The 57,671-nt window shown below is 69.5% G+C and carries 46 protein-coding genes (2 of these 46 cut by a window edge); 24 read left to right on the top strand and 22 right to left on the bottom strand.

What is annotated here, in order from left to right; genetic code table 11:
* The 3 genes from AB0H49_RS18715 to AB0H49_RS18705 form a co-directional block, all read left to right on the top strand.
* Positions 1-503, top strand: the final stretch of a protein-coding gene (locus AB0H49_RS18715) for a hypothetical protein (RefSeq protein ID WP_357252950.1). 673 nt of this gene lie to the left of the window's left edge; the window shows 503 of its 1,176 coding nt (coding positions 674-1,176); its start codon lies beyond the left edge, outside the window; its stop codon occupies positions 501-503.
* Positions 500-862 (top strand): hypothetical protein, encoded by a 363-nt coding sequence (locus AB0H49_RS18710; protein ID WP_357252947.1) that lies wholly within the window; start codon positions 500-502, stop codon positions 860-862. Before AB0H49_RS18715 ends, AB0H49_RS18710 begins: the two co-directional genes overlap by 4 nt.
* 169 nt (positions 863-1,031) lie before the next feature.
* The gene (locus AB0H49_RS18705) at positions 1,032-1,271 is read left to right on the top strand and encodes a DUF6301 family protein (protein WP_357252944.1); all 240 of its coding nucleotides are present in this window, start codon (positions 1,032-1,034) and stop codon (positions 1,269-1,271) included.
* A gap of 158 nt (positions 1,272-1,429) precedes the next feature.
* On the opposite strand, the gene AB0H49_RS18700 is transcribed toward AB0H49_RS18705, so the two are convergent.
* Positions 1,430-4,477, bottom strand: a complete 3,048-nt coding sequence (locus tag AB0H49_RS18700; RefSeq protein ID WP_357252941.1) for a VanW family protein — start codon at positions 4,475-4,477, stop codon at positions 1,430-1,432.
* Between the two features lie 694 nt (positions 4,478-5,171).
* Here AB0H49_RS18700 and gnd point away from each other — a divergent pair.
* A complete protein-coding gene (gnd, locus tag AB0H49_RS18695) occupies positions 5,172-6,200 on the top strand; it encodes a phosphogluconate dehydrogenase (NAD(+)-dependent, decarboxylating) (RefSeq protein ID WP_357252938.1) in 1,029 nt (342 codons plus the stop codon).
* A gap of 130 nt (positions 6,201-6,330) precedes the next feature.
* Here the strand turns inward: gnd and AB0H49_RS18690 are convergent, their stop codons facing one another.
* Entirely contained in the window at positions 6,331-7,653 is a 1,323-nt protein-coding gene (locus AB0H49_RS18690; RefSeq protein ID WP_354998507.1) for an acetyl-CoA C-acetyltransferase, read from the bottom strand.
* Positions 7,654-7,904: 251 nt separating this feature from the next.
* On the opposite strand from AB0H49_RS18690, the gene AB0H49_RS18685 reads away from it, so the two are divergent.
* Together AB0H49_RS18685 and AB0H49_RS18680 are read left to right on the top strand one after the other, a co-directional pair.
* Entirely contained in the window at positions 7,905-9,260 is a 1,356-nt protein-coding gene (locus tag AB0H49_RS18685; protein ID WP_354998506.1) for a 3-oxoacyl-ACP reductase, read from the top strand.
* On the top strand, positions 9,260-10,126 hold the full coding sequence (locus tag AB0H49_RS18680) for a MaoC/PaaZ C-terminal domain-containing protein (protein ID WP_354998505.1): 867 nt from the start codon (positions 9,260-9,262) through the stop codon (positions 10,124-10,126). The genes AB0H49_RS18685 and AB0H49_RS18680 overlap by 1 nt, the downstream gene beginning before the upstream one ends.
* Before the next feature lie 55 nt (positions 10,127-10,181).
* On the opposite strand, the gene AB0H49_RS18675 is transcribed toward AB0H49_RS18680, so the two are convergent.
* From AB0H49_RS18675 to AB0H49_RS18660, 4 genes are all read right to left on the bottom strand, one after another.
* Positions 10,182-11,405 carry a DUF5685 family protein gene (locus tag AB0H49_RS18675; RefSeq protein WP_357252933.1) on the bottom strand — a complete coding sequence of 408 codons (1,224 nt, stop codon included), beginning with the start codon at positions 11,403-11,405 and terminating at the stop codon, positions 10,182-10,184.
* A gap of 102 nt (positions 11,406-11,507) precedes the next feature.
* Positions 11,508-12,107 carry a TetR/AcrR family transcriptional regulator gene (locus AB0H49_RS18670; RefSeq protein ID WP_354998503.1) on the bottom strand — a complete coding sequence of 200 codons (600 nt, stop codon included), beginning with the start codon at positions 12,105-12,107 and terminating at the stop codon, positions 11,508-11,510.
* 302 nt (positions 12,108-12,409) lie between these two features.
* Positions 12,410-13,573, bottom strand: a complete 1,164-nt coding sequence (locus AB0H49_RS18665) for a glycoside hydrolase family 3 N-terminal domain-containing protein (protein ID WP_354998502.1) — start codon at positions 13,571-13,573, stop codon at positions 12,410-12,412.
* Positions 13,574-13,692: 119 nt separating this feature from the next.
* Positions 13,693-15,237, bottom strand: coding sequence for an ADP-ribosylglycohydrolase family protein (locus AB0H49_RS18660; RefSeq protein ID WP_357252928.1), 1,545 nt, complete (start codon positions 15,235-15,237; stop codon positions 13,693-13,695).
* A 130-nt stretch (positions 15,238-15,367) separates the two neighbouring features.
* Here AB0H49_RS18660 and AB0H49_RS18655 point away from each other — a divergent pair, with 130 nt between their 5' ends.
* From AB0H49_RS18655 to AB0H49_RS18635, 5 genes are all read left to right on the top strand, one after another.
* Positions 15,368-15,853 (top strand): universal stress protein, encoded by a 486-nt coding sequence (locus AB0H49_RS18655; protein ID WP_097246494.1) that lies wholly within the window; start codon positions 15,368-15,370, stop codon positions 15,851-15,853.
* A 62-nt stretch (positions 15,854-15,915) separates the two neighbouring features.
* A complete protein-coding gene (locus AB0H49_RS18650) occupies positions 15,916-17,007 on the top strand; it encodes an isochorismate synthase (protein WP_357252924.1) in 1,092 nt (363 codons plus the stop codon).
* Between the two features lie 114 nt (positions 17,008-17,121).
* Positions 17,122-17,292, top strand: a complete 171-nt coding sequence (locus AB0H49_RS18645; RefSeq protein ID WP_084483063.1) for a DUF2613 domain-containing protein — start codon at positions 17,122-17,124, stop codon at positions 17,290-17,292.
* Between the two features lie 46 nt (positions 17,293-17,338).
* On the top strand, positions 17,339-21,490 hold the full coding sequence (locus tag AB0H49_RS18640) for an alpha-(1->3)-arabinofuranosyltransferase (protein WP_357253166.1): 4,152 nt from the start codon (positions 17,339-17,341) through the stop codon (positions 21,488-21,490).
* Between the two features lie 137 nt (positions 21,491-21,627).
* Complete coding sequence (locus tag AB0H49_RS18635; protein ID WP_357253163.1) at positions 21,628-22,134, top strand: DinB family protein; 507 nt, start codon at positions 21,628-21,630, stop codon at positions 22,132-22,134.
* A 54-nt stretch (positions 22,135-22,188) separates the two neighbouring features.
* Here AB0H49_RS18635 and AB0H49_RS18630 read toward each other — a convergent pair whose 3' ends face one another.
* The gene (locus AB0H49_RS18630; protein WP_354998499.1) at positions 22,189-23,415 is read right to left on the bottom strand and encodes an acyltransferase; all 1,227 of its coding nucleotides are present in this window, start codon (positions 23,413-23,415) and stop codon (positions 22,189-22,191) included.
* 204 nt (positions 23,416-23,619) lie between these two features.
* On the opposite strand from AB0H49_RS18630, the gene AB0H49_RS18625 reads away from it, so the two are divergent.
* Positions 23,620-24,774 carry a DUF3068 domain-containing protein gene (locus tag AB0H49_RS18625; RefSeq protein WP_357252921.1) on the top strand — a complete coding sequence of 385 codons (1,155 nt, stop codon included), beginning with the start codon at positions 23,620-23,622 and terminating at the stop codon, positions 24,772-24,774.
* A gap of 173 nt (positions 24,775-24,947) precedes the next feature.
* Here AB0H49_RS18625 and AB0H49_RS18620 read toward each other — a convergent pair whose 3' ends face one another.
* Positions 24,948-26,165, bottom strand: coding sequence for a polysaccharide biosynthesis protein (locus AB0H49_RS18620; protein ID WP_357252918.1), 1,218 nt, complete (start codon positions 26,163-26,165; stop codon positions 24,948-24,950).
* 406 nt (positions 26,166-26,571) lie between these two features.
* Between AB0H49_RS18620 and AB0H49_RS18615 the strand changes: the two genes are divergently transcribed.
* Entirely contained in the window at positions 26,572-28,557 is a 1,986-nt protein-coding gene (locus AB0H49_RS18615; protein ID WP_357253161.1) for a hypothetical protein, read from the top strand.
* Positions 28,558-28,599: 42 nt separating this feature from the next.
* Here the strand turns inward: AB0H49_RS18615 and AB0H49_RS18610 are convergent, their stop codons facing one another.
* On the bottom strand, positions 28,600-29,769 hold the full coding sequence (locus tag AB0H49_RS18610; protein WP_354998496.1) for a glycosyltransferase family 4 protein: 1,170 nt from the start codon (positions 29,767-29,769) through the stop codon (positions 28,600-28,602).
* 313 nt (positions 29,770-30,082) lie between these two features.
* Between AB0H49_RS18610 and AB0H49_RS18605 the strand changes: the two genes are divergently transcribed.
* Complete coding sequence (locus AB0H49_RS18605; RefSeq protein WP_354998495.1) at positions 30,083-30,217, top strand: hypothetical protein; 135 nt, start codon at positions 30,083-30,085, stop codon at positions 30,215-30,217.
* A gap of 251 nt (positions 30,218-30,468) precedes the next feature.
* Entirely contained in the window at positions 30,469-31,251 is a 783-nt protein-coding gene (locus AB0H49_RS18600) for a methyltransferase domain-containing protein (protein WP_354998494.1), read from the top strand.
* Positions 31,252-31,255: 4 nt separating this feature from the next.
* Here the strand turns inward: AB0H49_RS18600 and AB0H49_RS18595 are convergent, their stop codons facing one another.
* Complete coding sequence (locus tag AB0H49_RS18595) at positions 31,256-31,552, bottom strand: hypothetical protein (RefSeq protein ID WP_357252915.1); 297 nt, start codon at positions 31,550-31,552, stop codon at positions 31,256-31,258.
* 243 nt (positions 31,553-31,795) lie between these two features.
* Between AB0H49_RS18595 and AB0H49_RS18590 the strand changes: the two genes are divergently transcribed.
* Positions 31,796-33,241: an aldehyde dehydrogenase gene (locus AB0H49_RS18590; protein WP_357252912.1), complete on the top strand. Its 1,446-nt coding sequence runs from the start codon at positions 31,796-31,798 to the stop codon at positions 33,239-33,241.
* Between the two features lie 70 nt (positions 33,242-33,311).
* On the opposite strand, the gene AB0H49_RS18585 is transcribed toward AB0H49_RS18590, so the two are convergent.
* Entirely contained in the window at positions 33,312-33,515 is a 204-nt protein-coding gene (locus AB0H49_RS18585; protein WP_357252909.1) for a hypothetical protein, read from the bottom strand.
* Between the two features lie 186 nt (positions 33,516-33,701).
* Complete coding sequence (locus AB0H49_RS18580) at positions 33,702-34,655, bottom strand: helix-turn-helix domain-containing protein (protein WP_354998490.1); 954 nt, start codon at positions 34,653-34,655, stop codon at positions 33,702-33,704.
* Positions 34,656-34,797: 142 nt separating this feature from the next.
* Between AB0H49_RS18580 and AB0H49_RS18575 the strand changes: the two genes are divergently transcribed.
* Positions 34,798-35,532: a phosphohydrolase gene (locus tag AB0H49_RS18575; RefSeq protein WP_357253158.1), complete on the top strand. Its 735-nt coding sequence runs from the start codon at positions 34,798-34,800 to the stop codon at positions 35,530-35,532.
* A gap of 88 nt (positions 35,533-35,620) precedes the next feature.
* Here AB0H49_RS18575 and AB0H49_RS18570 read toward each other — a convergent pair whose 3' ends face one another.
* The 4 genes from AB0H49_RS18570 to AB0H49_RS18555 form a co-directional block, all read right to left on the bottom strand.
* Entirely contained in the window at positions 35,621-37,453 is a 1,833-nt protein-coding gene (locus tag AB0H49_RS18570; RefSeq protein WP_357252907.1) for a phosphoenolpyruvate carboxykinase (GTP), read from the bottom strand.
* Positions 37,454-37,696: 243 nt separating this feature from the next.
* Positions 37,697-39,223: a hypothetical protein gene (locus AB0H49_RS18565; RefSeq protein ID WP_357252904.1), complete on the bottom strand. Its 1,527-nt coding sequence runs from the start codon at positions 39,221-39,223 to the stop codon at positions 37,697-37,699.
* Positions 39,210-40,349, bottom strand: a complete 1,140-nt coding sequence (locus tag AB0H49_RS18560) for a hypothetical protein (RefSeq protein ID WP_357252901.1) — start codon at positions 40,347-40,349, stop codon at positions 39,210-39,212. The genes AB0H49_RS18565 and AB0H49_RS18560 overlap by 14 nt, the downstream gene beginning before the upstream one ends.
* A gap of 74 nt (positions 40,350-40,423) precedes the next feature.
* On the bottom strand, positions 40,424-41,206 hold the full coding sequence (locus AB0H49_RS18555; RefSeq protein WP_354998486.1) for an SDR family oxidoreductase: 783 nt from the start codon (positions 41,204-41,206) through the stop codon (positions 40,424-40,426).
* 147 nt (positions 41,207-41,353) lie between these two features.
* Here AB0H49_RS18555 and AB0H49_RS18550 point away from each other — a divergent pair, with 147 nt between their 5' ends.
* The 4 genes from AB0H49_RS18550 (at position 41,354) to AB0H49_RS18535 (ending at position 48,065) form a co-directional block, all read left to right on the top strand.
* Entirely contained in the window at positions 41,354-42,736 is a 1,383-nt protein-coding gene (locus tag AB0H49_RS18550) for a lipase family protein (RefSeq protein ID WP_354998485.1), read from the top strand.
* Between the two features lie 59 nt (positions 42,737-42,795).
* The gene (gene trmB / locus AB0H49_RS18545; RefSeq protein WP_357252897.1) at positions 42,796-43,605 is read left to right on the top strand and encodes a tRNA (guanosine(46)-N7)-methyltransferase TrmB; all 810 of its coding nucleotides are present in this window, start codon (positions 42,796-42,798) and stop codon (positions 43,603-43,605) included.
* A 186-nt stretch (positions 43,606-43,791) separates the two neighbouring features.
* The gene (locus AB0H49_RS18540) at positions 43,792-44,520 is read left to right on the top strand and encodes an NYN domain-containing protein (protein WP_354998483.1); all 729 of its coding nucleotides are present in this window, start codon (positions 43,792-43,794) and stop codon (positions 44,518-44,520) included.
* On the top strand, positions 44,520-48,065 hold the full coding sequence (locus AB0H49_RS18535) for an MMPL family transporter (protein WP_357253155.1): 3,546 nt from the start codon (positions 44,520-44,522) through the stop codon (positions 48,063-48,065). Before AB0H49_RS18540 ends, AB0H49_RS18535 begins: the two co-directional genes overlap by 1 nt.
* Positions 48,066-48,193: 128 nt before the next feature.
* Here the strand turns inward: AB0H49_RS18535 and AB0H49_RS18530 are convergent, their stop codons facing one another.
* On the bottom strand, positions 48,194-49,825 hold the full coding sequence (locus AB0H49_RS18530; protein ID WP_357252894.1) for a DUF2339 domain-containing protein: 1,632 nt from the start codon (positions 49,823-49,825) through the stop codon (positions 48,194-48,196).
* A 742-nt stretch (positions 49,826-50,567) separates the two neighbouring features.
* On the bottom strand, positions 50,568-51,029 hold the full coding sequence (locus AB0H49_RS18525) for a hypothetical protein (RefSeq protein WP_354998480.1): 462 nt from the start codon (positions 51,027-51,029) through the stop codon (positions 50,568-50,570).
* Between the two features lie 325 nt (positions 51,030-51,354).
* Here AB0H49_RS18525 and AB0H49_RS18520 point away from each other — a divergent pair, with 325 nt between their 5' ends.
* Positions 51,355-52,545, top strand: coding sequence for a helix-turn-helix transcriptional regulator (locus AB0H49_RS18520; RefSeq protein WP_357252890.1), 1,191 nt, complete (start codon positions 51,355-51,357; stop codon positions 52,543-52,545).
* Between the two features lie 89 nt (positions 52,546-52,634).
* Positions 52,635-52,757: a hypothetical protein gene (locus tag AB0H49_RS18515; protein WP_357252887.1), complete on the top strand. Its 123-nt coding sequence runs from the start codon at positions 52,635-52,637 to the stop codon at positions 52,755-52,757.
* On the opposite strand, the gene AB0H49_RS18510 is transcribed toward AB0H49_RS18515, so the two are convergent.
* The 4 genes from AB0H49_RS18510 to AB0H49_RS18495 all read right to left on the bottom strand — a co-directional run bounded on the left by AB0H49_RS18510 (position 52,751) and on the right by AB0H49_RS18495 (position 56,799).
* The gene (locus AB0H49_RS18510; RefSeq protein WP_357252884.1) at positions 52,751-53,428 is read right to left on the bottom strand and encodes a DUF1707 domain-containing protein; all 678 of its coding nucleotides are present in this window, start codon (positions 53,426-53,428) and stop codon (positions 52,751-52,753) included. The genes AB0H49_RS18515 and AB0H49_RS18510 overlap by 7 nt on opposite strands.
* Positions 53,429-53,625: 197 nt before the next feature.
* Positions 53,626-54,258, bottom strand: a complete 633-nt coding sequence (locus tag AB0H49_RS18505) for a response regulator transcription factor (protein WP_354999013.1) — start codon at positions 54,256-54,258, stop codon at positions 53,626-53,628.
* A gap of 68 nt (positions 54,259-54,326) precedes the next feature.
* Positions 54,327-55,505: a DUF5931 domain-containing protein gene (locus AB0H49_RS18500; RefSeq protein ID WP_357252881.1), complete on the bottom strand. Its 1,179-nt coding sequence runs from the start codon at positions 55,503-55,505 to the stop codon at positions 54,327-54,329.
* On the bottom strand, positions 55,483-56,799 hold the full coding sequence (locus AB0H49_RS18495; protein WP_357252878.1) for an AI-2E family transporter: 1,317 nt from the start codon (positions 56,797-56,799) through the stop codon (positions 55,483-55,485). The genes AB0H49_RS18500 and AB0H49_RS18495 overlap by 23 nt, the downstream gene beginning before the upstream one ends.
* A 121-nt stretch (positions 56,800-56,920) precedes the next feature.
* Here AB0H49_RS18495 and AB0H49_RS18490 point away from each other — a divergent pair, with 121 nt between their 5' ends.
* Positions 56,921-57,671, top strand: the 5' end (the start) of a protein-coding gene (locus tag AB0H49_RS18490) for an adenylate/guanylate cyclase domain-containing protein (RefSeq protein ID WP_354999012.1). The gene runs 770 nt beyond the window's last position; 751 of the gene's 1,521 nt are visible here — the first part of the coding sequence; its start codon is at positions 56,921-56,923; its stop codon lies beyond the right edge, outside the window.

Here is a 57,671-nt window from a genome sequence, read left to right as displayed (position 1 = left end):
ACCACAAGGCGGTCCTCGCGCACTGGGCGCAGCAGGTACGCGCGGTACAAATCGATCGGGGCACCGGGCTGGTGCTGCAACGCATGGGCGTCGACGGAAAGCCACACGACGCCCCACGCGCTTCCGGAACCGGACTCGCGGCCTACTTCGCCGGCTTCGCGGACCGGGCACTCGCCGAGGAGTTGGCGGCCGTCTTGTTCCGCCAGGAACGAAGTGTCCTCGGCTTCAGCGCGATCCACGAATACGGCGACGGCCATCACGGCGCCGGGGATATGGACAGCGGCCCCCTGATACTCGGAATATCCATCTCCGCAACCGGTTTCGCTCTCGCCCCGGCCCGCGCCTTCGGTCACCACGACATGTTCACGCGCCTGTTCCGCACCACCGACCTCTTCGGTCTGCCACTGCGAAGCGGGCCCCGCTTGCGTTTCGCGACCGGCGGGGTGATCGGCAACGCTCTACTGCTCGCCTTCCTCACGTCCGGGCCGGAGCTCGCGCCATGAGACTGCCCGACACCTCCCGGCTGCGCGCCGGGTGGAAGCTGGTCCGCATCCCGGTGATCCTGTTCGCGCTGTATCTCGGCCTGCATCCGGTCTTGGCGGCGTTGTCGGCACGACACGGGTTCGGTTCGCCCGACGGCCTGGGCCTTGCCTTCCTCACCGTCAGCGCCGTGGTGGTGACACTGCGCATAGTGCTGCTGGTCGTCGTGCCCGCTGTCCTCGCCTACCGGGTTGTGGTGTGGGCAGTTATGCGCATGCTGCGCCGAGGCGTTTCACCGACCCCGCCCGGCGGCGTGACTGAATCGAACGCGCCCGCCCGAGTTTCATGCGAAGACGCCGGTAGAGATAGCTTTTCCGCATAGTCCGACCATCTTGCCTTGCTCACGCGCTATGCCGATGATCGAACAACCTCCGTAGGAAGCTCATTTCGGATATGCAGACCGATCTCGACACGATCGCGAAAACGGTCGGCGTGGCAGCGCCATTCGTCTGGACTTGGACTGACGCGGACTTGGAACCGATGATTGCGACGTGACCGACACGGAATCGGTCCGCACCATTTATGACCAGTTCGCTGACACCAGTGCTGCGATCGAGGCGGTGTCGGGCCAGCCGACACTGCGAAAGGCAGGATCGGATGGAGAGATTCGGTGGGATATACCGAGGGTCGTGATCCGCCTGCGTCCAATGGACAACAGCATCTACCTCCGCCTTGCCAACCCCGAGCACCAGGCATGGCTCGACGCGCCGGATGATGAAACTCTGTGGTGACGACAATTGTTGATCGACGACAAGTTCGATGTCAGCGCGCTCGACTGAGTACGTAAAGGGGCCTATGGTTCACCGGCCCCGAGGGGGTGCCGCCGAACCCGACTCCAGCGATCACGCTCGGATTCGAGAAGCATCGACACGGAGGTGTCGGCAGCACCTCACTCGCACTTGACAACTGGAATGGGGTCGTACTTCACCGTGCGGGTCGCACGCGAGACCTCGCGCCCGGTCTTGCGATCCGTGATCACCCGCGTATCGGTGATGGTGAATCCTGGGGCGCCTTCGGACGCGATGCAGTCCTTGCCCTTCGGCAGGGTGATGGTGGTGGGCTCGGTGGGCTTGGTCTTGTCGCCGGTGATGGATTCGACGTCGACCGTCTTGGTGCCCCACAGGCGGACGGTGATGTCCGTGCCGGTGGCGAAAGTTTCGATGTAGACGCCGCTTTGGGTGTTGTTGCGGAATTTGAGGTCGATGGCGCCGTCGAAGACGGTGGCTTCGCGTGCGGCCGGGTAGCGGGAGATGTAGTAGCTGTGTTCGGTGTGGCCCGCGTCTTCGAGCCCGGCGAAGTAGGCGGCGTTGTAGAGGGTGGTGGCGAACTGGCTGATGCCGCCGCCGACTGCGGTGCTGGGGCGGCCGTGGTCGATGATGCCGGATTCGACGTAGCCCTCCGCGGTGCCGCGCGGGCCGGTGAATTCGTTGAGCGAGAACGTTTCTCCGGGGCGGACGACGGCGCCGTTGACCTTGTTCGCCACGGTGCGGATGTTGACGCCGGACGGTCCGCTGAAACCGCTGGTGGTGAAAGCGCCCATCTGTTCGACGATGCCGAGACCCTGCGCGGCCTCGGTGGTCAGTTTGGGCTCGATCTTCTCGTAAACGGCGGGCGCGCTGCGCTGTTGGGATGCGGCGAGCAGCGTGGGCAGCTGTTCGAGGGTCTTCGGCCAGTTGATCTTGTCGCCGACCACCGCGGGCACGACGCGCGGGGCTCCGCCGGTCACGGCGAAGGTCGCGTCCTTGGCCTCCACTTCGGATTTCGCGAGTTGCGGCGCGAGGATGGCGGTCGCGGCGTTCAGGTCGTAGTTCGCGGCGAGACCGCCGTGTCCGTCGGGAGCGAAACTCAGAACGGTCGCGATCTGTTCGGGGGTGAGGGTGGCGTCGCCGTCCTTCCCGGTGAACACGACGTCGCCGCGCACGGCGGGTTCGGCGATCTCGTGCAGCGCACTCTGGACGGACTCGGGCCGGACGGTGAGCGGTGCTGGGACGACGGGCAATTCGAGGGTGCCGCCCTCGATCCAGTTGTCGATCAACGCGTTTCGGGCGGCGGGCGTGTCGAGCACACGGCCCGGCACGGGTGGGACGGCGACCGGCTTGCCGTTCTGGAACTGAATGGTGCCCTCGACGGTGGGGCGATCGTGCACGCGCAGCGCGGTGAGCTGACTGTCCAGCGCGGCGTCGTCGACGGTGCTCGCGACCGAGACCTCGCGGGTACCGAAGAAGGAGACCAGGCGGGCGAAGGGGTTGATCGGCTGGCCGCCGATGCGGTCCCAGGTGCCCGGCCAGTCGACCGCCAAGCCCGCGGCGGAGGGGGTGAGCTCGGCTTGCACGTCGCCGATCTGCAGGGGCAGTTCCTGACCGGCCCGCCCGTCGAGAGTGGTGCGGAGTTTGGCGTCGGCTTCCTCGACGTCCATCCCCCCGATATCGATCCCGGCGACGACGACCCCGCGCGGCACGTCCCCGGAGGAGAGCACGGCGTCGACGGCGTAGCCGAGGCCACCGACGGCGATCACGGCTCCCGCGGCGATTCCGGCGCGACGGATGGCGGGGGTCCGCCACCACGACTTGGAATCCGCGGGCTCCGGTCTCGGCCTGGGTCTGCGCGCGTTCTCCCAGCGCTGCCGATTCTCGGTGTCGGCCGGGGGGACGATTGCGGTCGCGTGCTCGGTGTCGGTCGTATGCCCGCCGTAAGGCGCGTGCTCGGGCCTACCGATGACAGCAGTCGCGTGCTCGTTCGGTGTCTCGTGCCCGCCGTAGGGCGCGTGCTCGGGCCTACCGATGACAGCAGTCGCGTGCTCGTTGGGTATCCCGTGCACGCCATAGGCCGCGCGCTCCGCGTCGTCCCTGCGGATAAATGCGGTCGCGTGCTCATTGGGCGCCCCGTGCCCGCCATGAGCCGCGAGTTCAGCATCTGACGTGTGCCCGCCATAGGGCGCATGCTCCGCGTCGGCCCTACCGACGACCGCGGTCGCGCGCTCGTTGGCCACCCCTGCCGCGCGCTCCACGTCGTCCCTGCGGATGAAGGCGGTCGCGTGCTCGTTGGGGGTCCCGTGCGCGCCATAAGGCGCATGCTCAGGCCTGCCGATGACAGCGGTCGCGTGCTCGTTGGGGGTCCCGTGCACGCCATAGGCCGCCCGCTCCGCGTCGTCTCTGCGGATGAAGGCGGTCGCGTGCTGGTTGGGTACCCCGTGCCCGCCATGAGCCGCGAGTTCAGCGTCTGTCGTGTGCCCGCCATAGGGCGCATGCTCTGCGTCGGCCCTACCGATGACCGCGGTCGCGTGCTCATTGGGCGCCCCGTGCCCGCCACGAGCCGCGAGTTCAGCGTCTGTCGTGTGCCCGCCATAGGGCGCATGCTCCGCGTCGGCCCTACCGACGACCGCGGTCGCGTGCTCGTTGGCCGCGCCCTGCCCGCCCGCCGCGCGCTGCACGTCGTCCCTGCGGATGAAGGCGGTCGCGTGCTCGGCGTTCGCGGCGTCTTCGCCATGCGGCGCGCGCCCGGCGTGGGCCGCATGCTCGCCATGGGGCGGCTGTGCGGCGTTGGTCTGCCAAGCCGCGTTGCTCGCCGGTCCAGCGTTGGCCGACCACGCCGCACCGCCCACCGGTCCAGCGTTGGCCAACGACGCCGCATTACCCGCCTGCCTAGCGTCAGCCGACCACGCCGGATCGCCCGCCTGCCCAGCGTCAGCCGACCACGCCGCATTACCCGCCTGCCCAGCGTCAGCCGACCACGCCGCATTGCCCGCCTGCCCAGCGTCAGCCGACCACGCCGCACCGCCCGCCGGTCCGGCGTTGTCCGACCACGCGGCATTGCCCACTGGTGTGGCATTGCCCGCGGGCGCGGCGTCGGCGCCCAACGCGCCGCCGCTCGCCTGCGCGGGGTTGTTCTCCTCCCAAGCGCCTGCCCACACGGCATTGCCCGCCTGCTCGGCATTCATCGGCTGAGCCGTACTGCCCGGCCCGGCATCATTCGCCCAGGGGCCCTCTTGGGCCTGACTCGCGCTCGTCGCCGGGGGCGGACCGCTCTCCTCCCAAGCGCCGCCCCACGTACCACTGCTCGCCCGCGGCGGGTTGTTGTTCACCGCTTCACCATCGCGCCCGGCATGCATCGCCTGTGCGGGATAACCATCCCTCTCGGCCTGCTGCGGGGGTACCTGGAGCGGTGCGGTGGGCACGGAATCCGCAATCCACCGCTGCGGCTGCCCGGGCTGGGTGACCGGAAGTTGTGTGGTCTTCGCCTCATCTAGCGGTTCGCGGTTCGATTCGAGGAGATGACGGAGTCCGACCTCGCCGTCTTGGTTTCGGCCGCGGCCGCGGTGTCCGGTGCTCGACTCGCTGGTCACGAACCGTCCTCCCCGATAGAGGTGCTTTTTCTGGGCCGCGCACTGTGCGGGCCGCTCTCCACGATAGTTGTCCGCGCCGAGTGCCCTGGTTCAGCTCGGACGCGCAGCAAACCTCGTGCAATGAACCGCCCCGAACACGGAAGAGCCCCGCGCAGTTGCCGGGTCGGGGGTCTGGCAACTGCGCGGAGCCGATCTGTTTATCGGAGCAGCGCACCCCGCGTTACACACTTCCCGTGGACAATCGAGAACGTCCCGCCAGACAGCTCGCAGACACGAGGGAGACGACGGTATGCAGCTGGGAATGATCGGCCTCGGGCGGATGGGCGCGAACATCGTCCGTCGCGTCGTCGGAGACGGGCACACCGCGGTCGGCTACGAACGCAAACTCCGCAACATCGAGGAGCTGCGCGCCGATCTGGGCGAAAATTTCCGAGGCAGCACCGACCTGCCGGAATTCGTGGCGATGCTGGAGAAACCCCGGGTGGTGTGGGTGATGATCCCGGCGGGCGCGACGGGCGCGGTGATCGACCAGGTCGCCGAGCTGCTCGAACCCGGCGACATCGTCATCGACGGCGGCAACAGCCGCTACCACGAGGACATCAAGAGGGCCGAGAAACTCACTCCCAAGGGCATCCACTACCTGGACATCGGCACCTCCGGCGGCGTCTTCGGCCTGACCCGTGGCTTCTGCCTGATGATCGGCGGCGAGGCCGAGCAGGTGAAGTACCTGGATCCGCTGCTGAAATCCATCGCACCCGGTCTCGACGCCGCACCACGCACCCCCGGCCGCACCGGGGACCCGACCACCGCCGAGCTGGGCTACTTGCACTGCGGTCCGGCCGGGGCGGGCCACTTCGTGAAGATGGTGCACAACGGCATCGAGTACGGCGCGATGGCCGCCTACGCCGAGGGCCTCAACATCCTGCACAAAGCCGATTACGGCGCCGCGCACAAAGGCGAGTTCTCGGCGGAGGAGACGCCGCTGGAACACCCCGAGTACTACCAGTACGACATCGATGTGCCGGAAGTCACAGAGGTGTGGCGTCGGGGGTCGGTGGTCGCTTCGTGGTTGCTGGATCTGACCGCGGGCGCGCTGTACGCGGACCCGAACCTCGACGAGTTCAGCGGTCGAGTCTCGGACTCCGGCGAGGGCCGCTGGACTGTTGACGCCGCGATCGACGTCGGGGTCCCCGCGCCGGTCCTCTCGGCCGCCCTGTTCGCCCGCTTCTCCTCGCGCGGCGAGTCGCTGTACGCCGACAAACTACTTTCGGCCATGCGCCAAGCCTTCGGCGGGCACTACGAGCTGCCGCCGAAGTAGTTCGTTACCGCTGCCACAAACCGCTCGCACGCCTCACACATGCGGTGCCTATGCAAGGCGTGCAACCGCTGTGTGGGAGCGTCTCCGAAGCGGCACCCGGGAGGGCCCGGGTGCCGCTTCGGTGTTTGCGTCAGCGCTCGAGGATGGCGACGACGCCCTGGCCGCCCGCGGCGCAGATGGAGATGAGGGCGCGGCCGGAGCCCTTTTCGGCGAGCATCTTCGCGGTGGAGGCGACGATGCGGCCGCCGGTCGCGGCGAACGGGTGGCCCGCGGCGAGCGAGGAGCCGTTGACGTTGAGCTTGCTGCGGTCGATCGAGCCGAGCGCGCCGTCGAGGCCGAGGCGCTCCTTGCAGTACTGGTCGGACTCCCACGCCTGCAGGGTCGCGAGCACCACGGAGGCGAAGGCCTCGTGGATTTCGTAGTAGTCGAAGTCCTGCAGGGTCAGGCCGTTGCGGGCCAGCATGCGCGGCACCGCGTAGGTGGGCGCCATGAGCAGGCCGTCGGGGCCGTGGATGTAGTCGACCGCGGCGACCTCGGAGTCGACCAGATGGGCGAGCACCGGCAGGTTGCGCTCGGCGGCCCACTCGTCGCTGGAGAGCAGCACCGCGGACGCGCCGTCGGTGAGCGGGGTGGAGTTGCCCGCGGTCATGGTGGCGTCGCCCAGCTTGTTGCCGAAGACCGGCTTCAGGGTGGCGAGCTTCTCGATCGAGGAGTTCGGACGCAGGTTGTCGTCGCGGGTCAGGCCGAGGAACGGGGTGACCAGGTCGTCGAAGAAGCCGCGGTCGTAGGCGGCGGCCATGTTCTTGTGCGACAGGTAGGCCAGTTCGTCCTGCGCCTCGCGCGCGATGCCGAATTCCTTGGCGGTGATGGCGGCGTGCTCGCCCATGGACAGGCCGGTGCGCGGCTCGGCGTTGCGCGGGATCTCGATGCCGAGCATGCCCGGGCGCAGCTGGCCGACCAGCTTGAGGCGGTCCTTGTTGGTCTTGGCGCGGTTGGCGTCGAGCATCCACTCGCGCATGCCTTCGCTGACGCCGATCGGCGCGTCGGAGGTGGTGTCGGTGCCGCCGCCGACGCCCGCGTCGATGCGACCCGCCGCGATCGCGTCACCGACGGTGACGATCGCCTGCAGGCCGGTGCCACACGCGAGCTGCAGGTCGTGCGCCGGGGTGTAGGGCGAAAGCTTGCTGCCCAGAACGCTTTCGCGGATCATGCCGTGCTCGCCGACCCGCTTGAGGACCGCGCCGCCGACGACCATGCCGAGCCGCTCGCCCTGCAGGTTGAACCGGCTCACCAGACCGTCCAGCGCGGCGGTGAACATGTCCTGGTTGGACGCGTGGGCGTAGGCCTTGTCGGAGCGAGCGAACGGAATCCGGTTGCCGCCCACGATCGCGACCGGACGCGTGGTCTTCGCGGTCTTGGCCGTGCTCTTGGTTGAACGGGCTTTGTTTGTCACTCGAGTCTCCAAGGTCTCGTGGGATGGTCCGGCGCCCGGGAGCGGTGTTTCGCGCAGATCGGTGCCCCGTGCGTTGGTTTACTTTAAACTTACTCTGGAGTAAGTTTGTTGTCGACACCGTACCCCGCAAATGTGCGCTGACACGCCCACCGCGCGGTGCCTGCCACGCAGTCCAGGCCCACGCGGAAACGTGCGGAACACCAGGGGCGAACCAGACATCCGCGAAATTCGAGACAGAAAAGGTAGGAACAGTGGCAGCCAAGAGCAAGGGTGCACCCAACCTCTACGGATCGTTCGTCCACTCCGCCCCCGGCCAGTTCCTGGCGAGCAAGCTCGGTCTGCCGCAGCCGGCGAACCTGCGCCGCTACGCCAAGGGCGAGCCGCCGCTGGCGGGTCCCGTGCTCGTCGGCGGTAAGGGTCGCGTCGCCGAGCCCGTGCGCGCACTGCTTTCCGACTACACGTTCGCCGATGGGGCCGATCAGGGCGCCAAGTACGGCGCGCTCGTCTTCGACGCGACCGGCATCGGCTCGATCGAGGACCTGTCCCAGCTGTTCGAGTTCTTCCAGCCCGCGATGCGCAGCATCACCCCGTCGGGCCGCGTCGTGGTCATCGGCACCACGCCGGAACTGGCGGGCACCGTCGACGAGCAGATCGCCCAGCGCGCGCTCGAGGGCTTCACCCGCTCGGTCGCCAAGGAGCTGCTGCGCGGCGCCACCGCCCAGCTGGTGTACCTGCACCCCGAGGCTTCGGCCGCCGCGACCGGCCTGGAGTCCACGCTGCGCTTCCTGCTCTCGGCGAAGTCGGCGTTCGTCGACGGCCAGGTGATCCGGGTCGGCAAGGACGACGCCACCGCCCCGGCCAGCTGGGACCGCCCGCTCGAAGGCAAGGTCGCCGTGGTCACCGGCGCCGCGCGCGGCATCGGCGCGACCATCGCCGAGGTGTTCGCCCGTGACGGCGCGAAGGTGATCGTCGCCGACATCCCCGCGGCGGGCGAGGCGCTCTCGGAGACCGCGAACAAGGTCGGCGGCACCGCGCTCGCGCTGGACGTCACCGCGCCCGACGCCGCGGACAAGCTCGCCGAGTTCGCCACCGAGCGCTTCGGCGGCATCGACATCATCGTGCACAACGCGGGCATCACCCGCGACAAGCTGCTCGCCAACATGGACGAGGGCCGTTGGAACTCGGTCATCAACGTGAATCTGGCTGCCCCGCACCGCATCACCGAGGGCCTGGTGGCCAAGGGCGTGCTGAAGGAGGGCGGCCGCGTGATCGACGTGTCCTCCATCGCGGGCATCGCGGGCAACCGCGGCCAGACCAACTACGGCGCGTCCAAGGCGGGCGTCATCGGCATGGTGAACGCCGAGGCTCCGAAGCTGGCGGAGAAGGGCATCACCATCAACGCGGTGGCGCCCGGCTTCATCGAGACCGCGATGACCGCCGCCATCCCGCTCGGCACCCGCGAAGCCGGTCGCCTGATGAGTTCGCTGCTGCAGGGCGGTCAGACCGTCGACGTGGCCGAGACCATCGCGTTCTTCGCGAGCCCCGCTTCGAACGCGGTGAACGGCAACGTGGTTCGGGTCTGCGGCCAGAGCCTGATCGGAGCATGATGACCGAGACCATCTCGCTCACCGAAACGCCCAAGAACAGCAGCCTTTTCGTGAAGGCGGCGCTGGGGGCCGTTCCGGTTCCGCTGCTTTCGGCGCGCAAGTCCACGCTGCCGGACCGGGTCATCCGGCTCGACGGCGTGAAGGTGGATCCGGATCACCTGGCCGCCTACTGCCGGGCCACCGGCCTGCGCTTCGGCGACGCGCTGCCGCTGACGTACCCGTTCATCCTGAGCTTCCCGCTGGCCATGCAGCTGGTGGTGGCGCGCGACTTCCCGTTCGTCGCGGTGGGCGCGGTGCACGCGCAGAACGTGATCGAGCGGACGCGCGAGATCTCGGTGAGCGAGCCGCTGGACTTCCGCACGCACATCGAGAACCTGCGGGAGCACCCGAAGGGTCTACTGGTGGATGCGATTACCGAGGTCAGCGTGGGTCGCGAGCAGGTGTGGCGGCAGGTCACCACCTTCCTGCACCAGCAGCGCACTTCGCTGTCGGGTCAGCCCAAGGGTGAGCCGAAGCCGGAAGAGGTGCCCCCGCCGCCGCTGCGCGCGCTGCGGGTGGATCAGAAGATGATCACCCGGTACGCCAACGCGTCCGGTGACCACAACCCGATCCACACTTCGGCCTTGGGCGCCAAGGCTTTCGGCTTCCCGAAGGCGATCGCGCACGGGATGTGGTCGGCGGCCAACGTCCTCGGCAACATCGAGGGCCGCATTCCCGAGAAGGCGACCTACACGGTGAAGTTCGGCAAGCCGATCCTGTTGCCCGCGACGGTGAACGTGTACGCGGATCAGGTCGAGGGCGGCTGGGATCTGGCGCTGCTGCACCCGAAGAAGGGTTTCCCGCATCTGACGGCGACGCTGCGCTGAGTTCGCGACGAGGGCGCCCCCGAATCTCGCTGGGTCGGGGGCGTTTTCGCGTTCGTCAGCAGTCGCAGCAGCCTCCGCAACTGCAGCAGTCACCGCAGCCGGAGCAGCAGTCACCGCAGTCGCAACAGGAACCGCAGTCACAGCTCTTCCACCACGCGTCCTTGCGTTCGCCGGTGCACGGACTCGTGTGGTCGGCGCAGCAGGCGTAACCGGTGCAGTAGACGCCGAAGACGATGGCGAGGGCTTGGCCGAGGTCGGGCCGGCGGGTCGGGGGGCGGTGGTCGGTGCGGTGGGCGCGGGGATGACCATCGCGAGTTGTGTTGCAGGCGTGAGCGGTTACCGCACCGACACCCTTGCCTAGCCGACGCACCAGGGCGTGCAGCGGATCGAGCAGCATCCAGCGGACGGTGGGGACGTCGGCCAGGCGGGCGGCGGCGAGCGCCCTGCGTAGCTCGGCGTCGGACTCGCGCACCAGCTCGTACGACTCGGCGAGAGTGGTGCCGGTCGCGGCGAGCGGGTTGAAGCGACCGTGCGCGATGTCGTCGTCGTAATCCGCGATGGCGTCGGAGAGATGGGCGATGCGGCCGAAATGCTCTCCCACGGTGCGGAGGTGGTCAGCGTTGTCCGGACGATTCGCGAGAATCGCTGCGTGGGCGAAGAATTCGGCGGCGCACAGGGCGGTCGGGGCGGTGAGTTCATCGAGCGTGACGCGCGGCTCGTCGGAGGCAGCGTCGGGACCGCGCATGATCGGCGACTGGTCCGAAGCATTCGGCCCCGCACCGACCGCCACCGGGCGGAGGGCGGCAGCGCGGCTTTCCACGCGCTGCTGTGAATCAATCGCTGCCACAAGCGGTTCCACGTCGAAATCGATCAATTCCGCCTGCCTGCGAGCGCTGTCCGCCCAACGCGTCGACATCCTCACCATGGGCCGTCCGGCAAGCCGGGAAGCGTCACCGTCCGCGACGTGATCCCGCAGTTTGGCCGAGCCGAGCAGCAGCGACGCGGTCGACGCGAGCAGGACGCCCGGCGAATCGGCCGCGGCGACCTCGGCACGCCGCATGCCGCGCAGCGGGCAGCGCCCGGCGGTGGTGCGCGCCGACGAAGCGGGCAGCTGCGCTTCGGTCAATACGCTGAGCAAGATCGCGTCGGTGTTGGTCGCGGTGCGCGCGAGCTGGCCGTGCCCGTCGCGCAGGCCGAGACACAGCCCGCACATGTGCGCCCGCCACTCGGCCGCGTCGATTCCGTACTTTTCGGCGCCGTGCGAACACGGCCTGAGCATCCCGAACACTGTTCCCCGTTTGTCCCCGGGCCGCGACGGCCCTCCCTCTGTTACCTCGAGAGAGAGTGGCAGAGCGGTGCGCGGCTGGCAAACGGTATGCGGCTACTCCGGCTTCTTGCGACCAGCCAGACCGCGCCAGGCCAGATCGTCGAGCAGGTCCACTGCCTCGGCGACCTCGATACGCCCGCTGGCGACCCGGTCGGCGATGGCCTCGCCCGCGCCGATCACCGCGACCGCGACGACGTCGAAATTGGTGCCGGGTTCGGCGTGCTTGGCGCTGGACTCGAGCAGCTTGGCGGTGAGCTCGATGACCCGCTCGCGCGCGTTGTCGATCTCGGAGGCGAAGGCTTGCTGTCCGATCGCCTGGCGGTAGAGCACCTGCCAGGACTTGCGGTTGCGGTCGACGAACCCGAGGAAGCCCTCCAGCGCGGTACGGACCTGCTCGTGCGGGGTGAGCAGCGGGTTGCCCGCGGGTGCGACGGCCTCGATGAAGCGCATGCCCTCGCGCTGGATGCACGCGCGGAACAGTTCGTCCTTGGAGCCGTAATAGAGGTACAACATCGGTTTGGAGATCTTCGCCTCGGCGGCGATCGCGTCCATCGACGTATCGTGGAAACCTTTGCGCGCGAACACCTCGACAGCGGCGTCGAGCATCTGCTGCTCACGAACCGCCCGAGGAAGTCGCTTCGTTCCGCCCGCCATCCACTCTCCTACCGCATGGTGAATCTCTTATATTACTCCAAGGTAAGTTCCGCCGGACGAATTTGCTCACCAGTCGCCGCGGTCAGCTGTGCGGTGGAACGGGTCAGCGCCTCCCCCCGCCTGCACGGCGAGCCGCCGGGGCGAATGCCGTCCGGCGGGGCCGTGGGCGGAAACTCAGAGATACTACGGGGCGCGGGGCGGAGCTTGCCTGTACGTCATACGAAGGTGCGCTCCGGGGTGCTGTGTCGCCTGGTGAAGGCTGGCGCCCTGGGTGCCCGTCGGCGGCCGTGTGGGCGTCGGTCTCAGCAGGGTGGTAGCGACCCCTTGTACGCGGCCATCCGCAGCACCGAGCGGTCTACCTGCGCGGCGGGCAGGCGACCGCTCGCCATCGCCTGCTCGAGCTGGTCGAGCACGGTCGGGACGGCGTCGGTGGTGATCCACAGGGCGTTGTCGGCGCCCGCGACCAGCGCGGCTTCGACCGCGTCTTCGATGGTCATCCGGGCGGTGATGGCCGCCATGCCGCCGAGGTCGTCGGTGAAGATCGGTCCGTCGAACGGGGCCGCGCCATAGCCGGTGCCCTCGCGCAGCAGCGACATGACCTGCGGGCTGATGCTGGCGGGCACGTTCGGGTCCGTCAGGCCGGGGACGTCGAGGTGGCCGACCATCACGGCCGCGCCCGAACCGATCAAGTTGCGGAACGGCACCAGGTCGACCGTCTGGAGCTGATCCAGCGGCGGTGTGCGCACCGCGCCGGTGTGCGAGTCGCCCGATCCGGAGCCGTGTCCGGGGAAGTGCTTCATGACGGTGCCGACCCCGACCTCACGCATCGCGCGGATGTAGGCGTCGGCGTAGCGGGTGACCACCTCGGGGTCGTCGGAGAAGGAGCGGTCGCCGATGACGGTGTCGTCGGGCTGGCTGCTCACGTCCACGTCGGGGGCGAAGTTGACCGTGATGCCGAGTTCCTTCAGGTCCCGGCCCCGGGTCACGGTCGCGTCGTAGAACTGCTCGGGTGTCATCGTCTGCGCGGTGACGCGGGCCGACGGCACCGCGCCGATGATGTCGCGGACCCGCGAGACGCGGCCGCCCTCCTCATCGATGGTCACCATCAGCGGCGTGATCGCGGCCGCCTTCACCTCGTCCAGCGCGGGCCCCGAGATCAGCGACCGGTCGGTCCAGCCACCGATGAAGATGCCACCTACCTGCTCGGTGCGCACCACGTTCGCGGCGTCGGCGCCCCCGGTCACGCCGACGGTGAGCAGCTGCGCGAGCTTCTGCCTCGGGGTGAATTTCGCGAGGTACTCGGCGCCGCAGTCGCGCTGGACCGGACTGGGCGGGGCGGCCGGGGCGGCGAGCGTCGTTTCCGGGGTTTCGGCGCGCGACGTGGCGGGAGCCGGGGCTTCACCGTTGGAGCAGGCGGTGGCGACCGCGGCGCAGAGTGCGAGCAGAACGAGAGGCGTCTTCCGCATAGGTCAACGGTAGTGCGAGGAGCAAGTGGGGGTCTTTTGCGGGGTACCGATTGCGCACTTCGGGGCGCCTTCGGCAGCCAACGGTTGCGGTGTCCAGGGGGCTGTAGAAGCCTCCCTCGTCACACCAGGGCACACGTACGCCGGGCGAGGTCCGAAATGCGCACACCGTCGTAACCCATGACCGCACTGTGCAACACGTCGTGCAGCGGCTCGATCCAGTACCCGGGAATTCCCTTCGCACCCACCAGAATTCCGGCCACCGACCCGACAGTAGCGCCATTGGAATCGGTATCGGCCCCGCTCTGCACCGTCAAAGCGATCGTTCGCGTGAAATCGCCCTTCCCCCAAAGCAACCCGGCGGCGACCCGACATGCGTTGGGTATGGCATGAACCCAGTTGTATCCGCCATGCCTGGCGTCGATGTCGTCCACAGCCTGTTCCCAGGAGAGACCGCGCTCGTAGTCGGCGCGGACCTCCCCCAGAGCGATCGCCAAGCGGGAACGAGGTGGCAGAACATTCTGGGCGGCGATGAGAGCCGACATCACGGCGGAGGAAGCGCCCGGCACAAGCACGCTCGCCCGGACTTCCGGCACGTCGCCAGAGCTGTCCGCGAAGTACGGAGCGTCGACTGGTGACTGGACAGCCGCGTCACCACCGCCCGGCCGTTCGCCAGCGAGCCGAGGCACACAACCGCCGACGGCCGCAGCAGCCGCGTTGCCAGAGGGGATTCCGGCCCCCTCCGCAGTGCAGGCCGCGGCGACCAGAGCAGCCGCCCACATAGCCGCGAAAATCCCGTTCCCCGTGTGGGATACGGCTGCCTCGCGCGCAGCGAGAGCGGCGGCACGCTCCGGATCGCCCGGGCTGACGTACCCGAAGATGTCGGCGCGAATCATGGCGCCGATCCACTCGCGGTACGGGTTGCGGACTTCGGCTGTCCGCGGCGGGCGCAGGCCGTCGACGAGGTTGCGGTAGGCGACGCGTTCGGCGGTGTAGGTCTGGAGGAAGGGAAGGCGTTCCAACCACAGTTTCGCGACGTCGTCCGCGGTGAAGTTCAGGCCGCGGGATTCGAGGAGATGGAGTCCGAGCACGGTGTAGTCGATGTCGTCGTCACGCGGAGCGCCATCGATCCGGCCGAGCGCCGACACCGGCCAGGTCGGGTTGAGCGGGAACCGGGGCGAGGGTGGGAGCAAGGCGGGGACGTAGTCGGTCAGCGGATACGCGCCCGCTCGTTCCAGATAGGAACGGATGTGTTCGCGCGTCCACACGAACCCGTTCTCCAGCGGTTTCCCCAGCGCGCAGCCAACGCACCGACCCAGCCAGCCGCCGTAGACGCGGTCGAGGAGCTCGTCGGGTGCGAAGGAACGCCCCGATCCAGCCGCAGCCGAGGCAGAACCATGGGGCACGCGATCATCCGGCGGCGCGATTCCGGGCTCCCCCTCGTCATATCCCCACTCCGGATCCCGCCCCGCCGACTCGATCTCCCCCAACAATCCCCAACACCCGTCGGCATCGACCGTCTCAGCCCCCGCCAACGCCCGAACCGCCGACTCGAACCCCGCGACCGGATACCCGGATTCGAGACGCTCGCGCCACTCGAAATACAGCAGCGCGCGCGGGTCCGCCTCGTGTCTGCCGTAGAACACCGCTTCGATCGTCCGGTCCATCGCGCTCCCGGTTTCCGCTGCTCAACCGTGCTCCCAAGGCCGATTATCCCTGCGCGCCGCAGCCGCCGGGGGCTGTGGCGCGGGGGTAATGTCGGTTCCATAGCCAGGAGACTCCGACCAGGAGGTCACCGTGCCCTGCGATCTGATGCTCATCGCCTACGACGGCTCCGAGAACGCCAAGCGCGCCATCGAATACGCCGGCCGGTTTCTCTCCGCGAACAGAGCCGTGGTGCTCACGGCCTGGGAACCGATGGTGCGCCAGGCCGCTCGGCTGTCGGGATTGTCGGGCGTGATGCAACCCGAGTGGGTGCCCGACGAGGAGATCGAGGACATCGCCTACGTCGACGCGCGCAACATCAACACCGAGGGCGTGCGCCTGGCCAAGCTCGCGGGCCTGAACGCCGAGGCGCGCACCGCGGAATGCACCACGACCATCTGGAACGCCATCGTCGAATGCGCCGACGACTTGGACGTGGACATCATCGTCGCGGGCACCCGCGGCGCCACGGGCATTCGCGCCCTGTTGCACAGCAGCGTCGCCGACGCGGTGCTGAAACACTGCCACCGCCCGGTGCTGATGGTTCCGCCCGGCAAGGAACCGCAGCGCGAATTCTGACCCGTGATCTCGGTCGCTCCTCCGCGCCCGCGGTCCTCGCGCGCCGCTATGGTCGAAGGGTCATGAACGGATTCCTGCTCGCCCAACCCGGTGGCGTGATGCGCGCGACCGGGATCCGGACGGCCTTCGACGACGCGAACCGGGCGCGCAAAGCGTTGCGGGACGGCGCGGCGGAGATCGTCGTCGGGGCACTGCCGTTCGATCCGAACCGACCTGCCGCGCTCGCCGCGCCGGAACGGGCCGAGCACACCGCGGGCCCGTGGCGTCCCGCGGCGCTGCCCCAGCTGCCCGCGGTGCGGGTCGTCACCGAAATACCAAGTCCCGCTGAACATATCGCGCGGGTGACGAAATTCGTCGAGCAGCTGAACGATCCGGACCAGCCGCTGCGCAAGGTGGTCGCGGCCCGTTCGGTGCTCGCCGAGGCGGACCACGCGCTCGATCCGGAACTCGTCGCCGCGCAGCTGCTCACCAGGCACCCGAACGCCAACGTCTACGCGGTCGATCTCTCCCCTGCCGGACGCGCCGGCGCGACGCTGCTAGGCGCGACGCCGGAGGTTCTCGTCGCCCGGCACGGCGCGACCGTGACGCTGCGTCCGCTGGCGGGCACCCTGCCGCGCCGCGCCGATCCGGACGCGGACGCCGCGCAGGCCGCCAACCTGCTGACCAGCACGAAGAACCGCGACGAGCACGCGTTCGTCATCGAATGGATCCGCCAGGTGCTGACGCCCGTCTGCGCCGAACTGACCATCCCGGACGGACCGCAGCTGGTCAGCACGCACGACGTGTGGCATCTGGCCACGCCGATCACCGGCACCTTGCGCGATCCGTCGACCACCGCGCTCGATCTGGCGCTGCTGCTGCATCCCACGCCCGCGGTCTGCGGCACACCCACCGTGTTGGCCCTCGACACCATCAACCGCGTCGAGGAGGATCGCGGCTTCTACGGCGGCGCGGTCGGCTGGTGCGACGCGCACGGAGACGGCGAATGGGTGGTGGCGATCCGCTGCGCGGAACTGTCGGCGGACGGCCGAGCGCTGCGCGCCTACGCGGGCGGCGGCATCGTCGCGGCCTCCGAACCGCGGTCCGAGCTGGACGAAACCACCGCCAAACTGCGCACCTTCCTGGGCGGCCTCGGGTGCGCGGTGCCGGAGTAATCCGGGTTACTTCGATATTGTGAGACGCCGGATTGTCACCTTGCTCACCCTGATCCCGGATCATGCGGTAGGTTGACCCGGAACTTGCCTGTTCCGATGTATTGGAGAGCCGCGATGAAGTTTGCTGTTCCTGGTGTTGCGAGTGCGGTCGCCGGTGCCGTGCTCGGCGCGATCGCGGTGTTCGTCATCACCGCGGCGGTGCAGCAGAACACGCGCCCCGACATCGACCGCAGCGGCGACGCGGACTCCTCGTTGCTGAACAACGTTGAGTACGGCAGCCGCTGAGCCGCTGACCTCCGCTTCACCCGCCGACTCGCTCGGCTCCTCCGGTGTGGCCTCGGATCCGTCCGAGGCCGCGCCGCTCGGTAGACGATGGTTCGCCGCGACGGTGGTCGTGGCGTTCCTGCTCACCTTCTTGCAGGCGCCCGGACTCACGGTCGCCGACACGAAGTACGACCTGGCGCAGAATCCGCTGGGTTTCCTCGACCGCGCCGCGCACCTGTGGAGCAGCCAGGCCCCGATGGGCCAGGTGCAGAACCAGGCCTACGGGTACTTCTTCCCGCACGGCGCGTTCTTCTCGGCCGGAGATCTGCTCGGCTTGCCCGCCTGGGTGACGCAGCGGATCTGGTGGGCGCTGCTGCTGCTCGCCGGGTTCTGGGGCATCGTCCGGCTCTGCGAGGCGCTCGGTCTCGGCAGCCGCGGGTCCCGGATCGTCGCGGCGGTCGCTTACACGCTGTCCCCGCGCGTGCTCACCACGCTCGGCTCGATCTCCTCGGAGACCCTGCCGATGGTGCTCGCGCCGTGGGTGCTGCTGGCCCCCGCCGCGCTCGGCACCGCGTATCGGCGACACAAGCGGGGCGGCGCCGCTTCGCCCGCGGGCAGTGCGCTGGCGCTCGCGTTGATGGGCGCGGTGAACGCCGTGGCCACGGTCGCCGCGTTCCTGCCCGCGCTGCTCTGGTGGGCTTCGTACAAGCCGAACAAGCGCTGGTGGCGTTTCACGGCGGCCTGGATTCCGCTGCTCGTGCTCGCCACGTTCTGGTGGGCGGTGCCGCTGCTGCTGCTCGGCCGCGTGAGTCCGCCGTTCCTGGACTACATCGAATCCTCCGGCGTGACCACGCAGTGGGCGTCGCTGGCGGAGGTGCTGCGCGGCACCGACAGCTGGACCCCGTTCGTCTCGCCGGAACGCATCGCGGGCGCGGTCCTGGTGACCCAACCCGCCGCGGTGCTGGCCACCGGTCTGCTCGCCGCCGCGGGCATGGCGGGGCTCGCCATGCGGTCGATGCCGTATCGCGGGCGGCTGGTGTTGATCCTGCTCGTCGGGCTGGTCGGGATCTGCGCGGGATACGTGGGCGAGCTCAGCGGTCCGTTCGCGGACTCGGTGCGGGTCTTCCTGGATTCGACCGGCGCGCCACTGCGCAACGTGCACAAACTCGAGCCATTGATTCGCATTCCGCTGGTGCTCGGTCTCGCGCATCTGCTCGCGCGGGTGCCGCTGCCCGCCTCGGCGCCGCTTCCGGTGTGGCGCGGCGCGTTCGCCCATCCGGAACGCGATCGGATGGTCGCCGTCGCCGGACTGATCCTCACCGCGCTCGCGCTCTCCACCTCGCTGGCCTGGACCGGCAAGCTGGCCCCGCGCGGCGCCTACGACGAGGTGCCCGCCTACTGGCAGCAGACCGCGGACTGGCTGGCCGAGAACGCCGCCGACACCCGCGCGCTGATCGTGCCGGGCGCGCCCTTCGGCAGCCAGGTCTGGGGGTTGACTCGCGACGAGCCGCTGCAAGCGCTGGCCAGCACGCCGTGGGCGGTGCGCGACGCCGTGCCGCTGAACCCGCCGGGCACCATCCGCGCGATGGACTCGGTGCAGCGGCTGATCGCGGACGGCCGCCCGTCGGCCGGGTTGGCGACGACGCTCGCCGATCAAGGCATCGGAATTCTGGTGCTGCGCAACGATCTCGATCCCGAGACTTCGCGCTCGACCAGGCCGCTGCTCGCGCATCGGGCGATCGAGGGGTCGCCCGGGCTGACGAAGGTGGCCGAGTTCGGGTCGCCGATCGAGACGAACGTCATCGCCGACGGTTTGGTCGCCGACAACGATCTGCGACCGGCGTATCGGGCGATCGAGATCTACCGGGTCGAGCCGCGTCCGCCTGCGGGCAGTGACGTCGAGATCCGTTCGGGCACCGGGGCTCCCGAGTCGTTCCCCGGCGCGTACACGGTTCCGCTCGGTGACGTCCCGATGGTGCAGGGCGGGCCGGAAGTGCTCGAGCGACTCGACCGCGACGGCGCCGCGCCGGGCCCGACGCTGCTCACCTCCGACGCCGCCCGCGCAGGTCTGCCGATCGGACCGGTGACGGTCACCGATACGCCGATGGACCGGGAGGCCGACTTCGGGAAAGTCGACAACCACAACTCGGCGCTGCGCGCGCCCGACGACGCCCGGCGTACCCACAACCTGGTGCCGGACTATTCGGTGCCCGGCGCGGAGCTGGTGCGCGGGGAATGGTCCGGCGCGACCGTGACCGCGTCCAGTTCGGCCGCCGACGCCACCCAGCTCGGCGGCGCGGCGCCCGGGAGTTCGACCGCGGCGGTCGTCGACGGCGATCCCTCCACGGCGTGGATCAGCAATGGCACGGAACGCGCTGTGGGCCAATGGCTTCGGCTCGATCTGGACAAACCGATCAGCTCCGGGCTGCTGCGGTTGACCACCAGTTCGGCGGCGATCGGCGACCCGGTGAAGTGGGTCGAGGTGCGCACCGCCGATGGCAGCGTCTCGGCGCGGATCACCGAACCCGGTGCGCAGGTGTCCATTTCGTTGCCCGCCGGGCGCTCCGACTGGCTGACCATCACTGCCATCCGCACCGAAGGCGGTTCCGGCGGTGGCCAATTCGGTATCAGCGAGTTGACCCTCGACGACTACAGCATCCGCGACGCCCCGGTCCGCGTGGACATCCGGCACAGCACCGTGCTGCCGCCCACCCCTGCGGACGCGCAGGTGACGGCTTGGGACCTCGGCCAGGAATTCCCCGGTCGCGGTGCTTGTTTCGACGCGCCGGACCGGGTTCGGTGCAGCAAGGGCCTGGCGCTGGCGCCGGAGGAGCCCGGTCTCTTCGAACGCACCCTCGACTCGCCCGCGCCGATGACGGTCGTCCCCGAACTCACCGTGCGCACCCGCCAGGGGCCCGCGTTGGAGGCGCTGCTCACCGACCGCAGCAGGCCGGTGGCGCGCGGCAAGGCCGACGTGGGCGACCTGCGCGGCTCCGCGTTCGCCGCGACCGACGGCGATCCACGCACCAGCTGGACCGCGCCGGAAGACTCGGTGCGCGACATCACCGGCCCCAAGCCGACTCTCACCATCGAATTGCCCGAACCCGCGCTGGTCACCGGCCTCGACATCACCCGGTCGCTCGGCGGGCTGCCCGCCGCGCCCACCTCGGTGTCGGTGAACCTCGGCAACGGCCCGCAGGTCCGCGAGCTCGACGACTCCGGCGAACCGGCGCGAATCTCGTTGCATCCCACGGTCACCGACCGGATCGAACTCAGCGTGCAGAGCTGGAAGCCGGTGCTGGACAAGACCGCCCTCGGCTTCGCGCTAACCCAGCCACCCGGCATTGCCGAAGTAACGGTGCTCGGGCCGGACTATCCCGCGCCCGCCGGGCTGGATCGCGAGGTGACCGTGCCCTGCGAAGATGGGCCGACGATCGCCATGGGCGGACGCACGATGCGCACGTCCGTCACGGCGACGGTCGGCGAGTTGCGTTCCGGCGCACCGGTTGCCGCGCGGGCGTGCTCCGACGAAGTCCTTCCGGTGCCGGAAGGTCGCGCGGAAGTTGTCGTGGCGCCTACGGAATTGTTCTCCGTCGACCGACTGCGCCTGAACCGCACCGACTTCCAGCCCGTCGCCCCGGCCACGGATCTTCGGCTGCTGGTGTTGCCGTTGAGCACGAACGTCGGCTGGGAGGCGCACACGGCCGACGGTCGTTCGCTCGAGCCGATCGTGGTGGACGGGTGGCAGCAGGGGTGGTTGTTGCCCGCGGACGCCGCGGGGCCGATCACCATCTCTTTCCCGGTGGACCGGTGGTACCGGCTGGGGATTTTCGGCGGGTTGCTGTTGCTGGTGCCGTTGATGTTGCTCGCGGTGCCGCGTGGGCGTCGCGCAGATACGGCTACCCCGCCTCGCCCCTGGCGTAGCCGTGTCGTTGGTGCACTCGGCCTCATCGGAGCGGCAACGATCATCGCGGGCCCCGTCGGCGCCGCGCTGGTGGCAGCGGGTTTGGCCGCAGCCCACTTCGCCGCGCCCCACACCGGCCGCTTCCTCGCCGCGACAGCGGGACTCGGCACCGCCGTCTCGGCCGCCGTACTGTCCACCGGCCCATGGCGGGCGCCCGACGGCTACATGGGCCACTCCCTGTGGGTCCAGCTCCCGGCTCTCGTCGCAGTGATCGCGGTCGGCCTCGCCGCGCTGCCTCCCCGCCGAACCAGCTGAGCAGACCCCGCACCGGCGAGACGGTGCAATCGGCGGGAGAGAAAGGTGGCTGACGACCTCCCGACGAGTCCCGCGGTCCTCCATCACCGCATGTTCCTCGGCCATGCGGTGGGAGGTTGCTAACGTCCACAGCCGTGATGGACTGTGCCGAATGCGGTTTCGTGTACGACCTCGCGCTTTCGAACGAGACCTCCAGGCTCGCACGGGCTTATGCCGCGGAGTACCGCGAGCTGCTCGCCCTCGATCCCGAACGCCTGCGCCGCCGGGTCAGCGCCGAAGTGTGGTCGCCACTCGAATACGCGTGCCATGTAAGGGATGTCCTGCTGGCCCAGCGCGAGCGGGTACTCGCGGCGCGGCGGGAGTCTCTGCCGACTACGGTGCCGATGGGGCGCGACGAGCGCGTGGAACACGAGGGATACAACGATCAACATCCTGAAGACGTGGCAAGGCAACTCGCCGACGCGGCAATGCTTTTCGGCAATGTGCTCGATCGACTCGGACCCGCCGATTGGAATCGCGAAATTCTGTATGCGTATCCCGAACGATCGATCCGCACGCTGCGCTGGTTGGCGGTGCACACCCTCCACGAACTCCGCCACCACCTGCTCGACATGCGCCGCAAGCTCGCAGTCGCGGGCCGGTGATACCAAGCCCCCGGCCGGGACCATGCCGCGGCTCGAGCCAGACACCGCCCAGCTTCAGGGCGCTCCGACCTGCGCCGGATCCGGCACACCCCGCGGACCGACCGGCCGCTCCTCCCCGGCATCCGCCCGCTCGGTCTTCCGACGATCCATCCGCCGAGCCAGCCGCCGCGACGGCTCCTCCACCAGCGCGTAGCTGGCCGCGGCAACGGGCAAGGTGATGGCGACGGTCAGGACGAGGACGTAGACGAAGTTCCCCCCGAACGGCAGGATGCCGAACACCGGGAAGACGATCGTCAGCACCGCGAGGTGCCAGAGGAAGATGCCGTAGGACCAGCGGCCCAGGGTCGCCGCGACGGAGGATTCCAGCCAGCGGTGCTTCCGATCGCCGAGCACCAGCGGCGCGAGCAGGCCGAATCCGATGATCGCGCCGAGGGCCATCTTCGCGGCGTACTGCCACGGTTCGGCGCGGGTGAGTCCCGCCGGTCCGCCGAAATCGGTGGACGAGAGCAAGAACGCGATCAGCGCGACGGACCACATCAGCAGCTGATTGCCCGCGATCCGCCGCCAGATTGATAGCGGATGCACATCATCGACTAATTCCGCGAGCAGCATGCCCGCCGCGAACCACGGCAGATACGCGGGCAGCCAGTTGTCGGCGTGAATCGCGTCCGGAGTCGGCACCGGCAGGAAATTCCAGCTCAGACTCACCAGGCCCAATGCCAGCACCGCGGGCGCTCGCCAACGCGCCGATTTCCCACGCAACCGGACGATCGTGAACGCCAACAGCGGCAGCACGAGATAGAACGCCACCTCGACCGAAAGGCTCCACATCTGGGTGAGCCCATCCGTCAGCGTCAGCGGCACGAAGACCTGCGTCAACGCCAAATTGGACGCCCATACCCGCCAGCCCGCGGTGTCGGCGGCGCTCGGCAGCAGAATCAGCACGAAGCAGACCACCGCCCAGTAGGCGGGCAGGATGCGCGCGGCGCGATGCCGCAGGTAGTAGCCGACCGATGGGGCAGTGCCGAGATCGCGGGCCGCCGTGGCGTGCGGGCGCCAGAGCAGGAAGCCGGAGAGCGCGAAGAACACCGCGACGGCCATGTCGAAGCGTTCCCAGATCCTGCCGAGCACCGGCATTCCCGTCGCGCCGGTTTGGAAGGCGACGTGCGTGAGCAGAACGCCCAGCGCCGCCATCCCGCGCATTCCTTCCAACGCGGGCACGAAGCCGCGCGTCCGCGCGGGATTCGCGGCCGCGGTTCGGGCGGCGAGGGTGGCGGTCATCGAGCTCCAGTCTGCCGGGGGAATTTTTCCAGGTGAGAACTACTCGTTTCACTTTTCGCGCTAAACTCGGGCGATTTCTGGTCGGATTCCGGCCTCGGCACCGCATGGTACGCCAAAGGACTGTTAGTGTCGGGGCTCACGAAGTGCCGCGGGCTGCCCGCAGTACTACGCACCGACCTGTGTTCTACGACGAGGAGTGTTTGCATGGCACTGAGTGCCGGTACCAGAAGGACGGTGGCCTGCCTGCTCGTGGGTCTCGGCGCGTTGCTTATCGTGATGGCGCTGATGATCCCGACTTACACCGTCGACAAACTGGCCAAGACTCCTCTCGATCTCGAGATCACCACCATCGCGAACAGTCAGCAGGGCTCGGAGAGCCTCGTGCTCGACTCCAGGTCGCTGACCGCGCCCGAAGGCGCGGCCAAGGTGGACTCCAACGTTCCGCTGATCTCGCAGCGGTTCGTCACGGTCGAAGAGCCTTCCGACGCCACGGAGATGACGATCCAAGCAGGTCAGACTCTGCGTCGCATCGACAAGCAGGGCGACACCGGCCTGCTCACCGCCGTCGTCGACCGGGTGACCATCGACCGCAAGACCGGCATGCCGGTCGACAAGGAGCCCAACGGCTCCATCGCGACCACGGTCAACAAGGAAGGCGAGAGCATCGCCGATCCCGTTCAGCACACCGGTCTGCAGTACCGCTTCCCGATCGGCACCGAGAAGAAGTCGTACCCGTACTTCGACCTCAACGCGCGCGCGACCTTCGACATCGACTTCGTCGAAGAGACCGAGATCAACAGCATGAAGGTCTACCACTTCCGGCAGACCGTCCCGGTCACCAACCTGTGGGACGTCGTGCAGGCGCCGACCAACCGCCTGTCGCTGCCCGCCGCCAAGTGGGGCCTCGAAGGTGAAGAGCCGGTCACCATGACCCGCTTCTACACCAACACCCGTGACCTGTGGGTCGAGCCGCAGACCGGCACCGTCATCAAGGGCGGCGAGCAGCTCCACATTTTCTACGCGCGCAGCGGCGACAAGCCGGACGTCACCGCGCTGAAGTCGAACATCGTCTTCGACGAGAACACCATCGAGTCGCAGATGTCGGTGGCTCAGGACAACATCGACCGTCTGTCGCTGTACGGCCGCATCATGCCGATCGTGCTCGGTGTGCTCGGCGTGATCCTGGCGATCGTCGGCGTGATCCTGGGTATTCGCGGCGGCAACGCTCCCGCCCCGGCCCGCCCGGTCCGCGGTGGCAACCTGCCGCCGAGGGGTTCGACCGCTCCCCCGAGCGGTGGTGCGCCGCGCGGTGTGGACGACGCTCCGACCGAGCAGATCAACGTGAAGAAGAACCTCTGAGTTTCAGCGGTTGCGCGAACGGCTCCCCGGCCTGATCGGCCGGGGGGCCGTTTTCGTTCGCGAACACCGAATCCCGGCCGGTTCCGCTGGGCGAGTCGCCGAGCGCGAAGTTCGTGCATTGCCGAGCCGTGGGATCGGAGCGACCCGGGCGCGCTCGATCGGGCGTCTCGGGCTCAGTCTGTCGCGGGCTGGGATTCGGCGGGCTGCGTGTGGGTGGCGGTGCGTAGGACGACGACTGCGACCACGAGCGTGGTGGCGGCGGCGACGGAGACGGCCGTGATGATGAGGGATGGGACCGAGCGGGCGAAGGAGACCATGAGGGTGACCTCGATGGCGAGGCCGAGCCAGGTGACGGCTGCCATGGCGGTGCGGTCGACGGCGATGGCGGAGAGCATGGCGCCCTGCAGCACCGCGAGGATGGCGCCGTGCAGGGCGAACAGCCAGAGCAGGCCTTGGATCGGCGCGTAGTCCTGGCCCGCGAGCAGCGGGGCGATCGGGGCGGCGAGGGCGGCGCACAGCACCGCGACGATGCCGATGGCGGAGAGCACGGCGAGAGCGTCGCGGATGGCGCGGGCGGAGTGGGTCGGCTGGGCCATTCGCGGATAGAGGACGACGCCCACCGCCTGCGGCAGCCAGAACGCGATCTTGGTGGCGATGGCGCCGAGTGCGTAGCGACTGGCGTCGACCTCGTCTAGGACCATCCGCACCACGATCAGGTCGGCCGACGACAGCGCCATCAGCGCGGCCTGCACCTGCGCGGCCCGCAGCACCGGGAGCACGCCGACGATGTGTCCGCCGGGTTCGTCCGCCGCCGTCGGCGCACCGGCCAGCACACGCGCGAAGATCGCCGCCGCGACCAGTCCGAGCGCCGCCGCCCACAACGCCGCCCCGGCCCCGCCGCCGAGCGCGAGCACGACCAGCGCGGGCGCCACCCGCGCCACACCCGCCGAACCCAGGACCACCGCGAGCTCGCGGAAGCGCCTGCCGCCCTGCAAGATCCCCTGCTCGCCGGAGAGCAGGACCAGCGCGGGCGCGGCGCCCAGCGCACCGGCGCACGCGACCAGGCCTACGTCCAGCGCGACCGTCACCACGGGAACCAACAGCGCCGCCACCACCGCGACGATCAGCGCACACCGCCACTGCAACCCGCGCAGCGCCGACACCTCGGCCCCGCGCACCCGCTCGCGCGCCACCACGTTCTGCAACGCCAGCGCGGGCACGGCACACAACAGCTGCACCGCGAGCAGACTCGCGAACTCGCTGTACCCGGTGACGCCGAGCCACCGCCCCGCCAACAGTTGCAGCAGGTAACCGGCGACGTTGGCGGTCATCGCCCCCGCCGTGACCAACGTCAGGTCCGCCACCACAGGAGGACGACGAACCACAGACATCCCGCAATCGTCCCACCCAATCCGAAACATCTGCGCGCGGCCCTGGTGCGAGCGGCCCACGCCCCGCTCCCATAGCCCCTCAGTCGCGCTGACCATGCCCCGGACCGGGGCCTGCTGGGCTCGGCGAGCTGCTCGCGTCGTGCTGCACCTCGACCCTCCGATCGCTCGGTCCTTCGTGCGCCACGGAGCCGCAGACACTCGCGCGCCTTCCGAGTGCGGCGCCCGCCCGCCAGCCTCGGACGCCGAGCCGGATACCGCACCCGCCGTCGAACACCGCGGCTGGGGCGGCTCGGCCGACCCGCCGATTGCTTCGAAGCAGCCCGGCACGGTGCCGACAGGACGGGCGCGGGCGGGCGTCGTAGGGTTCTGGGTCGTGAGTGACGGCGGTGCGGGACTGCGGACGCGGATGGTCGCGGGCGGGTTCTGCGCGGTGCTCGTGGCGGTGATGGTGGGGCCGCTGTTCGGGCCCGGGTACCTGCTGTTGCGGGATGCGGTGAGCACCCCGCGGTCGTATCTCACCGAGTCGGCCCTAGGGCTCGGGGATTCCGCGCCGCGGGCCGTTCCGCAGGATGCGCTGCTTGCGGCGGTGTCGCCGCTGGTGGACGGCGGATTGATCGTGAAGGCCATCCTCGTTCTCGCGCTGTGGGCCGCCGGGTATGGGGCGGCGGTGCTGGTGCGGGAGTTGTCGCGCGCGCCGCTGCCCGCGCAGCTGGTCGCGGTGACGGTGACGCTGTGGAACCCGTACGTGGCCGAGCGGCTCTTGCAGGGGCACTGGAGTCTGCTCGCCGGTTACGCGGCGCTGCCGTGGACGGCGCTGGTGGCGTATCGGCTGCGGCTTGCGGCACAGCAGCGAACCGACGCGGCGACGGTGGGCGCGTGGGCCGGGCTGGCGGGCTGTTTCGCGGCGGCCGGGCTGACGCCGACCGGTGCGCTGCTCGCGGGCGTGACCGCGCTGGCGACGGTGCACCGTCGTCATCTCCTCGGCACGCTCGTCCTGTTGGCGGCGGCATCCGCCCCCTGGTTGACCGCGACGGCGCTGTCCGGCGCGGGCGCGGAGCCCTCCGACCCCGCGGGCATTCCAGCCTTCGCCGCGCGTGCCGAACCCGGGCTCGGCACGCTGGGCTCGCTGGCCGGTCTCGGCGGCATCTGGAACGGCGGAGCCGTGCCGGATTCGCGCACGACGCCGCTGGCACTGCTCGGCACCGTACTGCTGCTGGCGATCGTCGTCACCGGCGTCCGCGCTGTCGCCACCGTCGAGACCGGCGGACACGAGAGCCTGCGCATTCGTCGCGCCCTCTTGGCGCTGGCCGTCGCAGCCGTCGTGCTGCCCGCGCTCGCCGCGACCGGCGCGGGGATGGAGGCGATGGAGTGGTTGGTGGTCAATGTGCCTGGGGCGGGACTGCTTCGGGACACGCAGAAGTACGTCGCGCTGGCCGTGCCCGCCTACGCCCTGTGCGCGGCGGCGGGTTGCACCGCGCTCACCGCTCTCCTCAGTCGAGCGGAGGGTGTCGCCGAGGGGCTTGCCGAGCGAGGCGACGAAACAGCACCCGCACCAGACCCTGGCGAGCGGAACGGCAAAGCGTCCCAGCCAACCGACCCCCGCCATCCGAGCGGCGAAAACCTCTTGGCCGCAGCACCCTCTGGAGCTACAGGCATCGAGCCGACCACCGAAAGAGAACACACCGACCGGAGTGACGAAACCACGGGAACAGCAGGCCCTACCGAGCACACGCGCGAAATACACTCGGCCGCAGCGGAACCGACCACAATCCAACGCGGAACACTATTGACCGCAACGGCATTCATCGCGTTCCTCATCCTCCCCCTGTTCGACCTCTCCTGGGGCATCGGCAACGCCCTTCGCCCCGTGCACTATCCCCCCGCCTGGCACAACGTCGCTCAACTCATCACAACCCCCGGCGACATCGCGGTCCTTCCCGGCGGTATGTTCCGCAAATTCCCCTACTCCGGCACCGCTCCCGTGCTCGATCCCGCACCCCGCATGCTGCCCAACGACGTGCTGCAAACCGGCGAGCTCCCCGTGCGCGGCCGCACGGTATCCGGTGAAGGCACTCGTGCCCGTGATGTGGAAACCCTGCTTCTGCACGGCGGTTCGGCCCAGGATCTAGCGAGACTCGGCGTCGAATGGGTCTTGGTCGAACGCACCACCCCCGGCCCCCTCGGCGAATCGAAAACCACACTCGTCCAATTGGATCCGATCTATACCGACGACCAGCTCGCCCTCTACCGAGTCCCGGGCCCCGAAACCACCGCTTCGCCGCAGAACCACCGCGGAATCGCGATCGCCGCACACATCCTTTGGGCGACACTACTGATCGGCGGCCCCGCACTCGCCCTTGCCGCTCGACGCGCGTCCCGCGCGAAGACTTAGGCCCTGGCGCGCGACGTACCTATGCGCGCAGGGTGCGCAACCTCAATCTGTGGGCGCCGCAACCAATCCCGATACGTGGCCGCCGCGTGACACCGTCGCGAGCACCTCGTACACACCGTTCCCGGTCTGCTCCCAGGAGAACTCCCTGGCCCTCGCGCGCGCCTTCTCTCCCATCACGCCGCGCGCCGCGGAATCCTCGAGCAGGTCGCCGACGGCGGTGGTGAGCTGGGCGACGTCGTCGACGAGCAAGCCGGTGACGCCGTCGACGATGGAGTCGGTGAGTCCGCGGGAGCTGCGGTAGCCGACGGTGGGGACGCCGTGCTGGGCGGCCTCGATGACGGCCAGTCCCCAGCCTTCCTTGCGCGAGGGCAGCACGTGCACCCAGGCGCTGGCGAGGAGTTCGTGTTTGCGGCGTTCGTCGACGTGTCCGTGGAAGGTCACGGCGTCGTCGATGGCCAGCTCGCGGGCGGTGGCCTGGAGGTTCTCGGCCCACCAACCACCGCCGACGACGTCGAGGCGCAGGCCGGGGATTCGGTCGCGCAGCCGGGCGACGGCCGTGAGCGCGTCTTCGATCTGCTTGTGCGGCACGAGCCGCGACAGCACCACCACGCGCGGTTCGGATGTACGGGTCGTCGCGGCGCCGGTCGGAGCGTCGGCGGGGACAGGTTCGGCCCCGTTGCGAACCACCGCGATGCGCGAGCGGTCCACACCGAGGGTGGCCAGCTCCTCCGCCGAGGGCAGCGACACGGTCAGGTACTGGTTCTCGCGGTGCACCCGCGGCGATAGTCGCGATTCGATCCACCAGCCGATCCGCCCGACCAGCCGACCGGCGACCGGCCACTGCTCCCGATGCCCGTGGTGCACGAGCACCACCGAGGGCGCCTTGGTCGCGGTGGCCGCGAAGAACGGAATGCCGTTCTGAGTGTCGATCACCGCGTCGGGCCGCACCCCGCGCAGCGGTCCGATGCCGAACCGGCCGAGGACGATGGCGGCGAGCGCGCGCGGGTAGACGGTGTAGCGTCCGCCGCCGCGGCTGATGTCTATGCCGTCGACGTGCTCCCGCTTCGGCGCACCCGGGTAGCGGGCGGTGCGCAGCGTGACCTTGACCCCTCGGGCGGCGAGCTGCGCGCCGACCTGTTCCAGGTACCGTTCGCTGCCGCCGCCCTGCGGGTGCCCGGTGTCACGCCAGCAGAGTAGGAGGACTTCGCGCACGGTGGAGCTTCTCTCGGTCGGTGGGTCTCGCCGGGGGCCGACGGACATCGGGCTACACAATAACGGGCACAGGCGGACGAAGTGGGGTAATAGTCCGCGCACCGCCGGAGCGCATGCGAAGGTTCGCACAAGGTCATCGGTCAAGGGCCCTATCCGCCCATCCTGGCACGTCACCGCCGATTCGAAGCGATTTCCACGAATTAGTCTGAAACATGCTCATTTCACAGCCTGATGTGGATACCCTCGCGCCACCCCCGATTTTCAGGGGCAGGCCGGCCGAAGGCGGACCGGCCATCACGATGAGGAGAACACCATGAAAATCGCACGGACGAGGACCGGCGGCGGCACCGGAAACGGCGGCGACCTCGACGGTCTGCTCGGCATGATCCTGGCGCTGATCACGTCGTCCACCTCGACCGGAAGCGGCGCGAGCAGCGGCGTCGGCTGAGCCGCCCGAAGCGGTGGTCCGGTGCGCGCGGCGCCGGGCCGCCTTCGCGCCGCGCCAACCCTGGCGCTACCGCAACCGTCCGACCCCGCGCCGCCACAGCCCGCCACCCCGAGCGCGACCCACCTGCTGCCCTGCGACGACCAACCGACGGCCCGCCCCGGGACAACCCCGACGCCACCGCACCCGGCCGCCACCGAGCCTGAGCAAACCCACGAACCGGGCACGCGACGCCCTGTGCGAAACTCGGCGCCGTGCTGAGAGCCGAAATCACACCGTCCGACGCGCCCCGATTCGCGCGACGCGCGACGCTGCGCCGGTCGCTGCGACTACTCGGCAGCTTCCGCTTCGAACAGACCGACCCGGCGCGCTTCTACGGCGGTCTCGCCACCGACACCGCCGAGATGATCGGGGATTTCTACGCCGACATCGCGGGAGCGGACCTCGCGGGCACCACGATTCTGGACGTCGGCGGCGGCCCCGGCTATTTCGCGGACGAATTCGCCAAGACCGGCGCGCGCTACATTCCCGTCGAACCGGACCCCTCGGAGATGCACGCCGCGGGCCTTTCCGTCGCGGGCGCCGTGCGCGGCTCCGGCATGGCGTTGCCCTTCCGCGACAACGCGGTCGACATCTGCTTCTCCTCGAACGTCGCCGAGCACGTGCCGCAGCCGTGGGCGATGGCCGACGAGATGGTCAGGGTGACCCGCCCCGGCGGACTGATCGTGCTCTCCTACACCGTCTGGCTCGGCCCGTTCGGCGGACACGAGACCGGACCGTGGCACTACCTCGGCGGCGAGTACGCCGCCCGCCGGTACCGCCGCAAGCAGGGCAAGGAACCGAAGAACCGGTACGGGAAGTCGCTGTTCGCGGTCCGCGCCTCCGAGGGATTGCACTGGGCGGCAACGACTTCGGCCGACGTGCGCACGGTCTTCCCGCGCTATCACCCGCGTTGGGCCTGGTGGCTGGTGCGCGTGCCCGCGGTGCGCGAGCTGGCCGTCAGCAACCTCGTGGTTGTCGCGACGAAATCGGCCTGACCGACTACTGCTTCGCGAGCCAACCGCGGCGCCAGCGACGGCCACACGGCCCGTCCTGCTCCCACGGCGATTCCTGAATGGCCAGCCCGACCGTCTCCAGGGTGGTCAAGCCGACCTGATCGGCGAGGATTCCGACGACGGCGACCGCCTCCGCGGCCTGCATCGCCGCCGTGGCCTGCTCGATCGTCAGCGTGCGCCCCGGTAGAAAGGACACCACCCAACCGCCCGAGCCGACACTCTTCGCCTGGTGTTCGGTCTGATCGCTGGTCATCAACGACCGGCCGATCACTTGCACCGCCATGACACGTTCACCCCAATTACGGTCTCGGATCAATGCCTGCTCGGCCGAAGCCGGTTCGGCCGGAAAACGCGGGAGGGAGCTGGTGAGTAGCTACAGCATCCACTGTCCAGCAACAGAACGCAATAGTGCGTTCTCGGCAAAAGCGAACCGACAGGTTGGAATTCGACCAGGTCAGAGGGGTGCGCCGGGAATAAACTGAAACAGGTTACAGACAAGCGGGCGACAAAATTGTAACGTGTTCTCATGCATTACGACAGCTTGTTCATCGGCGGCCGCTGGACCGCGCCAGCGGGCACCGAACGCCTTCAGGTCATCTCACCGGCCACGGTCGAGCCGGTGGGCAGCGTCCCGGTGGTGGAGCGGGCCGACGTCGACGCCGCCGTCGCCGCCGCGCGCCACGCCTTCGACCACGGACCGTGGCCCGCCACCCCGCCGCTCGAGCGCGCCGCGGTGCTCACCAGGGCCGCGCGCCTGATCGAGCAGCGTTCGGCCGATCTGCTCGCGACGCTCACCGCCGAGATGGGCGCGCCGCAGATGATCGCCATGACGCTCAACCAGATACCGGCCACCGCGGCACTGGACGCGTATGCCGCACTGGCGCAGACGTTTCCGTGGCAGGAGACGCGCGTCGGCGGCTTCGGAACCACGCGGGTCACGCGCGAACCGCGCGGCGTCGTCGCGGCCGTCACCGCGTGGAACGTGCCGCTGTTCCTCGCGGTCAACAAGCTCGCGCCCGCCCTGCTCGCGGGATGCACGGTGGTGCTCAAGCCCGCTCCGCTCACCCCGCTGACCGCCAACATGGTCGCCGACATCTTCACCGAGGCCGGTCTGCCCGAAGGCGTGCTCTCGGTGCTGCCCGCGGATGCCGAGGTCGCCGAGTACCTGGTCTCCCATCCCGGGGTCGACAAGCTCACCTTCACCGGCAGCACCGCGGTCGGCCGCAAGATCGGCGCCATCGCCACCGGACAGCTCAAGAGCGTCTCGCTGGAACTCGGCGGCAAGTCCGCGGCGATTTTGTTGCCGGACATGGATCTCGCTGCGAGCATGCCGATGCTCGCGTTCTCGGGTCTGATGAACAGCGGCCAAGGCTGTGTCGCGCAGACCAGGATCCTCGCCCCGCGCAGCCGCTACGACGAGATCCTCGACGCGCTCGTCGAGCACGTGCGCACCCAGAAGACCGGCGACCCCACCGACCCGTCCGTCCAGTTCGGCCCGCTCATCTCCGAGCGCCAGCGCGAACGCGTCGAGGGCTACATCGCCAAGGGCAAGGCCGAGGGCGCGCGCCTGGTGCTCGGCGGTGGACGGCCCGCCGATCTGGACCGCGGCTGGTTCGTCGAACCGACGATCTTCGCCGACGTCGACAACAAGTCGACCATCGCGCAGGAGGAGATCTTCGGCCCGGTGCTCTCGGTGATCCCCTACGAGACCGAGGACGAGGCGATCGCCATCGCCAACGATTCGGCGTACGGCCTGGCCGGTTCGGTGTGGACCACCGACATCGAGCACGGCGCCGAGATCGCCGCGCGAGTGCGCACCGGGACCTACGCGATCAACTGGTACGCCTTCGATCCGACCTCGCCGTTCGGCGGCTACAAGAACTCCGGCCTCGGCCGCGAGAACGGTCCCGAGGGACTCGACGCGTTCTGCGAGCAGAAGTCGCTGCTGATGCCGCTCGGCTGGACCGGTTAGGCGTCCTCCGCCTGCGCTCCGGCCGGATTCGACCGGTGACACGGGGGCGAGCCACTCGGCTCGCCCCCGGTCAGTTGTCGGGCATCACGACCCGCAACGCCGCCGTGTCCTCCGGACCCGGCCGCATATGTTTGTCGACGACTTCGACCCGCCAGCCGGGCGGCAGCGCCTCCTGCAACCGTCCCGCGGCGCGGCGCAGTGGCGTGCTCGCCGCCGCCAACTCGACGCCGGTCACCAACGGGGTTTCGGACGCGTCCCACTCCAGATCGGTCATGCTCCAACCACCTCTCACGCGTCTGTGCGTCGCTCGCCCGGGGCGCCGGGGCCGCGACGGCGATAGGGAAGTAGTTCCTCCGTTCGGCTCGCCAAAGCATCGGCGCGCCGAACGGTTGTGAAGCCGATATCGAAGTCAGGATAGGCCAGCACCGGCAAACCTCTCGCACCTGGGTGGAGCGAGCGATCAGCGGCGCAGCGAACGGCGATATCCGGCGGGTGTCGCGCCGGTCGCGGCGCGCAGATGGGTGCGCAATGCCGTGACGCTGCCGAAACCAGCTTGCGCCGCAACGACTTCCACGGGCAGATCGGTGGTCTCCAGCAATTCGCGCGCCCGCGCGGTGCGCTGCGCCTCCAGCCAGCGCCGCGGCGTCGCGCCGACCTCGGCCTTGAAGCGCCGGATGAAAGTCCGCTCGCTCATCAGGGCATGCCGAGCCAGCGCCGAAACATCCGGGGCTGCAGCGAGATTCGCGGCGGCCCAGGCCAAGGTCGCGGCCAGCCCCGACGTACCGGCGCCGGAACGCCCCAGCGCGTCCGGAATATATTGCGCCTGACCACCTTCCCGGTGCGGCGGCGTCACGTTCCACCGCGCGAGTTCGGCCGCGAAGCCCGCGCCGAGTTCGCGGCGCACCAGGTGCAGGCACAGGTCGAGGCCCGCGGACAGACCGGCGGAGGTGAGCACATCGCCGTCGTCCACATACAGCGCGCCGGGGTCGAGCCGGACCGCCGGGAACAGCTCGGCGAACTCCGCGCAATACGCCCAGTGCGTGGTCGCGGGCCGCCCGTCCAGCAGGCCCGCCCCGGCCAGCACGAAGGCGCCGACGCAGATGCTCACCATGGTCGCGCCACGCTCGGCCGCCGCCCGCAGCGCGTCGACCACCTCGGGCGACGGAGGCAGGGTTGGCAGCCCGATGCCTGGGACGACCACGATCTCGGCCTCGTCGAGCAGCTCCAAGCCGTGGTCGACGCGCAGGTCGAAGCCGTTGGGCGTCCACACCGGTCCAGGGCGCACACCGCAGGTCCGCATCTCGAAGCCGCGACCCTCCCCGGTCTTGCCGGGTCCGTGCCGGAAGGCCTGGACCGCGCAGGCGAGGTCGTAGGTCATGACGCCGTCCAAGGCGAGGGCGACCACCTGTTTCACGCCTTCAGTTTGGCATGAATCGGAGCATGGCTGTCATTCACGCCACTGGTTGCGGCATCGGACGGCCGGTTCACTGAAAGTCGTCGAGACGAAGGAGGTCGGCGTGCGTGCGCCAGCAGAAGACAACCGAGCGCCAGCGGGCATGGACTGGAACTGGGCCACGAAAACGGGTGGCGCGCTGACCGGCCGCCAGCGCCGACAGCTCACCGGCAAGCTGGCCACAGCCCTGCCGGGCATCATCGCGGGGCAGGTCCGACTCGCCCTCGGCCGCCGCGGCGCGGGCCGCGTCGATTTCACCGACCTGCGACTCCCTGACTCCCGGCTGGCCCGCGCCGCGGAAAACGAAGCGCGCGAATGCCTTACACCGCACGTCCTCGAACACTCCTACCGGAGCTACTTCTTCGGACGCGCACTCGCCGAACTCGACGGCGTCCGCTACGACGACGAACTGGCCTACGTGTCGTGCCTGCTACACGACCTGAACCTCGAACACCCCACGCCGGGACGATGTTTCGCGGTCACGGGCGCGGAGCGCGCGGTCGGGTTCGCCGAAGGAGCAGGCGCGACACCCGAACAGGCGCAGACCATCGGCGCCGCCATCGCCGCTCACCTGACCATCGGCGTCGCCGACCGGCCGGACGACCTGGGTCTGGTCTCCGCGGGCGCGGGCGTCGACGTGCTCGGTCTGCGCATGGCCGACCTCGCCCCCGACTGGGTGGCCGAACTACTGCACCGCCATCCCCGCCACGACTTCAAGCGCCACATGATCGCGGCACTGCGTGCCGAGGCGACCGCCGTTCCCGACGGCCGCGCCAAATGGCTGCTCTCCGTAGCCCAATTCGCGCCACTGATCCGGCTGGCACCATTCCCGGAGTAGCAGGTTCGCACCGAGCAGGCACAATCGCCCGCGCCGAAAAACGCGATCGCCCGCACCGAAAGACGGTGCGGGCGATCGCGAAAGAGAATCAGCCCAGGCGCTGCTTGAGCGCCTCGAACTCGTCGCGCACGCCCGAAGGCAGCTTGTCGCCGACGAACTCGAACCACTCCTCGATCAGCGGGATCTCCTTGCGCCACTCCTCGGCGCTCACCGCGAGCGCCTCGTCGACGTCGGCGGGATCCACGTCCAGGCCGTCCAGGTCCATCTGCGCCGCGGTCGGCACGTGGCCGATGGCGGTCTCCTCGGCCTGCGCGGAACCCTCGATCCGGCCGATGATCCACTCCAGCACGCGGGAGTTCTCACCGAAGCCGGGCCACAGGAAGCGGCCGTCGGCGCCGCGACGGAACCAGTTGACGTAGAAGATCTTCGGCAGCTTGGCCGCGTCGGCGTTCTTGCCGACGTTGATCCAGTGGCCCAGGTAGTCGCCCACGTGGTAGCCCATGAACGGCAGCATGGCCATCGGGTCGCGGCGCACGGTGCCGACCTTGCCCTCGGCCGCGGCGGTCTGCTCGGAGGAGAGCGTCGCGCCCATGAACACGCCGTGCTGCCAGTCGAAGGACTCGGTGACCAGCGGGACGGTGGTCTTGCGGCGGCCGCCGAACAGGATCGCCGAGATCGGCACACCCTGCGGGTCGTCCCACTCGGGGGCCAGGATCGGGCACTGCGACATCGGGGTGCAGTAGCGCGAGTTCGGATGGGCGGCCAGCGTCTCCGTCTCGCGGTGGTACCAGTCGTTGCCCTTCCAGTCGATCAGGTGATCGGGCTCGCCTTCCAGGCCCTCCCACCAGACGTCGTTGTGGTCGGTGAGCGCGACGTTGGTGTAGACGGTGTTGCCCGCCTCGATGGTCGCCATCGCGTTCGGGTTCGACTGGCGGTTGGTGCCCGGCGCGACGCCGAAGAAGCCGAACTCCGGGTTGACCGCGTACAGGCGGCCGTCCTTGCCGAAACGCATCCAGGCGATGTCGTCGCCGAGGGTCTCCGCGCGCCAGCCGGGAACGGTCGGCTGGATCATCGCGAGGTTGGTCTTACCGCAGGCGCTGGGGAACGCCGCGGCGATGTAGTAGGCCTTGTTCTCCGGGGAGATCAGCTTGAGGATCAGCATGTGCTCGGCCAGCCAGCCCTCGTCGTGCGCCATGGCCGAGGCGATGCGCAGCGAGTAGCACTTCTTGCCTAGCAGCGCGTTGCCGCCGTAGCCGGAGCCGTAGGACCAGATCTCGCGGTCCTCGGGGAAGTGGGTGATGTACTTGGTGTCGTTGCACGGCCACGGCACGTCTTCCTGGCCCTCGGCCAGCGGCGCGCCGACGGAGTGCAGGGCCTTGACGAACGGCTTGTCGGCGCCCAGCTTCTCCAGGGCGGCGGTGCCCATGCGGGTCATCACGCGCATCGACACGACGACGTACTCGGAGTCGGTGAGCTCCACGCCCAGCTTGGGGTCCTCGGCGCCGAGCGGGCCCATGCAGAACGGCACCACGTACATGGTGCGGCCCTTCATCGAGCCGCGGTACAGCTCGGTCATGGTGGCGCGCATCTCGGTGGGGTCGACCCAGTTGTTCGTCGGGCCCGCGTCGGCCTCGGTCTTGGAACAGATGTAGGTGCGGGACTCGACCCTGGCCACATCCGTCGGGTCGGAGAGGGCGAGGAAGGAGTTCGGCTTCTTCTTCTCGTCCAGCTTCTTGAAGGTGCCTGCGGCCACGAGCTGGTCGGTCAGCCGTTCCCACTCCTCATCGGAACCGTCCGCCCAGACCACGCGGTCCGGCTGAGTGAGTTCGGCGACTTCTTGTACCCAGGCGAGTAGTTCGCTGTGCTCGGTCGGCGCCTGGCCGTCGGATCCACGAAGACCAGGAATGGTCGCTGAGGTCATGAAAACTCTCCTGAGATGGGCGGCGGTTCCGATGCTTCGCCGCCTGGCCCAAGGCCCATGACCAGCGCGAACACACCGAGTGCCACCGTTGGCGGGAAGGCAACCCGCTACGACCAGTCGAAAGCGCGCCCCGGCTGGACGGCGGACGAGGACGAAGCGGACGCCCAGGTTCCTGCTTAGAGGTTAACGCGGTGTGACGATCGGTACGGAATCGGGTTCCTAACTAACTACCCATTCGGTTGCCTATTCAACAGGCACGATGTGCCGATCGAGGATGGTGATATCGCGTTCACAGGCCGCCAGCTGGCCCGGCTGCTCGGCCGCGGCGCGCCGAATCCGCGCCTCGAGTTCGGCCACCCGGCGGTCGGTCTCGACGATCCGCGCGGCGCTCGCGCGCACCACGCGATCGGCCAGTTCGGTCTCCGCCTCCACCAGCGCGGTCGCCACCCGCTGTTCTAGCTGGGCTTTTACGTTGACGAGCGCGTCGGCGACCCACTGCCGCACGTGCGCGCGGTCGGCGACCTGCCGTCGCGCCCGCACCACCCACCAGGCGACGAGCGCGCCGAGCAGCAAGGTGACGGGGATGCTCGTCACATCCAGCGCCGGGACCAGCGACAGCGGCGCGACGAGCAGCCTGCCGAGGCCGACGCCCGCCGAAGCACCCAGCGCGATCATGAGGTGATCTTCGACACCCCGGTGCCTCGGCTCCGGGTCGGGGCCGACCCGCGGCGCCGGGTCCCGCCTGCGGTGCGGCGAGAGGTCGGCGCGGCCCGCGCCGTCCAGCTGGTGCGCCAGCTCGGCGAGCCGGTGCTCGATGCTCGCGTCCACCGCGCCGGTCAGCTCGGTCACGGACTGTTGCAGCCGGTCGGGGTAGTCGCCGAGTTCGGCGGGACGCAGCCGGTCCAGCTCGGTGCGCGCGGCGGTGTGCAGCGCCCTGACGTGTCCGCCGACCTCGGTCATCAGGTCGACCCGCGCGAGGTGCAGCTGGCCGCGCAACGTCGACATGGCCGTGGCACGGCCGCCGTCGCGGCCCGCGAGCAGCGTGGCGCGCTCCTCGCGCCAGCGCGCCGGTTCCGCGCCCGAGCGCAGTGCGGCGACCTGCTCGACGACCCGCTTCCTGGTGTCGGTGAGCACCCGGGCGAGCACGGCGCTCAGCCGCTCGCCGCCGGACGCCTCCGCGCCGGCCGCCGCGGCGGTCAGCTCGGCGTGCAGCGCGGTCAGCCCGGAGCGGTCGATCAGTCCGGCGTCGCCGCCGGTGCGTCCGGCGACCGCGAGGCGCGCCGAGACCGGGAGGATGTCGAGATCGTCGAAGCCCTGCCCGGCGAGCAGTTCGAGATTGTGCGAACGCACCGTGCGCCAGTCCTGGTAGGCGTGCACGCCGTTCATGACGAGCAGGATCTTGGTGCCGTCGGCCCGCAGGCCCCGCACGACGTCGAGGGTGTCGGTGCCGAGGCTGGTGCCCGCGTCGAGCAGGATCAGCGCCACGCCCGATGGCGCGCCGCCCGCGGGGGCGGTGGATTCGACGGCCGCGTTCGCGTCGGTCATGGGATCGGTGAGATCGATGCGGGGTTCGAAACGCGCCAGCTCAGTGCGCAAGAGGGTGGTGTTGGCGTCGTCGGGTCCGATCAGAGCGACCGTCGAGGCGGTTCCCGCGCCCCGCACCGCCTTCAGCAGCGCCATGCCCTGCGGGTTCCAGCGCGCGACCACCGCCTCCACGTCCGACGACAGCGGTTCCGGCGGCGCCGGATCCGGTCGATCAGAGTCCGGCACTGCTCATTCGCTCCCATAGTCGGATGTATCCGTTGTGCACCCGCAGCGCCGAGCGGCGCGCCACCGGCGGCATGTCGCTGGCGACCACGGCGCGCCAGCGGGCCGCCCTGTTCAGCGCGTCGTCGGCGTCGGCGGGCGCGGGCGACGGGTAACCCGCGGCGAGGTGCGCGACCGAGGGATTCGCCAGCCCGGCGCACAAGGCCAGCCACATCGCGTCGTCGCCGTAGAGGTAGTCCTCGAGGATGTCCCTCGCCGGTCCGGCCTCGCCGGGGACCGCGCGGGCGGCCAGCCGGGCCAGCTCGTCGAGCAGCTCGCCGCCGCGCAACGCGGAGACCTGTTCGTAGCGGCGGTGCAGCAGCCGGTGCAGCGCGTCGATGCCGCTCGCGGCGTGCAGCAGTTGCAGGATCGCGTGCGGGCTCAGCTCGGGATCGTGACGCAGGGCGCTCAGCGCGCAGGTGACGCCGTAGAGCTCCCAGCGATGCAGCAACTGCTCGCGTTCGGCGACGTCGGGGCCCGCGGTCGGCGAGACGAACAGGTCCGGCGAGAGCGTCAAGGCGGGGTCCGCGTCGGCGGCGAGCCTGCGCAACGTCGCCATGTCGGCGTCGGTGACGGCGCCCGCCCTCGTGCGCACCGCGAGCGCGGCGACCACCGGCAGCGTGAGAATGCCCAGCTCCCTGGTGTACTGGTCGGCGGCGGCCACCGCGTCGCCCCAGCGCGAGCCGATCGCGTCGGCCTTGTTCAACACCACCACGGTGCGCTCGGGCGGCAGCTCGGCGAGCACCCGGCGATCGGCCGGCAGCGGCGCGCCCGCGAGCACGTAGACGACGATGTCGGCGTCGAGCACCGGATCGGGCGCGCCCGGCTCGTCCACCGGACCGGTCTCCGCCGCCGACATCAGCGCGAGCGCTTGCAGCACCGTGGTCCGGCCCGCGTGCGCGCGCCCGGTCACCTGGATGCGCGGTGGCCTGCGCCAGGCGTTGACGGCACTGTTGGCGTGATGACCGATCGCGGCGGCCCGGCCGCCCACCGACTGCAGATCGACGAGAAGCCGATCCAGCTGGTCCTGTTCGCGCGTGGGAACTCCCCGCTCACGCATCTGCCCGTTGAATTCGGTGGCCGTCGGCATGGCTGCACACCCCCTTGTCGACGCGCAATTCTGTCAGACATACGCGGTTCTGTCAGATACAGCGCCGCTACCGGTCAGGAGCCCGCGAAGTATTTGTTGGCCGCGCGAACCGCCCAGCTCGGGGCGTACTTCGCCGCGGCGGCGAGCAGCTTCGCCTGGGTACCGATCTCGTAGTGCACCCTGGGCAGCCGCGGACGTTTGCTCGTCGCCTCCCAGATGCCGTCGGCGACGTCGTCGGCGGTCAGCCGCACGCCGAGCGACTTCGTCGTCCCGGTGCTCATGCCGTCCACCATCGCCGTCGCCACGAACAGCGGCCAGACCGCGATCACCCGGATGTCGTGCCGCGACCATTCGAGATCCAATGCCTCCGTGAGGCTTTTGACCGCCGACTTGGTCGCGCCGTAGCTGGCGAGTTCGGGCTGACCGTAGATCGCCGACGCCGAGCAGAGATTCACCACCTGGGCGCCCCTGGTGTCGCGCAGGTACGGAAAGGCGTGGTGCATGCCCGCCAGCACGCCGCCCAGGTTCACGTCCATGATCGTCTGATGGGTGCCGAGGTCGATGTCCTCGAAACGGCCCGCGCGCAGGATGCCCGCGTTGTTGATCAGGATGTCCAGCCTGCCCGTCGCCTCGTGGAACTCGGCGAGCCGCTCGGTCCAGTGCGTGTTGTTCGTCACATCCAGCACCCCGGTGCGCACCCTGCCACCTGCGGCGTTGATGTCCGAGGCAAGCCGGGAGAGTCCGACCTCGTCGATGTCGTAGGCCCCGACGTGGTACCCGTGCCCAGCGAAAAGCAGTGCCGTGGCCCGGCCGATACCGGCCGCCGCACCGGTGATGAACACGGTCGGTGAACTCATGACGGCAGTCTAGTGCCGCCGTCGACCCCTGTTACCAGGGTTCACACAGATGGCGGGCGTCACTTACTCTGCACTTGTGGTCGGCACCATAGTCGGTGCGCAGCTTCGCTTTTCGAGCGGGTGCGACGGCCCGTCGAGGAGGTTGCGATGACCGTCGACGCCATCGGTGTTGTCGACAGCGAAACGGGGCCCGTCGGCCACCGGTCGACCCGCGGCGCGCAGGCGCTGCTGCCCGGCGACAAGCCGCTGTTGCCGAGCGCGGACCCGTTCTACCGGGCGCCGCGCGGATTCGCCTCTCGGCCACCGGGGACCATCCTGCGTAGTCGCGCCATCGACCTCGCCCTTTTCGGCCTTGTGCCACAACAGGTTTCGGCTTGGCAGTTGCTCTACCGCAGCAACGATCTGCACGGTTCGCCCGAGGTGGCGGTGACCACCGTGCTGCTGCCCGACGGCGCCGACCCGTCCGAGGACCGTCCGCTGCTCGCCTTTCAGACCGCCATGGACGCGGTCACCGAGAAGTGTTCGCCGTCCTACGCGTTGCGCCGCGGCTCCCGCGCGATCGGCGCGGTCACCCAGCTGGAGTGGCTGCTGGTCGCCAACGCGCTGCGCCGCGGCTGGGCGGTCTCGATCGCCGACCACGAGGGACCGCACGGCAACTTCGGCGCGCCGCGCGAACCCGGCTATCGCGTGCTCGACGGCCTCCGCGCGGCGCTGCACTTCGCACCGCTCGGCCTGCACGGCGACACCCCGATCGGCGTCTGGGGCTATTCCGGGGGCGGTATGGCCAGCTCCTGGGTGGTGGAGATGGCGCCGACCTACGCGCCGGAGCTGAACATCGCGGGCGCGGTGCTCGGCGCGCCGGTCGGCGATCCCGAGCAGGTGTTCACCCGGCTCAACGGCGGCCACTTCGCGGGTCTGCCCGCCATCGTCATCGCCGCGCTGCACCGGCTCTACCCGGCCCTCGGCGCGGTGATCGACGAGGAACTCACCGACGAAGGGCTCCGTTTCGTCGCCACGGCCGAGACCTCGACGCCGCTGGGCGCGATCCTCGCGCTCGCGGGCAAGAAAATGGACGACTTCCTGCGGCGCCCGCTCGCGGAGATCCTCGCGGCGCCCGCGTTCCAAGACATGTTCGACGACCTGCGCCTCGGCAACTCCACCCCCACCTGCCCGCTGCTGGTGCTGCAACCCGTGCACGACCAGGTCATCCACATGGACGGCGTGGACGGTCAGGTCGCCCGCTACCGCAAGGGCGGCGCGAAGGTCACCTACGTGCGCGACCGGCTCAGCGAGCACTTCTCCATGCTGCCGATGGCCACCCCGATCAGCCTGGCCTGGCTCGCGGACCGGCTGGCGGGCGAGCCGCCGACGGGTGATTCCGACACCACCGTGTGGTCGGTGCTCGCCTCCCCGACCGGCCTGCGTGGACTGCTGGAAATGGCGAGCACAACGGTGAAGGTCGTGCTCGGGCGGCCACTGCGGCAGGAGACCCCCACCGCACCGAGGATCGTCGCCGAAGTCGCGGCCTGACCTCGCGATGACCGCGCGGCCGGGGTTCGATTGCCGTGCTGTTCGCCGGATGCTGGACAATGGACGCCGTGAACGACGCCGCCAACCACACTGTCGAGTCGGTTCCGGGCAGGCCGTCCACAGCGTCGGCCCCGCTCGAAGCAGGCAGACGATCGCCGACCGGCTCCCGCCTGTACCCGCGGGTGACGAGCTTCCGCTCGCGCCGGGGCGCGCTGACCCCGAACCAGCAGGGCGCCTGGGATCGCATGTGGCCGAAGATCGGCCGCGAGGTCTCCGACGCGCCGCTGGACGCCGCCGCCTGGTTCGGACGGGAGGCCCCGCTCGTCATCGAGATCGGCTGTGGCACAGGGACTGCCACCGCCGAGATGGCGCAGGCCGAGCCGCACCTGAACCTGATCGGGATCGAGGTGTACCAGCCGGGTCTGGCCCAGCTGGTGCAGCGCATCGAACGCGAGGGCATCGACAACATCCGATTGCTGCGCGGCGACGCCGTCGACGTGCTCGAGCACATGATTGCTGAGCAGTCGCTGACCGGCGTCCGCGTGTTCTTCCCCGATCCGTGGCCGAAGGCGAGACATCACAAGCGGCGCCTGCTGCAGCCCGCCACCCTCGCGCTCATCGCGAGCAGGCTCCGACCGGGCGGTGTGTTGCATGTCGCGACCGACCACGCGGGTTACGCGGAACACATCGCCGAAGTCGGCGCCGCGGAACCGCTGCTCATCGGCCTCAACGAGGTCACGGGCGGTGTCAGCGCGGACAACAGGGCCACCGCTCCGATCGGCTTCGACCGCCCCGTCACCAAGTTCGAAGGCAAGGCACATCGAGCGGGAAGCGCCATCACCGAGTTCATATGGGGCAAGATCGAATGATGAGCGAGCGCAGCGAGCGACCCATTAGCTCAGTCGTCACGGCAATCCCGGTACGAAGCCTCCCGGAGGTATCGGGCAGGCCGGAGCCGAGAGTCGGCGAGGCGGAGGCATGAGCGAACGCAGTGAGCGAATCATGTGCCAGCGCGCCTCGCGCATGCCGGAGCCGAGCGCTAGCGAGGTGGAGGCATGAGCGTGAGTGAGATGGCCCACGAGGTGGTCGACATGTCCGCCGAGGTCGGCGGCGCCGGATCGGAAGGTCTCGGCGGCGCCGCGCCGGATGTACGCCGGGTTCTGCTCGTCTGGGACGCGCCCAATCTCGACATGGGTCTCGGCGCGATCCTCGGCGGTCGCCCGACCGCCGCGTACCGCCCGCGGTTCGACGCGCTCGGCCGCTGGCTCCTAGCGCGGACAGCCGAGCTATCGGTCGGCAGTTCGACCAGGGTCGAGCCCGAGGCCACCGTCTTCACCAACATCGCGCCCGGCACCGCCGACGTGGTGCGCCCGTGGGTGGAGGCGCTGCGCAACGTCGGCTACGCCGTGTTCGCCAAGCCGAAGGTCGACGAAGACTCCGATGTCGACGCGGACATGCTCGCGCACATCGAATTGCGCAGCCGCGGCGCGGGACTGGCCGGCATCATGGTCGCCTCCGCGGACGGCCAGGCTTTCCGCGAACCGCTCGAACGGTTGGCCGCGCGCGGAATTCCCGTTCAGGTGTTGGGGTTCCGCGAGCACGCGAGTTGGGCCGTAACATCCGATACGCTCGAATTCATAGATTTAGAGGACATCCCTGGCGTGTTCCGTGAACCGCTGCCAAGGGTGAGCCTCGATTCGCTGCCCGACGAGGGCGCTTGGCTGCAGCCGTTCCGGCCGCTGTCGGCGCTGCTCACCTCTCGCCCCGCCCAAGGAGTCGCTTAGTGTTCACACGCTGGGGCGATCTGGTCTACCGGCTGCGCTGGGCCGTCATCGGCATGGTCTGCGCGGCCCTCCTGGCATTGGGAGGCTACGGCCTAGGCCTGGAACACCACCTCAGCTCCAGCGGATGGGACGACCCGACCTCGGAATCCGCGCAGGCCGCGCGGATCTCCGACGGAGCTTTCGGGCGCGATCACAACAGCGACGTGATCCTGCTCTACACCGCTCCCGACGGCAAGACGATCGATGACCCGCAGTTTCGCGACAAGATCGTCGACAGCCTCAACCGGCTGCCGAAGGAACACCCGAACGAGATCGCCAAGGTCAACGGCGCCTACTGGCAGACGGAGACCGGACCTGGCGTTCCGCTGACCTTCGGTTCGAAGGACAAGAAGTACACCTTCGCCTCCGTCGCCATCGTCGGCGACAACGACACCGACATGGTGCGCAACTACCGGAAAGTGAAGGACGTCTTCTACATCGAGGGCGTCGACGTGCAGGTCACCGGCCTGCAAGCGGTATCGGGCACGCTCAACGACACCATGGCCGCCGACCAGAAGCGCATGGAGATGCTCGCCATCCCGGCGGTCGCGGTGCTGCTGTTCTTCATCTTCGGTGGTCTCGTCGCGGCGGGTCTGCCGCTGGTCGTCGGCGGTCTGACGGTGATCGGCGCCAACGGCATCATCATGTTCCTGACGAAGTTCACCGAGGTGAACTCGTTCGTCTCCGGCGTCGTCTCGATGATCGGTCTAGGCCTCGCCATCGACTACGGCCTGTTCATCGTCAGTCGTTTCCGCGAGGAACTGGCCGAGGGCTACGACACCCGCGCGGCCGTCCGGCGCTCGGTGATGACGGCGGGCCGCACGGTCGTGTTCTCCGCGACCATGATCATCGCCAGCCTCGGCGGCATGCTGCTGTTCCCGCAGGGCTTCCTGAAATCCGTCGCCTACGGCACCATCGCGACCGTCTCGCTGGCCGCGCTGACCGCGATCACCATCCTGCCCGCCATGCTGGGCGTGCTCGGCAAGCGCGTGGACATGCTCGGCTTCAAGCGCTTCCGCAAGACCAAGACCGCGGAGGAAGTCGAGAACGGCTTCTGGGGCAAGACCACGCAGTGGGTGATGAAGCACCCGCTCAAGATCGCCGTGCCGATCTGCATCGGTCTGCTGCTGCTCATCATTCCGGTGAAGAACCTGGCCTTCGGCGGCATCAACGAGCGATACCTGCCGCCGGACAACAAGACCCGCGTGGCGCTGGAGAACTTCTACGAGGTCTTCCCGCTGCGCAAGACCGATCCGGTGCAGCTGGTGATGGTCTCCGACGACAGCGCCGCGGTCGGCAAGGTGTGGAAGCAAGCGAGCGAAGCGCCCGGCCTCACGGGCAAATTCGAGGTGCCCAGCCGGTCCACCAGTGATCCCGACGTCTACCGGACGAGCGCGACGCTGGAGGATTCGGAGAACGCCGACCCGACCATCGAGTACCTGCGCTCGATGGAGATGCCCGACAACGTCCAGCTCTACGTCGGCGGGCAGCCCGCCATCCAGAAGGACAGCATCGACGCGCTGCTCGACCGCATGCCGTTGATGATCGCGCTGGTCATCTTCGTGACCACGCTGCTGATGTTCCTGACCTTCGGCTCGCTGGTGCTGCCGATCAAGGCCGCGCTCATGAGCGCGCTCGGCCTCGGCTCCACGCTGGGCATCCTGACCTGGATTTTCGTCGACGGTCACGGCGCGAGCCTGCTGAACTTCACGCCGCAGCCGATCATGTCGCCGGTGCTGGTGCTGATCATCGCGGTGATCTACGGCCTGTCCACGGACTACGAGGTATTCCTGCTCTCGCGGATGGTCGAGGCGCGCACCCAGGGCGCGTCCACCACCGAGGCGGTCCGCGCGGGCACCGCGCACACCGGACGCATCATCACCGCCGCTGCGCTGATCCTGCTCGTCGTCGTCGGCGCGTTCGCGTTCTCCGATCTGGTGATGATGCAGTACATCGCCTACGGCCTGATCGCGGCGCTGTTCATCGACGCGACCATCCTGCGCATGCTGCTGGTGCCCGCCACCATGAAGCTGCTCGGCGACGACTGCTGGTGGGCCCCGGCCTGGATGAAGCGCATTCAGGAGAAGATCGGCCTCGGGGAGCCGATTCTGGACGACGAGCGGCCGGGCGGCGGCGAGGTCGTCGACCTGGTGAAGACCACGCCGATCACCGATCCCGTGACGATGCAGATGCCCGCGGTGTCGGAGGGAAAGCAGCCGCGTACGCCGCGGCGGGTGCGGACGATCGAGGAGATCGAGGCGGAGGCGCCTACGCAGAGTATCGATTCGATTCCGGTCGCGAAGAAGGGTTCGGCCGGTAGTTCGGTCGCGCCACGTGCCACGACTTCCGGGGCGCACTCCGCGCCTGGGGCACCTCGGTCCGCGACTTCCGGAGCGGCCGGTGCCTCGATTCCCGGAGGGCAGTCGGTGACGCCGCGCGCTGGGACTTCCGGAGCGCACTCGGCCGAGTCCGGCACGCCGGGCGTCATAACCCCTGGGGCACAGCCGGGTTCGGCCGCCGTGCCAGGAGCCGCATCTCCCGCAGCGCAGCCGGGTACGCCCCGGCCTCGGACGTTCGGTGCGTACTCCGCCGAGTCCGCCACGCCTGGCGCCACACCCACTGGCGCACAGTCCGGTTCGGCCGCCGAGCCGGGCACTGGTTCTCCAGGGGCGCAGCCAGCTGGAGCGCAGCAGGCTACGTCTGGGACGCCCCGGCCCAGGACTTTCGGCGCATTCTCTGCCGAGTCCGCCACGCCGGGTGCCACAACCCCTGGCACACAGTCGGGTTCGCCTGCCGCGCCGGGTAGCGGGATCCCTGGGGCGCAGACAGGGTCGGCCATTCCGCGTTCCGGAACCTATGGGGCACATGCGGTTTCGCCGACCACGCCGGACGCCACTGCTCTTGGAGCGCATTCGGCGTCGCCAGCTCCGGGCGCCGAGACTCCCGAGACGCAGGCGGGTTCGCCCGCTACACCGCGTTCCGGTGCTCCGAGTCCGCACGATCCGACCCGGCCGCGCGCCAGTTCGCTCTCGGGACTGCCGGATCCGAACCCGGGCAGGTCCGCCCAACCGACGCCGACAGAGCCCCCGCGGCCGCGAGCCGTGCCGTTCGCGACGGATCGGGCCGGGACGATCGATGACGCGACGCGACCGATCACGTCCGCGGGCGCCACGGCGCGCAGCCACACGTCCGGCACGGACCCGGGCCAGCACGGTGCGAGCGCCTACGACCCGACGATCGGCGCGGCCCACTCGGCGCAGACGAACCACCACACCTCATCCGGCACAACGGGTTCCGATCAGCCCGCCCACACCCCTGCCCACCACGCGGCGGACAACGGCGCGCCGGAGAACCCGAACGACAACCGCACCAGTATCGAGAACTGGATGGCCGAACTCCGCTCCTCCCGCCGCCGGGTCGCGGATTCGGACGAAGGCCGCCACCACAGCGGCGACGGCCGCTCGGTCAGCGTGAACGAGCTCCTCCGCCGCCACGACGAGGACTGAACCCTCCGGGTTCGGTGCTCCCACAGAGCGCGTACACGCCTCACACAGCCGCTGGCTGTGTGAGGCGTATGAACGGTGTGTGGGATGCGTTGTCCTCGTGGAGCGTGAGCGAGGGGTGGGCAGGTTGGTTAATGGGTGGGGCTTCGCGGTTCCGTTTCAGCGAAGGCTCGGGCGTAGCGGGTTCCGGTGAGTAGGAGGAGGATTCCGACTACCAAGAAGGCCGCGACTCGGATCAAGCCGTCGAGAGTGGCCAGGTCGAAGAGGAACAGTTTGGCCAGGGCGGCGGTCGTGACCAGCAGGCCGGAGCCGAGGGCGACTTTGGCGATGGCGGCGGAGCGGGAGAGGTTGCGCAGGCCGTAGAGCAGGGCGGCGGTGGCTGCCGCCATCCACAGGATGGTGGCGATGCTGTGGCCGATGACGAATCCGTCCTTCGCGCCGGTCGCGGCGCCGATCGCGACGATCGCGGCGGTCACCAGGTAGAGGGCCGCGCCGCTCGCGGCGATCCAGAGGATCGAGTCCTCCGCGCCGCCCTTCGGCGTGCCCGCCAGTCGGCGGATGGTCCAGACCGCCACCGCGACGACGGCGAGACCGATGATCGCCGCCAGTGTGGTGGAGATGGACAGGTGCTCTTCGGCGAGGCGTTGTGACGCAAGCCTTTCCGGGGTCGCGTTCGCCAGGAAGGCGAGTCCGCCGATCAGTGCGAAGGCGATGCCGAGCCCCGCTGCGACGCCGGAACGCAGCTGGCCTGCCACGCCGAGGAAGCCGAGTGCTACCAGGAGCGTCGCGATGGGGAGGGTCTGCGTGCTCGTCACGCCGACGCATGCCTCGAGCAACGCGAAGGAGCCCGCGACCGCGGCGGCGATGGCGGTGTGTCCCGGAAGCTTGGCCAGCTCACGGGTTTTCGGCAGCAGTGCCAGCGCGGCGGTCGCGAGCAATGCCAGCGCGAAGAGCCCCGCGATCAGTGCGGTGACGCGGCGGTCGAACAGCGCGGGCGCCGCGAGCAACGGAGTGGTCGAGATGGCGAAGGCCACGGTCGCGGTGATGTCATCGGCGCGGCGGCGCACCACGAGCGCGGTGCCGACCGTGCCGATCAGCGCCGTCGCGATCGCGGCGATCAGGAGCCACGGCTCGCGGGTGTGGTCGGCGGTTTCGAGGAGCGCAATGGCGATGCCGACGAGAGTGGCGATCACCGCGGGCGCGGTACGCACGACGTGCAGGAACGGCCAGTCCCGGTCGAATTGCACCGGCACGCAAGCGAGTTGCAGGGCGATCAGGAACCCGAGCAGCACCAGCTCGACGGTCACGAAGGGCGCGAGCAGCGCCGCACCCAGCACCACGAGCACCGCCAGCGGCTGCGACTTCCACTGCATCGCCAGCCCGACGCCACCGGCCGCGACCGCCAACGCCGCCGCCAAACCGAAAACCGGGTTCAACCAGTGATAAATCGCCGTCACGGCGATCACATCGAGGTAAGCGCCCGCGATACCGGTGGCCGCCAACGCGATTCCGCCGACCCGCCCACCAGTCTTACCGAAGACTCGCATCCCCGCTCCGACAAGCACAGCTGAGAAGAGGGCTCCCGCAACTACTCTCGGCACCGGTCCGAAGAATCCGGCCTGCGCCGCGAGGACCAGCAGCATCACCACACCGATCAACGTCACCGCGACACCGGCCACCGCCAGCACCCGGCTGATCACCCCGTCCCGCTGCCACCACGGAACACGCGGTTCGCGCCGCACCGGCGGCACGGGCGGTCGCATCCCAGGCGGCACCATCCCACCACCCATCGGCATCGCACCCCGCTGCGCGCGGCCCCACTCCCGAGGCGGCGCGAAACCCGGCGGCACCGCACCCGATCGGGCCGCCTCACCCGGGGGAGGCACCACGCCCGAGGGCGGCACAACGCCCCAACCCCGCGACGCCGCAGCCGGGTACGCCGACCCATGGCCCGGCCAAGGGACCCCTGAAGGAACGGTCGGCGGAGGCGAAACGGGCGCACTCCCCACGGGAGCAGAGCTCGAATCGCCACCAGTGGATGCCGACGCCGACCGCCCGGCGGCGTCACCAGCCGAACTCGACCCGCCGACAGCGCCTACCGCGGTCGAGTCCGCCACGGCCGCGGAACCGAGGTCCGCCTCGGTCGAGGCCAACCCGCCTCGCGCGGATGTCGAGGCAGGGCCGCGGAGTGGAGCCGGAATCGAATTCGTCCCGTCCGGCGCACCCTCGGTCGCCGGACCGACCACCGCCCCTCCCGGTGCGACCTGCTCGCCCAGCAGCGCCAAATCTCGTCCGAGCGCACCCATCCGCGTACCCAGCGCGGTGAACTCACCCGACAAGCGCGAGATCAGCGCCGGATCGATAGATGTAGTCATATCCCCATGCTCGACCCCTCATACGTACCGAGCATGAGTAGAAACCCCCGGTGACGGGCCGATATCTACCCGATTTCGCCCCGACCGACCCCCAACCGGCTGGCGGTTGGGGGCCGGTCGCGCCAGGCGGTCACGGGGTGGGCGCGGTGCGCATGCCGGTCACCTGGTGGATGGCGCCGATGACGTTCGCCCGCGGCGGCATGCGCAGCACACCGGGCGCTGGCTCGCTCGCCCAGTGCCAGCCGAGGCGGGAGTCGGTGCTCGGCAGCAGCACGTGGCGGCCGCTGGGGATCACGGTGACCTGGTGCCCGGCCAGGCAACGCCGGACGTGCACGTCGACCGGGGTGGCGGGGCTGGGCGGAGTCACCAAAAAGGTCCAGCTGCGGTCGCCGGGCTCCGCGACCACGGGCGCGATCAAGGTCCGGTCCAGCATGGCGAGGACCTTCCTGCCGAGTTCCGGTGGCATGACGATGCCGCCGAGCAGGGTACCGGTGGTCACCACGGGACGTCCGGCGAGCAGTTGGACCGGCAATCCGTACCGATGTCGGAGCAGGTGCGCCGCTTCGTGCGTACTGTGACAACGTTCGAACATGATGCTTCCCCTCAGGCGATTACGGTGCTGTGGCAGGTGATCGGCCGTCGGCGTAGCGGGCCGTGCAGGTCACGGCCGCTCGGGCGCAGCTGTTCGGGTCGAACGAGAAAGACTTGCGATGCGGTCGCGCGATCGGCGCGCCGGGCTCGCACAGTGGTTTTCGGCATCGTTGTCATTGCCGCCGCCCTTTGCGTTCTCAAAGTTGCAGAAAGGCAACGGTATTCCAACCAGAGGCAAACGAGTCGTACGTAATGTCCCACTAGGGATGAACACGAAGGCTTAGCGTCGTACCCTGAAACCCAGATGTAACAAAGGACACGGGTACATGGACGATTCGTCGATCGGGGTGCGGATCCGGCGCTTTCGCGGCAAAGCGCTGACCCAGCGTCAGCTTGCCGACCAGGCCGGAGTGAGCGTGGATCTCGTGCGCAAGCTCGAGCAGGGCGGACGCCAAACCGCGTCCATCGCGAGCCTGCAGAAACTGGCTCGCGCCCTCGACGTGGACATCTCCGATTTGATCGGCAAGCGCCACGGGATACCGTCCGGCAACCCGGACGCGGGCATCGTCGCCATCCGGCGCGCGTTGACCCCCGTGGACGACCTGCTCGGCGAGGTGCCCGAGGAAGAGGCCGTGAGCCTCGACGACGGCCGCCGCGCGGTCGACTACGCCTGGGGCGCGTACTGGGCGGGCCGCTACGAACTGCTCACCGCGATCCTGCCCGCCAACCTCACCCAGCTGCGCGCGACCGTGCACGCCGCACGCAACGGCGCGGTCGCCCCGGCCAACGAACTGCTCGCCCGCATGTGCTGGGTCACCGGTTGCACGCTCGTGCATCTCGGGCAGACCGATCCCGCGTTCCTCGCCATCCGCCAGGCCCTCACCGCCGCCGAACGCGGCGACGATCCGCTGCTGCTCGCGACCATCCGCGGCTCGGTGGCCTGGCAGCTGCTGGTTCAGGGCCGCTACGACGAGTCGCGCGGAGTCGCGCTGCGCGCCGCGACGGAGCTGGAGCCCGCGGGCGAGGTGCCACCCGCGCAGCTGTCCGCGTACGGTTCGCTCGTGTTGCAAGGCGCGACGGCGTCCGGCCGGGCCCAGGACGTGCCGGAGGCGCTCTCGCTGATCGAGGCGGCGGGCGAGGTCGCGCTGCGCATCGGCGCCGACCGCCAGGACTACGAAACCTATTTCGGCCCTTCACAAGTCGTGATGCAGACGGTGGACGTGAACGTTTCGTCCGAACGCTATTCCGAAGCGCTGGCCGCGGCCAAGGAGATGCCCCCGAACAGCGGTCTGCCGCAGGCCTCCCGCGCCCGCCACCTCGCCGACACCGCGGTCGCCCTCACCCGCACCGGCCAGCACCAGCGCGCACTGGACGCCCTGCTGAACGCCGAACGCGTCGGCGGCGGCGACTGGATCAAATACCAATCCCTCCCCCGCCACATCGTCTCCGAGCTCCTCGACCACGACCGCCGAGTTCCCTTGCGCGCCTTCGCCCGCCGCATCGGAGTGAATACCTGACGGGTTCCTGGCCACTTCGCGTCGGCTGTACGCTGCTCCGAATCTCACAGCGTGGCTTTTGCGCGCTGCTCTCCAGCCAGACTTGCGGCATGGCCATCCCGTCGATCGCCACCACCGCTGTGTGCGGACACGTCACCGTGCTGTCGGTGGGCCGCGCGGAGGAGCGACGCAGGGCGGTGACCGAGCCGAAGAGCCCGGCCGCCGCTCAGTGACCGAGCAACTTGCGCCAATGCGCGATGAACGGGTGCTTCGCGGTGACCGAGCCGAAGCGGACGCTTCCGTGCACGACCAGATGGAGGGGGCCGAGTGGTGGGCCGGTGCGAACCTTGTTGTTGACGCTCGCGCCGATGAGGTCGAGGCCGTTCAGGTCGACGGTGGCCTCGGCGGGCACCACCAGTGTCAGCGAGCTGCAGAAATCGTCGACGTTCAGCTCGACCACCTGGGTCGACATCACCGCCTCGGTGAAATCGAGAGTCACGCCCGAGAACCAGTTGTTCAGGTGCAGTGTGGGCGCGACCTGCCACGGCCCGCGCCGAGTCACGCCCGACATGCGGCCGCGGATCACGTTGCCCGCCGGAATGGGCGGCATGGGCGGCCGCTTCGCGAACGAGGGCGTCGAGTTCACGAAGGGCGTGGGCCGGGCGGCGGGCTGGCCGATCATGCGCACGCCCGGCAGGTCGATGAGCACGGCGTTCAGTTCGCCGCGGGTCTTGGCGGCGAGGGCGGTGTCCATCCGTTCGGTGAACTCGCCGAGCGAGAGCATCCCGAGCCCGACCGCCCGCTGCAGCAGCTGACCGACGTGCTCGCGTTCGGCGTCGGAGACGCGCAGATCCCGATCACCGACGGAGCCGACGCCATTGGATACCGATTCGGGTCCGCCCATGGCTTCGAGATTACCGAGGTTCGCCGGTTCTCGGCATCAGGGCGTTCCCCGATGACGGCGGGGGCCGGTGCACCTTGCCTTCAGTGTGGCTCTCCGTGCGAGTGCCTGCCAACGGAAAAGGCAAGGCCTGTTCGTGTGCCGTCTCCGCACAAGAGTACGAGCCGGGTGCGCGGCTCCTCCGTTGGTCGGATGCCGCGCTACTCGAGGCCCTGTTCGATCGCGTACCTGGTGAGCTCGACGCGGTTGGCCAACTGCAACTTCCGCAACGTCGCCTGCACGTGGTTCTCCACGGTGCGATGACTCAACCCGAGCCGCGACGCGATCTGCTTGGCGGACAACCCTTTCGCCACCATCCGCAGCACCTCGGTCTCCCGCTCGGTGAGCGCGGGCCGGTGCGGTTCGTCGGGCTCGGCGGGCGCGGTCGCCATCCGGCGGTATTCGCCGAGCACCAGCCCGGCCAACCCCGGAGTGAACACCGGCTGACCAGCCGCCGTCGCACGCACCGCATCGATCAGTTCCGCCGCCGACGCGCTCTTGACCAGGTAACCGGAGGCCCCCGCCTTGATCGCGTCGAGCACGTCGTCGCGCTCGGCCGACGCGGAGAGCACGAGCACTCGGCTCTGCGGCGACACTCGCAACACCTCGGCGGTGGCCGTCGCGCCGTTCCCGTCGGGCAGCTGCATGTCCATCAGCACGACGTCGGGTCGCACCGCCGCGGCGCGCCTGGTGGCCGAGCCGACGCCGTCCGCGGTCGCGACGACCTCGAATCCGGCCTCGGCGAGGTCGCGGGAGACCCCGTCGCGCCACATCGGGTGGTCGTCCACCACCATCACCGAAATGGTCTCGGCCGCACCGTCGGTCACCGCACCGCTCCTTCCGCTTACTTCATCCTGCCAGGTCAGCGCGCATCGCGTGGCACGCGGAACTCCCACTCGACGCCTTCGCCCACGCTGCCTTCGGTGAGCAGTTCGGCGGTGCCGCCGAGCGCGGCGATGCGACCGACGATCGACCGCGAAACCCCCATCCGCCCTTCGGCCTCCGCCTCGGCCAGCCGCCCCTGTGCGATGCCGACGCCGTCGTCGCGCACGCTGACGATCAGCTCGTCGCCGGTATCCTCCAGCAGCACATACGCTTTGGCGTCCGCACCGGCGTGCAGCTCGACATTGGCCAAGGCCGTGGCGACAGCGGCGGCGAGTTCGCCCGCGGCCCAACGCCCCACCCGAACCGGCTCGCCCGGCGTGGACACGAAGACCTTCGGCGTCGCGTGCACGGTCAGCAGCGGACGCAGGTCCACCTCCGCGCCGCCCGCGTCCTCGCGCGCGCCCTGCTCGGAGATCAGCACGCGCAGCGCGACCTCCTGCTCACCGGCACGTAGCGCCAATTCCTCGGTGGGACCGCCGATTTCGCTACCGCGCCGCTTGATGTAGCTGAGTACCTGGAGCACGCCGTCGTGCACTTCGCGGGCGAGCCGCTCGCGTTCCTCGGCGGCGGCGGTCAGGCGCACCGCGCGCTGCAACTGCTCCTGCGCGCGCCGGGCGGTGTTGGCGGCCAGCCCGAGCGCGAGGCCGACCGAGACGAGCACCGGCGCGGTCGCGTCGGCCCACACATCCTGACCCCACTGGTCGCGCACGGTGATGATGACCGCGGCGATCGAGAGCCCGGACGCGATCCCAGCGACCGGACCGCGCAGGATCGCCGCCGAGATCACCGCGTTGGCCGCCCACATGGTCGTCGGCAGGGTCTGGTGCCCGTGGTACCAGTCGTAGTCGGCGACCAGCCGGGTCGCGGCGACCAAACCGATCACCACGACGTGGTCGCCGATCACCACCCAGACCCGAACCTTGGCCACGTCGGCGACCTGCCACTGGGAGAGCATCAGCGCAGAAAGCCCGGACCACACCACCATCAGCGCGATGAATACCCAGCTCAGGCGCTGGTTCTGGTAGTAGGGCACCGACGCGATCTGCTGACCGACCGCGTACAGCAGCGTGACGAGCCGGAACGCCTGCACGGCCCGCCACAGCGGCGCGGTCGCCGCGTCGGCGGGACTGAGCTCAGCCGACGGAGTCCGGGGCATCGGTTCCCCCGTGGTGGTTGTCGCCGGAATCCTTCGCCAGGCGCGGACCGTCTCGGCCCGCTGCGGAATCGGCATCAGCACTTCGCAGCGCGAGGTTCGAGCGCGCGGACTCCTCCGCCACCGTCGCCGCCACGTCGAATCGCCCGGGGTCCGGCCGGTCCGGCTCCGCCGAATACAACCCGTGCTCGGCGGTCTGGAGTTCGCCGAACGCCTCCTCCGGACGCCCGGCGAGCAACGATCGGATGGCCGTGTTCATCACCGCCACGGCGGGCACCGCGAGCAGGCCGCCCGCGATTCCGCCGAGCACCACGCCCGCCGCGATCGCCAGCACCACCGCCAGCGGGTGAATGCTCACCGCGCGGCCGAGCAGCAGTGGTTGCAGCACGTGGCTTTCCAGCTGCATGACCGCGATGATGATGCCGAGCACGATCAGCGCCGTCACCAGACCCTTGGTGACCAGCGCGATGAACACCGCGATGGAACCGGCGAGAAACGCGCCGATGATCGGGATGAACGCGCTGATGAACACCAGCGAGGCCAGCGGTAGCGCCAAGGGCACCCCGAGTATGGCCAGGCCCGCGCCGATGCCGATGGCGTCGACGGCCGCGACGACCACCGTGGCGCGCACGAAGCCGACCAGCGATCCGAAGCCGAGCTGACCGGCCAGCCGGACCCGCTCCCGATGCTGGGTCGGCACGGCCCGGGTGACGAACTCCCAGACCTGATCACCCCCGTAGAGGAAGAAGATCAGGATGAACAGCGTGAGGAAGGTGCCGGTGAGGATGTGGCCGATCACCGTGGCCGTGGTGAGCGCGCCGGAGGTGAGACTGTCCTGATTGGACTGGATGGCCTTGACGATGGTGTCGCCCGCGTTGCGGATCTGGTCGTCGCTGAGGTGCGGCGGACCGTTGATCAGCCAGTCCTGGACTCGGTGGATGCTGTCGGTGAATTCGTCGGACAGCTGCGGCACACCGGCGACGAACTGCTCGATGACGAAGGTCATGATCCCGGCGACCAGCCCGAGCGAGCCGACCAGCGAGACGAAAACCCCCACCCACCTCGGCACACCGAGCCGCTGCATCCAGTCCACCAGCGGCGCGAGCAGCGCGGCGGCGAGCAGCGCGATGGCCATCGGGATGACGACGGACGCCAGCCGCTGCACGATCATCGCCAGGGCGATCACCGCGGCCAAGATGACCAGCAGGCGCCACGCCCACTCCGCGGTCTGCCGGACTATCGGGTGCACCGCGTCCGCGGCGGAGTTCCGGCGCGGGCGTTCCTCGAGCTCGGTCACCTCGCTCAGGGTAACGGAGGTCGCCGACCAACTCGCCCCGCCGGACAGCCGCACGTGGACGAATGATCGAAACGCTAGATTAGGGGGCGTGTCAGCGCCCTTGGAAGCGGTCAAACAGACCATGCGTACGCGCTGGCCGCTTTACCTGACATCGATGCTGTTGGCGAACGCCTTCGGCGCGGTGCTGGTGTGGGCGTTCATCCAGTACGGACTCCCCGTTCCGGAAGGCGAGGCGGCCGGTACCCGACGCACCGGTCTGCTCATCCCCGCCCTCGTCTTCATCGCGGGCGGACTGCTCAGCCTCGCCGCTTCCGCGCTGATGCTGCGCCCGGTCATGCGTTGGCAGATGCGCGGCGGGCCGCCGAGCCGCCAGGAACAGATGGCCGCGCTGCACGCGCCGTTGCGCCAGGCGATGCTGCATCTGGCGCTGTGGTTGGTCGGCGGCGCGGTGCTCGCCGGACTCATCATCTCCGACACGCCCGAGCTGGCGGGCGCGGTGATCGTCACCGAGTGCATGGCGGCGACCATCGTGTTCGGCTTCACCTACATGCTCGGCGAGCGCATCCTGCGGCCGGTCGCCGCGCAGGCGTTGACCGAGGGCATCTTCGATCACACCCTGACGCCGGGCGTCGGCACCAGGATGGCGATGACCTGGGGCATGGGTACCTTCGCGCCGACCATCGCCATCGTGCTGCTGTGCGTCACCCAGATCTCTTCGGAGGTGAAGTTCTCGGCGCAGTCGCTGGCGATCTCGATCCTGCTGCTCTGCGGCGTGGTGATCTTGCAGGCGCTGGCGCTGTCCATGCTCACCGGCTCGAGCATCTCCGATCCGGTGCGTCAGCTCAGCCAGGCCATCGACCGGGTGCAGGAAG

The sequence above is a fragment of the Nocardia sp. NPDC050713 genome (assembly GCF_040654315.1).
Taxonomy (GTDB): domain Bacteria; phylum Actinomycetota; class Actinomycetes; order Mycobacteriales; family Mycobacteriaceae; genus Nocardia.
This window is presented reverse-complemented; position numbering and strand designations above follow the sequence as displayed.

What these genes read in the sequence shown, in the direction of transcription:
- AB0H49_RS18575 (WP_357253158.1), top strand. Translation starts at nt 34,798, where the DNA reads ATGGACTGGAACTGGGCCACGAAAACGGGTGGCGCGCTGACCGGCCGC.
- AB0H49_RS18595 (WP_357252915.1), bottom strand. Translation starts at nt 31,552, where the DNA reads ATGGCGGTGCAAGTGATCGGCCGGTCGTTGATGACCAGCGATCAGACC.
- AB0H49_RS18710 (WP_357252947.1), top strand. Translation starts at nt 500, where the DNA reads ATGAGACTGCCCGACACCTCCCGGCTGCGCGCCGGGTGGAAGCTGGTC.
- trmB (WP_357252897.1), top strand. Translation starts at nt 42,796, where the DNA reads ATGGACGCCGTGAACGACGCCGCCAACCACACTGTCGAGTCGGTTCCG.
- AB0H49_RS18675 (WP_357252933.1), bottom strand. Translation starts at nt 11,405, where the DNA reads ATGCTCAGGCCGTGTTCGCACGGCGCCGAAAAGTACGGAATCGACGCG.
- gnd (WP_357252938.1), top strand. Translation starts at nt 5,172, where the DNA reads ATGCAGCTGGGAATGATCGGCCTCGGGCGGATGGGCGCGAACATCGTC.
- AB0H49_RS18650 (WP_357252924.1), top strand. Translation starts at nt 15,916, where the DNA reads ATGAACGGATTCCTGCTCGCCCAACCCGGTGGCGTGATGCGCGCGACC.
- AB0H49_RS18680 (WP_354998505.1), top strand. Translation starts at nt 9,260, where the DNA reads ATGACCGAGACCATCTCGCTCACCGAAACGCCCAAGAACAGCAGCCTT.
- AB0H49_RS18590 (WP_357252912.1), top strand. Translation starts at nt 31,796, where the DNA reads ATGCATTACGACAGCTTGTTCATCGGCGGCCGCTGGACCGCGCCAGCG.
- AB0H49_RS18615 (WP_357253161.1), top strand. Translation starts at nt 26,572, where the DNA reads ATGGTCGCGGGCGGGTTCTGCGCGGTGCTCGTGGCGGTGATGGTGGGG.
- AB0H49_RS18585 (WP_357252909.1), bottom strand. Translation starts at nt 33,515, where the DNA reads ATGACCGATCTGGAGTGGGACGCGTCCGAAACCCCGTTGGTGACCGGC.
- AB0H49_RS18500 (WP_357252881.1), bottom strand. Translation starts at nt 55,505, where the DNA reads ATGCCCCGGACTCCGTCGGCTGAGCTCAGTCCCGCCGACGCGGCGACC.
- AB0H49_RS18540 (WP_354998483.1), top strand. Translation starts at nt 43,792, where the DNA reads ATGAGCGTGAGTGAGATGGCCCACGAGGTGGTCGACATGTCCGCCGAG.
- AB0H49_RS18700 (WP_357252941.1), bottom strand. Translation starts at nt 4,477, where the DNA reads ATGAATGCCGAGCAGGCGGGCAATGCCGTGTGGGCAGGCGCTTGGGAG.
- AB0H49_RS18550 (WP_354998485.1), top strand. Translation starts at nt 41,354, where the DNA reads ATGACCGTCGACGCCATCGGTGTTGTCGACAGCGAAACGGGGCCCGTC.
- AB0H49_RS18670 (WP_354998503.1), bottom strand. Translation starts at nt 12,107, where the DNA reads ATGGCGGGCGGAACGAAGCGACTTCCTCGGGCGGTTCGTGAGCAGCAG.
- AB0H49_RS18645 (WP_084483063.1), top strand. Translation starts at nt 17,122, where the DNA reads ATGAAGTTTGCTGTTCCTGGTGTTGCGAGTGCGGTCGCCGGTGCCGTG.
- AB0H49_RS18515 (WP_357252887.1), top strand. Translation starts at nt 52,635, where the DNA reads ATGGCCATCCCGTCGATCGCCACCACCGCTGTGTGCGGACACGTCACC.
- AB0H49_RS18520 (WP_357252890.1), top strand. Translation starts at nt 51,355, where the DNA reads ATGGACGATTCGTCGATCGGGGTGCGGATCCGGCGCTTTCGCGGCAAA.
- AB0H49_RS18570 (WP_357252907.1), bottom strand. Translation starts at nt 37,453, where the DNA reads ATGACCTCAGCGACCATTCCTGGTCTTCGTGGATCCGACGGCCAGGCG.
- AB0H49_RS18560 (WP_357252901.1), bottom strand. Translation starts at nt 40,349, where the DNA reads ATGCCGACGGCCACCGAATTCAACGGGCAGATGCGTGAGCGGGGAGTT.
- AB0H49_RS18530 (WP_357252894.1), bottom strand. Translation starts at nt 49,825, where the DNA reads ATGCGACCGCCCGTGCCGCCGGTGCGGCGCGAACCGCGTGTTCCGTGG.
- AB0H49_RS18660 (WP_357252928.1), bottom strand. Translation starts at nt 15,237, where the DNA reads ATGGACCGGACGATCGAAGCGGTGTTCTACGGCAGACACGAGGCGGAC.
- AB0H49_RS18605 (WP_354998495.1), top strand. Translation starts at nt 30,083, where the DNA reads ATGAAAATCGCACGGACGAGGACCGGCGGCGGCACCGGAAACGGCGGC.
- AB0H49_RS18505 (WP_354999013.1), bottom strand. Translation starts at nt 54,258, where the DNA reads ATGGTGGTGGACGACCACCCGATGTGGCGCGACGGGGTCTCCCGCGAC.
- AB0H49_RS18665 (WP_354998502.1), bottom strand. Translation starts at nt 13,573, where the DNA reads ATGCGGAAGACGCCTCTCGTTCTGCTCGCACTCTGCGCCGCGGTCGCC.
- AB0H49_RS18555 (WP_354998486.1), bottom strand. Translation starts at nt 41,206, where the DNA reads ATGAGTTCACCGACCGTGTTCATCACCGGTGCGGCGGCCGGTATCGGC.
- AB0H49_RS18620 (WP_357252918.1), bottom strand. Translation starts at nt 26,165, where the DNA reads ATGTCTGTGGTTCGTCGTCCTCCTGTGGTGGCGGACCTGACGTTGGTC.
- AB0H49_RS18635 (WP_357253163.1), top strand. Translation starts at nt 21,628, where the DNA reads ATGGACTGTGCCGAATGCGGTTTCGTGTACGACCTCGCGCTTTCGAAC.
- AB0H49_RS18525 (WP_354998480.1), bottom strand. Translation starts at nt 51,029, where the DNA reads ATGTTCGAACGTTGTCACAGTACGCACGAAGCGGCGCACCTGCTCCGA.
- AB0H49_RS18625 (WP_357252921.1), top strand. Translation starts at nt 23,620, where the DNA reads ATGGCACTGAGTGCCGGTACCAGAAGGACGGTGGCCTGCCTGCTCGTG.
- AB0H49_RS18510 (WP_357252884.1), bottom strand. Translation starts at nt 53,428, where the DNA reads ATGGGCGGACCCGAATCGGTATCCAATGGCGTCGGCTCCGTCGGTGAT.
- AB0H49_RS18630 (WP_354998499.1), bottom strand. Translation starts at nt 23,415, where the DNA reads ATGACCGCCACCCTCGCCGCCCGAACCGCGGCCGCGAATCCCGCGCGG.